Source organism: Pseudomonas sp. 14P5.3.2 (assembly GCF_057799175.1).
This window is the reverse complement of the sequence record NZ_JBYOKU010000002.1, coordinates 1-55625: the sequence shown is the minus strand read 5'-3', so window position 1 is coordinate 55625 and position 55625 is coordinate 1. Positions and strand designations below refer to the sequence as shown.

55 protein-coding genes and 1 pseudogene are annotated in these 55625 nt (G+C 60.9%); 32 read left to right on the top strand and 24 right to left on the bottom strand.

The annotated features are described in order from the left end of the window. Positions 1-59 precede the first annotated feature (59 nt). The 10 genes from AC27VU_RS01985 to AC27VU_RS01940 all read left to right on the top strand — a co-directional run bounded on the left by AC27VU_RS01985 (position 60) and on the right by AC27VU_RS01940 (position 8990). On the top strand, positions 60-809 hold the full coding sequence (locus AC27VU_RS01985) for a lysozyme inhibitor LprI family protein (protein ID WP_488723298.1): 750 nt from the start codon (positions 60-62) through the stop codon (positions 807-809). A gap of 23 nt (positions 810-832) precedes the next feature. Continuing rightward, positions 833-1282, top strand: a complete 450-nt coding sequence (locus tag AC27VU_RS01980; RefSeq protein WP_488723297.1) for a hypothetical protein — start codon at positions 833-835, stop codon at positions 1280-1282. Between the two features lie 9 nt (positions 1283-1291). After that, entirely contained in the window at positions 1292-1753 is a 462-nt protein-coding gene (locus tag AC27VU_RS01975; protein WP_488723296.1) for an XAC2610-related protein, read from the top strand. Between the two features lie 20 nt (positions 1754-1773). Next, positions 1774-2877 carry a lysozyme inhibitor LprI family protein gene (locus AC27VU_RS01970; RefSeq protein WP_488723295.1) on the top strand — a complete coding sequence of 368 codons (1104 nt, stop codon included), beginning with the start codon at positions 1774-1776 and terminating at the stop codon, positions 2875-2877. Between the two features lie 321 nt (positions 2878-3198). After that, a complete protein-coding gene (locus AC27VU_RS01965; protein ID WP_488723294.1) occupies positions 3199-4593 on the top strand; it encodes a TIGR01777 family oxidoreductase in 1395 nt (464 codons plus the stop codon). A 9-nt stretch (positions 4594-4602) separates the two neighbouring features. Continuing rightward, positions 4603-7053 (top strand): alpha/beta hydrolase, encoded by a 2451-nt coding sequence (locus tag AC27VU_RS01960; protein ID WP_488723293.1) that lies wholly within the window; start codon positions 4603-4605, stop codon positions 7051-7053. A gap of 17 nt (positions 7054-7070) precedes the next feature. Further along, entirely contained in the window at positions 7071-7553 is a 483-nt protein-coding gene (locus tag AC27VU_RS01955; protein WP_488723368.1) for a hypothetical protein, read from the top strand. 28 nt (positions 7554-7581) lie between these two features. Continuing rightward, complete coding sequence (locus tag AC27VU_RS01950; RefSeq protein ID WP_488723292.1) at positions 7582-7959, top strand: hypothetical protein; 378 nt, start codon at positions 7582-7584, stop codon at positions 7957-7959. A 298-nt stretch (positions 7960-8257) separates the two neighbouring features. Next, complete coding sequence (locus tag AC27VU_RS01945; protein ID WP_064589829.1) at positions 8258-8791, top strand: N-acetyltransferase; 534 nt, start codon at positions 8258-8260, stop codon at positions 8789-8791. A gap of 37 nt (positions 8792-8828) precedes the next feature. Beyond that, positions 8829-8990 carry a hypothetical protein gene (locus AC27VU_RS01940; protein WP_488723291.1) on the top strand — a complete coding sequence of 54 codons (162 nt, stop codon included), beginning with the start codon at positions 8829-8831 and terminating at the stop codon, positions 8988-8990. Positions 8991-9104: 114 nt separating this feature from the next. On the opposite strand, the gene AC27VU_RS01935 is transcribed toward AC27VU_RS01940, so the two are convergent. Then, entirely contained in the window at positions 9105-9476 is a 372-nt protein-coding gene (locus AC27VU_RS01935) for a DUF6124 family protein (RefSeq protein WP_027610398.1), read from the bottom strand. A 518-nt stretch (positions 9477-9994) separates the two neighbouring features. Between AC27VU_RS01935 and AC27VU_RS01930 the strand changes: the two genes are divergently transcribed. Next, positions 9995-10378, top strand: a complete 384-nt coding sequence (locus AC27VU_RS01930) for an SCP2 sterol-binding domain-containing protein (RefSeq protein ID WP_488723290.1) — start codon at positions 9995-9997, stop codon at positions 10376-10378. Between the two features lie 271 nt (positions 10379-10649). Here AC27VU_RS01930 and AC27VU_RS01925 read toward each other — a convergent pair whose 3' ends face one another. The 6 genes from AC27VU_RS01925 to exbB all read right to left on the bottom strand — a co-directional run bounded on the left by AC27VU_RS01925 (position 10650) and on the right by exbB (position 17483). After that, the gene (locus AC27VU_RS01925; RefSeq protein WP_488723289.1) at positions 10650-12050 is read right to left on the bottom strand and encodes an aminoacyl-tRNA deacylase and HDOD domain-containing protein; all 1401 of its coding nucleotides are present in this window, start codon (positions 12048-12050) and stop codon (positions 10650-10652) included. A gap of 79 nt (positions 12051-12129) precedes the next feature. Beyond that, positions 12130-14205 carry an ATP-dependent DNA helicase RecG gene (gene recG, locus AC27VU_RS01920; RefSeq protein ID WP_003229518.1) on the bottom strand — a complete coding sequence of 692 codons (2076 nt, stop codon included), beginning with the start codon at positions 14203-14205 and terminating at the stop codon, positions 12130-12132. A gap of 9 nt (positions 14206-14214) precedes the next feature. Continuing rightward, on the bottom strand, positions 14215-15144 hold the full coding sequence (locus AC27VU_RS01915) for a hydrogen peroxide-inducible genes activator (RefSeq protein WP_027610401.1): 930 nt from the start codon (positions 15142-15144) through the stop codon (positions 14215-14217). Positions 15145-15345: 201 nt separating this feature from the next. Next, a complete protein-coding gene (locus AC27VU_RS01910; protein WP_103483728.1) occupies positions 15346-16095 on the bottom strand; it encodes an energy transducer TonB family protein in 750 nt (249 codons plus the stop codon). Then, complete coding sequence (gene exbD, locus AC27VU_RS01905) at positions 16092-16520, bottom strand: TonB system transport protein ExbD (protein ID WP_103483727.1); 429 nt, start codon at positions 16518-16520, stop codon at positions 16092-16094. The genes AC27VU_RS01910 and exbD overlap by 4 nt, the downstream gene beginning before the upstream one ends. Before the next feature lie 6 nt (positions 16521-16526). Next, the gene (gene exbB / locus AC27VU_RS01900) at positions 16527-17483 is read right to left on the bottom strand and encodes a tonB-system energizer ExbB (RefSeq protein WP_473018443.1); all 957 of its coding nucleotides are present in this window, start codon (positions 17481-17483) and stop codon (positions 16527-16529) included. A gap of 188 nt (positions 17484-17671) precedes the next feature. Between exbB and AC27VU_RS01895 the strand changes: the two genes are divergently transcribed. Further along, positions 17672-18529 (top strand): SDR family oxidoreductase, encoded by an 858-nt coding sequence (locus tag AC27VU_RS01895; protein ID WP_488723288.1) that lies wholly within the window; start codon positions 17672-17674, stop codon positions 18527-18529. 137 nt (positions 18530-18666) lie between these two features. On the opposite strand, the gene AC27VU_RS01890 is transcribed toward AC27VU_RS01895, so the two are convergent. From AC27VU_RS01890 to AC27VU_RS01865, 6 genes are all read right to left on the bottom strand, one after another. Continuing rightward, the gene (locus tag AC27VU_RS01890) at positions 18667-19407 is read right to left on the bottom strand and encodes a putative periplasmic lipoprotein (RefSeq protein ID WP_103483724.1); all 741 of its coding nucleotides are present in this window, start codon (positions 19405-19407) and stop codon (positions 18667-18669) included. A gap of 73 nt (positions 19408-19480) precedes the next feature. After that, a complete protein-coding gene (locus tag AC27VU_RS01885; protein WP_003229509.1) occupies positions 19481-19861 on the bottom strand; it encodes a RidA family protein in 381 nt (126 codons plus the stop codon). Positions 19862-19885: 24 nt separating this feature from the next. Continuing rightward, positions 19886-21991, bottom strand: a complete 2106-nt coding sequence (spoT, locus tag AC27VU_RS01880; protein WP_003229505.1) for a bifunctional GTP diphosphokinase/guanosine-3',5'-bis pyrophosphate 3'-pyrophosphohydrolase — start codon at positions 21989-21991, stop codon at positions 19886-19888. 57 nt (positions 21992-22048) lie between these two features. Continuing rightward, positions 22049-22312: a DNA-directed RNA polymerase subunit omega gene (gene rpoZ / locus AC27VU_RS01875; protein ID WP_003229503.1), complete on the bottom strand. Its 264-nt coding sequence runs from the start codon at positions 22310-22312 to the stop codon at positions 22049-22051. Positions 22313-22479: 167 nt separating this feature from the next. Further along, complete coding sequence (gmk, locus tag AC27VU_RS01870) at positions 22480-23100, bottom strand: guanylate kinase (protein ID WP_003229498.1); 621 nt, start codon at positions 23098-23100, stop codon at positions 22480-22482. Between the two features lie 10 nt (positions 23101-23110). Continuing rightward, positions 23111-23974, bottom strand: coding sequence for a YicC/YloC family endoribonuclease (locus AC27VU_RS01865; protein ID WP_003229497.1), 864 nt, complete (start codon positions 23972-23974; stop codon positions 23111-23113). Between the two features lie 270 nt (positions 23975-24244). On the opposite strand from AC27VU_RS01865, the gene rph reads away from it, so the two are divergent. Both rph and AC27VU_RS01855 read left to right on the top strand, forming a co-directional pair. Beyond that, entirely contained in the window at positions 24245-24967 is a 723-nt protein-coding gene (gene rph, locus AC27VU_RS01860) for a ribonuclease PH (RefSeq protein WP_027610407.1), read from the top strand. Between the two features lie 29 nt (positions 24968-24996). Then, positions 24997-25365 carry a DUF4870 domain-containing protein gene (locus tag AC27VU_RS01855; protein WP_003229492.1) on the top strand — a complete coding sequence of 123 codons (369 nt, stop codon included), beginning with the start codon at positions 24997-24999 and terminating at the stop codon, positions 25363-25365. A gap of 177 nt (positions 25366-25542) precedes the next feature. Here AC27VU_RS01855 and crc read toward each other — a convergent pair whose 3' ends face one another. Then, positions 25543-26322 (bottom strand): catabolite repression control protein Crc, encoded by a 780-nt coding sequence (crc, locus tag AC27VU_RS01850; RefSeq protein WP_003229491.1) that lies wholly within the window; start codon positions 26320-26322, stop codon positions 25543-25545. An 82-nt stretch (positions 26323-26404) separates the two neighbouring features. On the opposite strand from crc, the gene pyrE reads away from it, so the two are divergent. Further along, on the top strand, positions 26405-27049 hold the full coding sequence (gene pyrE, locus AC27VU_RS01845; RefSeq protein WP_103369702.1) for an orotate phosphoribosyltransferase: 645 nt from the start codon (positions 26405-26407) through the stop codon (positions 27047-27049). A gap of 187 nt (positions 27050-27236) precedes the next feature. On the opposite strand, the gene argB is transcribed toward pyrE, so the two are convergent. The 4 genes and pseudogenes from argB to coaBC form a co-directional block, all read right to left on the bottom strand. Continuing rightward, entirely contained in the window at positions 27237-28142 is a 906-nt protein-coding gene (gene argB, locus AC27VU_RS01840; RefSeq protein WP_003229488.1) for an acetylglutamate kinase, read from the bottom strand. A 17-nt stretch (positions 28143-28159) separates the two neighbouring features. Continuing rightward, a pseudogene (locus tag AC27VU_RS01835) lies at positions 28160-29536 on the bottom strand (phosphomannomutase/phosphoglucomutase); the annotation flags it as partial. Positions 29537-29867: 331 nt separating this feature from the next. Then, positions 29868-30323: a dUTP diphosphatase gene (dut, locus tag AC27VU_RS01830; protein ID WP_003229483.1), complete on the bottom strand. Its 456-nt coding sequence runs from the start codon at positions 30321-30323 to the stop codon at positions 29868-29870. A 5-nt stretch (positions 30324-30328) separates the two neighbouring features. Further along, positions 30329-31537 (bottom strand): bifunctional phosphopantothenoylcysteine decarboxylase/phosphopantothenate--cysteine ligase CoaBC, encoded by a 1209-nt coding sequence (gene coaBC, locus AC27VU_RS01825; protein ID WP_488723287.1) that lies wholly within the window; start codon positions 31535-31537, stop codon positions 30329-30331. A gap of 135 nt (positions 31538-31672) precedes the next feature. On the opposite strand from coaBC, the gene radC reads away from it, so the two are divergent. Then, positions 31673-32347, top strand: a complete 675-nt coding sequence (gene radC / locus AC27VU_RS01820; RefSeq protein WP_201136242.1) for a RadC family protein — start codon at positions 31673-31675, stop codon at positions 32345-32347. 134 nt (positions 32348-32481) lie between these two features. Here the strand turns inward: radC and AC27VU_RS01815 are convergent, their stop codons facing one another. Next, positions 32482-34068, bottom strand: coding sequence for an ABC transporter substrate-binding protein (locus tag AC27VU_RS01815; RefSeq protein ID WP_135296835.1), 1587 nt, complete (start codon positions 34066-34068; stop codon positions 32482-32484). A 445-nt stretch (positions 34069-34513) separates the two neighbouring features. Between AC27VU_RS01815 and rpmB the strand changes: the two genes are divergently transcribed. Together rpmB and rpmG are read left to right on the top strand one after the other, a co-directional pair. After that, complete coding sequence (gene rpmB / locus AC27VU_RS01810; RefSeq protein WP_003229474.1) at positions 34514-34747, top strand: 50S ribosomal protein L28; 234 nt, start codon at positions 34514-34516, stop codon at positions 34745-34747. An 11-nt stretch (positions 34748-34758) separates the two neighbouring features. Beyond that, positions 34759-34914 carry a 50S ribosomal protein L33 gene (gene rpmG / locus AC27VU_RS01805; protein WP_003177274.1) on the top strand — a complete coding sequence of 52 codons (156 nt, stop codon included), beginning with the start codon at positions 34759-34761 and terminating at the stop codon, positions 34912-34914. A 207-nt stretch (positions 34915-35121) separates the two neighbouring features. Here rpmG and AC27VU_RS01800 read toward each other — a convergent pair whose 3' ends face one another. Continuing rightward, a complete protein-coding gene (locus AC27VU_RS01800; protein WP_003229472.1) occupies positions 35122-35484 on the bottom strand; it encodes a cupin domain-containing protein in 363 nt (120 codons plus the stop codon). A gap of 236 nt (positions 35485-35720) precedes the next feature. On the opposite strand from AC27VU_RS01800, the gene AC27VU_RS01795 reads away from it, so the two are divergent. Both AC27VU_RS01795 and AC27VU_RS01790 read left to right on the top strand, forming a co-directional pair. Next, a complete protein-coding gene (locus AC27VU_RS01795) occupies positions 35721-37214 on the top strand; it encodes an aldehyde dehydrogenase (protein WP_400498801.1) in 1494 nt (497 codons plus the stop codon). 187 nt (positions 37215-37401) lie between these two features. Continuing rightward, complete coding sequence (locus AC27VU_RS01790; protein WP_226500789.1) at positions 37402-38544, top strand: MFS transporter; 1143 nt, start codon at positions 37402-37404, stop codon at positions 38542-38544. 86 nt (positions 38545-38630) lie between these two features. On the opposite strand, the gene AC27VU_RS01785 is transcribed toward AC27VU_RS01790, so the two are convergent. Next, positions 38631-40181: a phospholipase D family protein gene (locus AC27VU_RS01785; RefSeq protein ID WP_488723286.1), complete on the bottom strand. Its 1551-nt coding sequence runs from the start codon at positions 40179-40181 to the stop codon at positions 38631-38633. 315 nt (positions 40182-40496) lie between these two features. Between AC27VU_RS01785 and AC27VU_RS01780 the strand changes: the two genes are divergently transcribed. The 4 genes from AC27VU_RS01780 (at position 40497) to AC27VU_RS01765 (ending at position 44920) form a co-directional block, all read left to right on the top strand. Further along, the gene (locus AC27VU_RS01780; RefSeq protein WP_400506764.1) at positions 40497-41147 is read left to right on the top strand and encodes a DUF1120 domain-containing protein; all 651 of its coding nucleotides are present in this window, start codon (positions 40497-40499) and stop codon (positions 41145-41147) included. Between the two features lie 91 nt (positions 41148-41238). Then, the gene (locus AC27VU_RS01775) at positions 41239-41952 is read left to right on the top strand and encodes a fimbria/pilus chaperone family protein (RefSeq protein WP_488723285.1); all 714 of its coding nucleotides are present in this window, start codon (positions 41239-41241) and stop codon (positions 41950-41952) included. Further along, positions 41952-44381 carry a fimbria/pilus outer membrane usher protein gene (locus AC27VU_RS01770; RefSeq protein ID WP_488723284.1) on the top strand — a complete coding sequence of 810 codons (2430 nt, stop codon included), beginning with the start codon at positions 41952-41954 and terminating at the stop codon, positions 44379-44381. The genes AC27VU_RS01775 and AC27VU_RS01770 overlap by 1 nt, the downstream gene beginning before the upstream one ends. 14 nt (positions 44382-44395) lie before the next feature. Continuing rightward, positions 44396-44920, top strand: a complete 525-nt coding sequence (locus AC27VU_RS01765) for a hypothetical protein (RefSeq protein WP_488723283.1) — start codon at positions 44396-44398, stop codon at positions 44918-44920. Here the strand turns inward: AC27VU_RS01765 and AC27VU_RS01760 are convergent. After that, positions 44861-46339 carry an aminotransferase-like domain-containing protein gene (locus AC27VU_RS01760; RefSeq protein ID WP_488723282.1) on the bottom strand — a complete coding sequence of 493 codons (1479 nt, stop codon included), beginning with the start codon at positions 46337-46339 and terminating at the stop codon, positions 44861-44863. The genes AC27VU_RS01765 and AC27VU_RS01760 overlap by 60 nt on opposite strands. A gap of 179 nt (positions 46340-46518) precedes the next feature. Between AC27VU_RS01760 and AC27VU_RS01755 the strand changes: the two genes are divergently transcribed. Continuing rightward, positions 46519-46764, top strand: coding sequence for a DUF1127 domain-containing protein (locus AC27VU_RS01755; RefSeq protein ID WP_488723281.1), 246 nt, complete (start codon positions 46519-46521; stop codon positions 46762-46764). A gap of 117 nt (positions 46765-46881) precedes the next feature. Here the strand turns inward: AC27VU_RS01755 and AC27VU_RS01750 are convergent, their stop codons facing one another. Next, complete coding sequence (locus tag AC27VU_RS01750) at positions 46882-48192, bottom strand: NAD(P)/FAD-dependent oxidoreductase (protein ID WP_488723280.1); 1311 nt, start codon at positions 48190-48192, stop codon at positions 46882-46884. 147 nt (positions 48193-48339) lie between these two features. Here AC27VU_RS01750 and AC27VU_RS01745 point away from each other — a divergent pair, with 147 nt between their 5' ends. Then, positions 48340-48693: a YkgJ family cysteine cluster protein gene (locus tag AC27VU_RS01745; protein ID WP_488723279.1), complete on the top strand. Its 354-nt coding sequence runs from the start codon at positions 48340-48342 to the stop codon at positions 48691-48693. Positions 48694-48804: 111 nt separating this feature from the next. Here AC27VU_RS01745 and AC27VU_RS01740 read toward each other — a convergent pair whose 3' ends face one another. Continuing rightward, positions 48805-49293: an Lrp/AsnC ligand binding domain-containing protein gene (locus AC27VU_RS01740; RefSeq protein ID WP_003177284.1), complete on the bottom strand. Its 489-nt coding sequence runs from the start codon at positions 49291-49293 to the stop codon at positions 48805-48807. Between the two features lie 156 nt (positions 49294-49449). Here AC27VU_RS01740 and dadA point away from each other — a divergent pair, with 156 nt between their 5' ends. The 6 genes from dadA to AC27VU_RS01710 all read left to right on the top strand — a co-directional run bounded on the left by dadA (position 49450) and on the right by AC27VU_RS01710 (position 55541). Further along, positions 49450-50754, top strand: coding sequence for a D-amino acid dehydrogenase (dadA, locus tag AC27VU_RS01735; protein ID WP_064589807.1), 1305 nt, complete (start codon positions 49450-49452; stop codon positions 50752-50754). Further along, the gene (locus AC27VU_RS01730; protein ID WP_003229450.1) at positions 50726-51079 is read left to right on the top strand and encodes a RidA family protein; all 354 of its coding nucleotides are present in this window, start codon (positions 50726-50728) and stop codon (positions 51077-51079) included. Before dadA ends, AC27VU_RS01730 begins: the two co-directional genes overlap by 29 nt. Before the next feature lie 94 nt (positions 51080-51173). After that, entirely contained in the window at positions 51174-52247 is a 1074-nt protein-coding gene (alr, locus tag AC27VU_RS01725; RefSeq protein WP_003229447.1) for an alanine racemase, read from the top strand. Positions 52248-52335: 88 nt separating this feature from the next. Continuing rightward, complete coding sequence (locus tag AC27VU_RS01720) at positions 52336-52884, top strand: cupin domain-containing protein (protein WP_003229444.1); 549 nt, start codon at positions 52336-52338, stop codon at positions 52882-52884. A gap of 182 nt (positions 52885-53066) precedes the next feature. Then, positions 53067-53480: a c-type cytochrome gene (locus AC27VU_RS01715; protein WP_400498810.1), complete on the top strand. Its 414-nt coding sequence runs from the start codon at positions 53067-53069 to the stop codon at positions 53478-53480. Between the two features lie 138 nt (positions 53481-53618). Beyond that, positions 53619-55541: an acetyl-CoA hydrolase/transferase C-terminal domain-containing protein gene (locus tag AC27VU_RS01710; RefSeq protein ID WP_488723278.1), complete on the top strand. Its 1923-nt coding sequence runs from the start codon at positions 53619-53621 to the stop codon at positions 55539-55541. The last annotated feature ends 84 nt before the right edge of the window (positions 55542-55625 follow it).

Below are 55625 nucleotides of genomic sequence, written 5' to 3'. Positions count from 1 at the left end.
TCTGTCGCAGGCCCGTTCAGAATTGAACGGGTCACTGACTTTTTTACGGACGCCAAGGAATGCAGATTTTCAGATTCAGTCTCATTATTTTACTTTCAATACTGTCGCCTGTGGTCATGGCTGAGGGCACGATGATTGCCACCATCCTTCAGGCCGACTTTTCCAAGGATCCGGAAGTCCGGTTGCTTGTCAGAGTCGTTGATGTGGGTGGCGGTTCGGATACCCCTTCCATGGCGGTTCGTAATCAATGCCTGGAGAGGAAGGCGTCCGCACAACGTCCTGGGCCGGATCCGTGCTTTTCGATAGAGATCACTGAGAGCAAAAAGCAACGGGCCATTGTTCGGCAAACGCTATTGAATGATCCTCAGCGAACAACCGACCCTATCTATTTGGAAATTGTTTATCGCTCGGAGGTCAGCGAGAGTGATCCGACGAATCACCATCAGCGATCCGCCACACTGAAGATCGAAGAAAACGGCCTCTACAATTGGAACAATGAAAGCGAACAGGCATTGGCGGACGTTGAGTGGTTTCCCTCGGGAAATGGTGTTCTTGATCTGATGGTTCCTGACGCGGATGCATTGTTGAACTCTGTATATCGGGATCGTATGAGTCGGCTGGACGAAAGCGGTCAGAAAGCACTGAGGGAAACTCAAAGAGCCTGGATGAAATTTCGAGATGCGGAGTGCCAGGCCGACCCGAAATCGCATAAATCTGTTTTCGGTGAGTGGTCCGATGCCTGCCTAATTCGCGCGACGATAGAGCGTGCTCGCCAATTGGCTTTGGCACCGGACAAGAGCAGACGTTGAAACGGACAAGCCAGAGCATTCGCGTGAAAGCGACGACTTGGATGAGCATGCATAAACTTTTCTTTCTCTTTTTTGCGCTATTTCCTTTAGGCGCTCAAAGCGCAGTCACCACCGAATCACTTTGCTTCGAACTATCCCAATCGAGCCCGGTAAAGTTCGAACTCCGTACCTACTATGACGAAGCCAGCAAATGGTCCGGTGGTTTTGTGAAGTACGCCAAATCCAGCGAGCCTATTTCCATTGTGTTGACGGATTCTCAGAATGAAATCCTCGATCCGGACGCGCCTTGGCAGCACACCAGAACTTGGTCCGAAGTCATCAACGGCGAGGTCACGGGCACTTATGAGTTGATGACACAAGGCTCGCAGATCGTCTCGATGTCTTATACAAAGCAGTCCAACAGCAAGGTGTACAGTTTCGGAATCAATACCAGCATCGACTCCTCTCCGGAGTCCGGATGCAAGTGGGAATAGGGCGAGTACATGCATTTCAAAACTTTAGCGTTATCACTGCTGGGCCTGCTGTGGACGATCCCGTCGCTAGCCGAAACCGCTACGTTCAGCCCAACCCACGGCGTTGAAGCAACGCTGGTTCTCGAAGGCTCCACGCTGAACATTGCAGTTAAAGGCGAAACGCACAGCGAGTCTCGGACAGTCGATTTTGAGGCCTTAAACGAACTCCACATGCAGTTCGACGATTTCAATTTCGACGGCGCTCAGGATTTCGCGATCTGGCAACTGGATGACGGCATGGGCACTTACCATTACTACCGGGTGTTCATTTACCAAGTAAAAACCGGCACCTTCGAAGAATTGCAGCCGGACTGCGGCGATGGCTTCGTTAATTTGCTCGTCGAAAAAAAACGTAAAGCGTTGCTCAGCACCTATTGGGAAATGAACATACCCAAGCAATGCGTCACCCGCTTCGCCAAAAGCAAAGCCTGAATGACTCAAGGATGAACACAGTGAACCGTTTCGTTTTTACCCTTCTGGCCATGCTGCTGCCGGTTTCAGCGGCCTATGCGCAGGACGACTGCAGCCATGTCACATCAAGCCTGGAAATGGTGCCCTGCTCGGAGGCAGCGAAGAAGGCTGCCGATACGCAGTTGAACCTCAGCTACAAGCAATTGATGGCGCGGCTTGAGTCTGACTATCGAGCAGATCCGGCGTTGGGCGCAGAGTACGCGGCGAAGGTCAAAGAGTCGCAACGTGCGTGGCTGAAATTACGCGATGCGAACTGCCCTTTGGAAGCATTCGAGATCGAGACGGGGATGCCTGCGCATGTGTTCGCTGTTAACTCGTGCATCGCCAGAATGAGCCGCGAGCGCTCGGCGTATCTGGACAAGATTGTGCCGGCACAGTCGGCGCAGTTATCCGAAAAAGTCAGCGCCAGTAATGCTTGCCCATCCGAGGATTTCTTACCGTTCCTGGCAGTGTTTTCTGCCGATATCGAAGCACAGCGCCGGCTCACCGCGTTTACCGTCAAGTCGTTGGTGTTAAAGCCAAAAGCCGAGCCGGGACGTTTCGAGCCTGTGACCACGGGCGAGAAGGGCGCCGGATTGGCCTATCCGTTGATGGCATCTATTGAATCTCGCAAAACGCCGGGTGTTGTGATTTGGGAATACGACGACAGCCACTCAACTGTTGTGGATCGACGCGCCGGCTGGAGCAACGTCAAAGTCTTCAATTTTTCCCGTCAGGCGTGCTGGGTGCTTGAAGGCGTTGAAGACTGGTCTATTCGCGAGAAAGACCTGGTCGCGGCGAGTACGCCGACGATGAGCAAGGAAGAAAGTCTCTGTTTCCAGCGTGCCGAGGCGTTCGAAGCATTGGGTGCACCGGAAGACCAGCCTCGCACCGTTGAGTTGTATGAGGCCACGCTGGAAAACTTGTTATGTGCAGCACACTCCGGAGACCCACTTGCCAGTTATAAAGCCGCTATTTTGAGCCTCTCGGGCATGGCGCCGCAGGTGCCGACGGATACTTTGGAGTCACTATTAAAGCCGCGGCCACTACTTTGCCGAACGGTGCGATGGGACTTTCCGAGTTTTACTGCGATGGCAACGAACTAACATCCGACGGTCCCTGCAAAAATCCTGCGCTTGCAGAGCAAGCACTGATGGGCGCCGTAAAAATGGGCAATGCCAACGCGATCAGCAAGTTGGGATCTACCTTCGCTAGCGGCGAATGGGGTACCAAAGATCCATCTCGAGCCATGGCCTGTTACCAAATGGCCCTCGCGAAGGGTAGTGAAGGCGCGAGTTTCGGATTGGAACACTTGAAGAAAAACTCCACCACACCAATCAAACCCAGCTACTGCTACTGACAACCCCCGAAACCCTACGCTTTTCCTTTAAACTCCCCACCCCCAAGGAATGCGCTCAGGACACGGAATGCCAGCCCCCTCGATCTCCCTTCGCCCAGCGTTAGTACTCTGGCTATACGCCGCCGCAATCGTGCACATTCTCGCCGGCCTCACCCTGACCTGGGCCGGGCATTCCGGATTACTTGACGGCTACCTGCACACCCTGGAACTCGCATTCTGGGGCGCCGATGCGGTGCCTGCGGCCGGCCACGAACAACAGGTCTGGTGGCTCGCGCTGTTCGGCGCGACGCTGCAAAGTTATTCGCTGTACATGCTCGCGCTGGTGCACCTGGGCAATCGCTTGAAAGCCCCGGCAGTCTGGGGTTGGTTGATCGCGGGCATCCTGTTATGGGCGCCGCAGGACATGTGGCTTTCAGCGCAACAACAGGTCTGGTCGCACATGTGGCTCGATGGTTTTGCGTTGTTGGTGCTGGTGCCGCCGTTGTTCTGGCTGTATCGGCATGACCGCCGAAAATCCCCTTCAGTAAAGACTCGGAGCCAATCCAACTCGTTTGCCGGCGGCGCTTTCAAACGCGTGCTGATCACCGGCGGCACCGGGTTTATCGGTGAAGCCTTGGTCAATCAATTACTCGACGCCGGCCATTCGATCAGCGTCCTGACGCGCGATCCGTTGAACGCGGCCAATCTGTTCAACGGCCGCGTCCGCTGTGTGTATTCGCTCGGCGAACTCAGCCACGACGAAGCCTTCGACGTAGTGATCAATCTCGCCGGCGCGCCCGTCGCCGGCCCACGCTGGAGTCCCAAGCGTCAGGCGCAACTGCTCGCCAGCCGAGTCGGCACCACCGAAGCGTTGATGACTTGGTTGAAGAACACCGAGCACAAACCAGCACTGTGGATTCAGGCCTCGGCGATCGGTTTCTACGGCGTGCGCGATGCCAGCGAAAGCCTCGATGAACACGCCAGCAAGGGCGACGGTTTCATGGCCGAACTCTGCGCGCGTTGGGAAGCCGCCGCGCAACCGGCCACTGAGTTTGGCGTGCGTCAGGTGGTGCTACGCCTCGGCGTGGTGTTCGGCCCGGGCGGTGCGTTGACGCCGTTGCTGCTGCCGTTCCGATTTGGCTTCGGCGGGCGCATGGGCGATGGTCGGCAGATCATGAGCTGGGTGCACCGCGACGATGTGCTTCAGGTGATCGCAAGGGCTTTCAATGACGACAGTCTGCGCGGCACCTACAACATGGTGGCGCCGGAAACGGTCAGTCAGGCAGCGTTCGCCGAGCAGGCCGGCAAGGTCCTCAAGCGTCCGGTGTGGTTCCATATTCCCGCCGCGCCAGTGCGTGCAATGGCAGGGGAGATGGCGCAGCTATTCTTCGACGGTCAGCGCGTGGTGCCGCAGCGTTTGACCGAGGCCGGCTACACATTCCGTTATCCAACCCTCGACGCCGCTCTGCGCGATCTGACCTGAGGATCGCTCATGAGCAAGCCCTTGATGTACCTGTTGGCCGGCAACGGCAGCGCCGCCGATTGGTGGGATGACGCGCTGCCGCACTTCAAGCGTTACGAAGTGGTGCCGCTGGAGTTGCCGGGTTTCGGCGCCAATCCGCAGCCGCCCTGTGAGGATCTGGCGGACTACGCGCAGACCTTGCTGGCGATGACACAGCAGGGCAGCGCGATCATGGCGGTCGGGGTCAATGCGTTGCTGGTGTTGCATGCGTTGCAATGTCGGCCGGGGCACTTTTCCCGCAGCGTTTTGTTGGCGCCAGTCGGTGCGTTTCTGTGGCAGCGGCGGTTGCCTGCACTGATGTCGCCGCTGCCGATCCGCAAGACCATTCACTGGCTGCTGTCGAACCAGCCCACACTGTTCGCGCGCAAGTTTTCCAACCAGACCTGGACGCCCGCGCAGTACCAGCGCATGGGCGCCGGCTATGCGCGTTGCCGTGCGTTCGTGCCGCATTGGGACCTGATTCGCGCCGACACCGCGCTGCCGCTGCTGGAGTGGATCACCGATCCGGTCGAGCTGGTCTGGGGCGATCAGGACGCTGTGCTCGGCATCGAGCAAGCGGCGGCGTGGTCGACGATTCTCGCTCGCGCTGATCTGACTATCAGCCTCAAACCCGGTTGGGGTCATTACCCATGGATCGACTCGCCCGCGCAGTTCGCACAGTGGCTGGAGTCGGGCGAGCGCGGGTTTGTCGCGCACACCAAGGGCGGGCGTTTGCGCTTGGCTGAACTGGCGCGGCAAGCGGTGCCGGCGGCGCTGACGCTCAACGATTGCAATGATCCGCGTCTGCCAGCATTTCTCGCTGCCCAACCCGACGTGACCTGGGCGGTGCGCTCCTCCAGTTATGGCGAGGATCAGGCCGATTCGGCGAATGCCGGTTTGAGCACAACCTATCTGCGCGAACCGACCGCCAATGTGCCGAAACGCATCGCCGAACTGACGGCCGAAGGCGTCGAGGAAGTGGTGGTGCAACGCTTCATCACCCCCGTAGTTTCCGGGATCGCGTTCGTGCGCCATCTCTCGGTAGAGCTGGAGTGGGTTGAAGGCCATCTCGAAACGCTGGCCGACGGTCACGTCAGCCCCTCACGAGCAACGCTTTCGCGGCTTGGTGATGCCTGGCGCAGTGGCAAGTTCACGGCCGCCCACGGTTTGACCGAAGACGTGCTGTGGCGCTTTCTCCAGGATGTCTTGCGGGTGTTCCACTATGTGCCCGGCGATGTCGAATGGGCCTGGGACGGTACGCAACTGTGGCTGCTGCAATACCGGCCGATCAGCGACTACGGCTGGCGCCGCCACCTGACGGCCGCCAACATCGCCGAGATCCTGCCGCCGCAACCCAGTGTGCTGGTGGAGTACGCCCAGCGCCGAGCCGCTGCGAGTATCCCGGCGATCATGGCGCGTTGGGATGCGCGGGTGCTGCAGGACAACGAGCCGTTCACTGCTGTGTTCGGCGGCGCGTCCTACATCAACAATGACCTGTTTCTTGCCCGGTTGGCCGACTGGGGCATCAGCGCCAGCAACTACGCAGGTGAAGTTGGTGGTGCGACGCCGCATCTGCCGTGGCAACCGCTGAAGATGCTGCGTTCGTTGCCGCTGTTTTTGCGTATGCAACGCAAGGCTCGCGGCTATTTGCTGAGCCTTGAAAACGGTTTGCAGCGCTTCGATCGTGAGCTGGCCAAACTGGTCGCCCAAGCTGCCGATGGCCAGCAATTGGCAGATTGGTTCACCCGGTTCTACGTGTTCGTGGTGCAAGGCAATCTGTGCATCGCCACGGCGCTGGCCAGCAGTGGCGGCGACTGGCTGGGCCGCCCGCCGACCGCGTACGACAATCTGGAAAACAGTCCGCATCGATTGCCGTGGGAGACCGACCCGGCCACCCCGCGACCCGCGTCGAGCGAACTGCCGCTACAGCCATTCCCGCAATGGTCCGGGTTGATCCGCCTCGCGCATTCGACCGGCCTGCCGGGCCTGCGCGGTTACTACCTGCAAGTGCGCGAGTGGTATCGCGACAATCTGATGCGCATCTTCTTCCGTCTGCACCACGCCATGCCCATGGCGGATCGCGAACATTGGTTCGCGCCGCATCCCGACGTGCGCACCCGCGATGGCAGCTTTTGGCAGGACGGTCGCGAAGGTGCGGAGCGGGCGACCGGTTTCATGATTTATCCGGGGCAGGTGAGGGGCATTCTTGGCGAAGACATCCTGCTGGAAGACACCCTCGATCCCGGGCGTCACGCGCACTATCAGACCGCCCGGGCGGTGATTGCGCGGATGGGTGGGCGGTTGTCGCATGGTTCGACGTTGTTGCGGGAACTGCGCAAGCCCTCGGCGGTGATGCCGCAGGTGGATCCGGCGTGGATGGGGTGTGAGGTGTTGTATCGGGATGGTGAGTTGGAATTGATCAATTCGAAGGATAGGAAGTGAAAACACTATTGTTGCGTATGAACTGGCTGTCACTGGTAGCGGGCAGTCTCTTGGCAATTTCAACCGCCATGGCCTTCGCTGCAGATCCAACCTTCAAGGATTACACCGTCACGCCAGTTTTCACCGGCCCCAACCATAAGCTGGTGCCGCAAGAAAACAGCAGCCCAATGATGGACCAAGCGCGGACACAAGCCCTGAAAGGCAAGGTCAACTTCGCCGGCCATTACATCCTGCACAGGCTCGGCTGCGGCGGCAACGCCATTTGCGGCGAAGTGCTGGACGCCCAGACTGGGGAAGTCGTTGGTGGTCTGCCGAATGCCTACGACGGCAGCACCTTCGCCATTGTCTACCAGCCCGATAGTCGCATGCTCATCGTTTCCGGCATTTCCGCCGATACTGAAGAAGACGCACAGGGCAATGAGCTGGAAACCCGCTACAGGACTCGCTACTACGAGTTTGTGAACAACGAGTTCCGATTGCTGATGTTCAAAGACTTGTAATCGCCGCCGCTTGATTAAGGATGATTGGATGAACCGTTTTTCCATTCGGCTCACGCCGAATGCTCTTTTACTCTTGCCACTTATCTGCGCCATCCCGGCATCCGCCGAGGCAGCGAATTGCTATGGCTATCTCACCGAAATGGTCAGGAGCAGCAATTTCCCGTTTCGCTATGTCAGCAAGGACAAGGTCAACTTGCTGATTGATGAAGATGACGGCGAAGTGGTGCGTGCGAAGTTGCTCTTTGACACCGACGGTACCGGCACCATCGGCTGGATCAAATACACCCCGGCCACTCGGGTATTGCTCAACACCTCGGCGGAACTGGAGGAGCCAGTGGAGCTGTCATTCGATGCCAAGTTCGCCGACGGCTATGCAAAGTGCATGACTAAACAGCAGGTCGGTTAACGGCGAAAAGGATGTCTTCATGAGTCATCGTTATTTGGCGGGCAGCCTTGCGCTGCTGCTTTCGCTTCCAGCTTTCGCCGCTCCGGAAGGACGCCTACACCCAGCGCGATGTTATGCAATGTGGCGGTGTTGAAGTGGTGTTGGTGTCGTCCTGCCGTTGAGCGATGGCGTAGGCGGCTGAAGCTAGAGGCCGTGAATTGCTCGGACCAGATAATCAATGTCAGGGTATTTCTGTTGATGTTCAAAAGTCTTCAAACGCCGCTACGCTCTCGAGCTTGAAAATTGCCAGTGGTTGTCCATGTCCAAGAGTCGAGGGAACGGGTATCGCTACCAGATCTGGAGATCTGAGGCGCGTAAGGCAGCGGAAGCCCTGGCGCGCGAGAACCAGAACCTCATAACCAGAGGTATTGATACAACTCAAATTCGATATGAGCCCATTACTCTTGCTGCCATCGAAGCCGCCGATCTGTGGGGGGATGAGGCTACGCTATACCCATGGCATGACGTGCATCAATGGAAGCAGGCTGACATCCGAGGCTTTGATGTCTCGCTTTGGTTCGACCGGGAATTATGTGGGTTGTGTTATGCCTCACCTCGCAAGAGCAAGCTGTGCATCAAGATTGTGATTCTGGAGGGCAAGCCGGACAGATCTCATCCGTTGCGAGGCACCGTGGCTGCTTTGGCGCTAACCGCGATTGAAAACTACGCGATCTTAATAGGTTGTACGGAAATTGAAGTTCAAGAACCAGCCGCCGCTGCTATACCGTTGTATGAGAGTTTAGGGTTTGGCTTTGATCCGACGGGCCGGCTTGTTATTGGGGTTGAGCGGTAATACTATCCAGTCAAATTTCGAGACCCGAGAGGTTTCCATGAAAAAGTCCAAACATGAACCCAAGCCTATGATGGCTGCCCGGTTCCAGGCCGAAGCTCGTGAGGTTTTGGCCAAACGTTCCGGTAAGCGCAGCCGCTTTCTGGATGTCGCACTGTCCAAAGGCAGTGATTTCGAGTCTGTCGGTCGACTGTCCGGCTGAAGGTTTCGGATTCTCGAAAAAGCTGCCTGATTGGCAGTTTTTTTGTGTCTGGATTTTTTACCGATAGGTGCAGAAAGGGGACTTAACGTCCCCTTTTTTCATCCGTAAATCCCGCTACGACTTGGCTGCCAGGTTCCGCACTTCAATGTGGTCGAGCGTCCCTTCCACCATCAATCGCACCCCATCCGCCATTCTGCTCAGGGCCAGTGCAACCGAGCGGCGGGAGCCGTGGAGGTCGTCGGCGAGGTCGCAGGCGATGGCGCTGATGGACAGAAGGTCTTCGGAGGCGTTGGCCATCAGGGCTTCGGCATCGGTGCCGGGGGTGAGGCTGAAGAGGCCGGTTTCGCGTTTGGGTTGGGATTCGGTGCGCGGTTTGAAATGGTGGTCGAGGGCGCGTTCGGCGGCTTCGTGGAATTTCTTGGATTCCAGCGATTCGTAGGGCGATATGTCTGGGGTTTCGGGGGGATTGGGTGTTGGTTTGATCATTCGGTCTTACTCCAGTTTCAGGAGCCGACACCGTTTCGCTCGCACTTCGAAAGTGGTGGCAGCTGTGCATAGGTGTGCAAGACCGGTGGAGTCACCCGGCAGACCCGAAGGCCTCCCATACACAGCAGCCATAACGATCCGCGAGCATATGAAAACGCTCGGCGAATTGCCATAACCAATGTGGACTCCCGCCGGACTTGCACGTCCGTATCACCAATTCGTGGTGACCTATTGAGGCTATCGATGAACCCTCATCCTGCCTAGTTCACGCACAACACCACGCCTTGCAGGAAATTTCCCATAGGTTTGCAGGCCGGAAGATCAAAAGATCGCAGCCTTCGGCAGCTCCTACAGGGATGTGTTTCAACAGGTGTAGGAAGTGGCGTGCAGAAGCGTGACTTGGCGGTCATTGTGCGGGAAATGGGCTGCATCATCTTCCATTAGAGGCAGATAGTGGCGTTATCGTCTGAATCCCTTACACTGCCCCGGCCGTTCATTTTCCTTTTGAGGCTGTGCGCATGAAATTTCGTTTTCTTCTGTGGATGATGGGTTTGTTGATGGGTAAGGCCAGCCGGACAAATCCTGCGTTCCAGCAGCAGTTGGGTGACAAGGATCTGGTGTTTCAGCTGCAGACGCTGGACGGGAAAGTGGCGCGGCATTTCGTGGTGAAGAATCAGCGCGTTACCAGCAAGTCTGGGGTGGTGGCGGAGCCGGCGTTTGCGATTGCGTTCAAGGATGCGGGGTATGCCTTTGTCACGATGCAGGCGAAGAACAAGCAGCTGGCGTTTATGCAGGGGATTCAGGACAAGTCGATCCAGCTGAAGGGGAATCCGGCGCTGGTGATGTGGTTTCAGGGATTGATGAAGTATTTGAAGCCGAGGAAGGCCAAGCCTAAGGCTTGAGCCGAGTCTTGATCAGAAGAGCTTTTGTGGCGAGGGAGCTTGCTCCCGCTGGGCTGCGGAGCGGCCCTAAACCCTGAGGCCTTGTTGTGTCAGGCATATCTTGTTGGCTGGTTTTGCGACTGCTGCGCAGTCGAGCGGGACGGTGCGACGATTCGACAAGCTCCCTCGCCACAGGGGTTCAGTACATCCAGGAAACCGAGTTGGATTCTTCGCGAGCAGGCTCGCTCCCACAGAGGTTGTGTAAACCTTGGGGGAGCGGGCCTGTTTTGGTTCAGGCCTGGCTGAACTGCGAGGCCAGTTCGCGCAGCAGGACTTCGGCTTCGAGGACTTTGCTGACCACGTCGTTGGCTTTGTCGCGGCTCAGGCCGACGCGTTCGAGCAGGGCGTCGGGGATGTCTTCGTCGGGGCCGGAGCCGATGCCGCGGCTGCGCAGCAGGCGTACGGCCAGGCAGACGAGGTTCGGGTATTCGGCGTAGGCGCCGTCGTAGCTTGGGTCGTGCTGGAAGCGCAGGGCGGTGGCCAGTTCATCGGGCATGTCCCAGTAGCGCATCAGCCACGAGCCGATCTGTTCGCGGCTGATGCCCAACAGGTGCTGCTCGATGTAGCTGTGGCACAGGTGCGGGTTGACCTCCAGGTGGCGGCAGATCAGTGAGAAGTGCGGCGGGAACACGTGGGCCAGCAGCAGGTAACCGAAGTTGTGCAGCAGACCGGCTAGATACGTCAGGCCGGCTTCCGGGCGCTGGGCGCGGGGCATGGCGCGGGTCAGGCCTTCGATGACGGCGGCGGTGTAGATCGACTGCTGCCAGTACGGCGTGGTGTGTTGCGGGTGGTCTTTCGGCAGGCTCAGGGTCTTGCCAAGGGCCAGGCCCAGCGCGAGGTTGATCACCAGATCGAACCCGAGCACGCGAACGATCGCGTCTTCCACCGAGCGGATCTTGCCCGGCGAGGCGTAATACGGCGACGCCGCCCAGCTCACCACTTGCGCGGCCAGCGCCGGATCGGTTTCGACCACGCCGGTGATGTCGTCGATGGTGGCGTTGGGGTCGACGCGCAGCTTGATGATTTTTTGCGCCGTCTCGGCCAACGGCGGAATTTCGATGGTCGCTTCCAGACGCTGCTGAATCCGGCGTGCAGTGAACGCCTGCACGGCCTGGGTGATTTCCTCGCGGTCATCGTCCGGGCGGTCGAGGTTCGGGCGGATGCTGCTCAGGGCTTCACCGAAATTGGCGGCGCTGGCCTTGGTCAGCATGGTCTTGAAGTTCTCGCTGGTGATTTCCAGCAGCAGGCCCGGCTCGCCGGAGTTGATCAGCAGCTTCGGTTCGCGCAGCAGGCTTTCTTCGTAGAGGCACGGCGAGCTGGTCAGCGCCGGCAGGCCCGGCAGCAGGCTCAGGCTGTGTTTGCCGAGCATCTTTTCCAGGCGCTCGGTGGACACGGCGGTCAGGCGTCGGCCAGTGAGTTCGGCGAGGCGATTGAGGTCGAGCAACTGGCTCTGCGGAAACAGCACCATCAGCGCGCCCACAGCATCGTCCAGCAATACGGCTTGTACCTTGCGCGAAGCATTGAGGCCGTGGTGGTCGAGCACTTCTTCGTAAGCGATGCCCAGCTTGCCCAGCAGCAGCCGAATGACGGACGGAGCGTGCGGGAGTTCGGGGGCGAGAGCGGCTTCGGTCATGGTGTGTATCCGTTTTTGAAACAATGGCAGGAGTATAACCAGCTCTGTAGGAACGATCCTGCACAAACTGCGACGGTGCTCACACTTGGCCGTATTGCTGCCCGTGGCGCAACCAGCGGTCGAGCAATGGGCTGACGTGAGTCGGCCAGCGCTCTAGCAAAGCTTGCGCGGCATCGCGTACGGCGGGCAGCAGATCGGCGTCGCGCATCAGGTCGGCGACCTTGAATTGCAGCAGACCGGTCTGGCGCGTGCCGAGCATTTCGCCGGGGCCGCGCAGTTCGAGGTCTTTTTCGGCGATGACGAAACCGTCGTTGGTCTCGCGCATGATGCCCAGGCGCTGGCGGCCGATCTGCGACAGCGGCGGATGGTAGAGCAGCACGCAATGGCTGACCGCGCTGCCCCGGCCGACGCGGCCACGCAACTGGTGCAATTGTGCAAGGCCGAGGCGCTCGGGGTTTTCAATGATCATCAGGCTGGCGTTGGGCACGTCGACGCCGACTTCGATCACGGTGGTGGCGACCAGCAGTTGCAGGTTACCGGCCTTGAATTCGGCCATGACCGCGGCTTTTTCGGCGGGCTTCATGCGCCCGTGGATCAGCCCGACTTTCAGCTCGCCGAGGGCGGCGGTGAGGTCTTCGAATGTGGTTTCGGCGGCCTGACAGGTCAGCTCTTCCGACTCTTCGATCAGGGTGCACACCCAATAGGCCTGACGCCCTTCGGCGCAGGCGCTGCGCACCCGTTCGATGACTTCGACGCGACGGGTGTCGGTGACCAGCACGGTGTTGACCGGGGTGCGCCCGGGCGGCAGTTCGTCGAGGATCGAGGTGTCGAGGTCGGCGTAGGCGCTCATCGCCAGCGTGCGCGGGATCGGCGTGGCGGTCATGATCAGTTGGTGCGGGCACATGCGCCCGCCGACGCCTTTCTGCCGCAGCGCCAGACGCTGCTGCACGCCGAAGCGGTGTTGTTCGTCGATGATCACCAGTGCGAGGTTCTTGAACTGCACTTCGTCCTGGAACAGCGCGTGGGTGCCGACCACCATCGGCGTGCCGCTGGCGATCTGTTCCAGCGCGGTGACGCGATTCTTGCCCTTGAGCTTGCCGGCCAGCCACGCGACTTCAATGCCCAGCGGTTCGAGCCAGCGCTTGAAGGTGATGAAGTGTTGTTCGGCCAGAATCTCGGTCGGCGCCATCAGTGCGACCTGATAACCGGCCTCCAGTGCTTGCAGCGCCGCGAGGGCGGCGACCACGGTTTTGCCCGCACCAACGTCGCCCTGAATCAGCCGCAGCATCGGTTCGTGCTGGCTGAGGTCGTAGGCGATTTCGTTGCCGACGCGTTGCTGGGCGCCGGTCGGGTTGAAGCCGAGGTTGGCCAGGTATTTCGGTGGCAGTTTTTTCGCCTTCGGCATCGCTGGCGCGCGCAGGGAACGCATGCTTTCGCGCAGACGTTGTTGCGACAGTTGATGGGTCAGCAGCTCTTCGAAGGCCAGCCGATGCTGGGCCCAGTGATGACCGAGGGCCAGCTCATCGACATCGGCATCGGCGGGCGGGTTGTGCAGGTAGCGGATCGCGTCGGCCAACGGCGCCAGTTGGTAGTCGCGGGCCAGTTCGGTCGGCAGCCAGTCGGGCAGGGTGTTTGGCTTGAGCAGCGTCAGGGTCTGCATGCACAACTGGCGCAGGCGCTGTTGGGTCAGGCCTTCGGTGAGCGGGTAGACCGGGGTCAGGGTTTCATCCACGGGCGGCGGTTCGTCACCGGTGATGGCGCGGTATTCCGGGTGGTAGATTTCCAGCCCCGAAGCGCCGGGCCGCACTTCGCCGTAGCAGCGAATCCGCGTGCCGCGCTTGAGGCCTTCTTTCTGCGCGTTGCTGAAATGGTAGAAGCGCAGGCTCAGCCCGCCGGTGCCATCCTGCATGCGCACCACCAGGCTGCGACGCCGGCCCATGACCACGTCGGCGCCGCTGACGGTGCCTTCGACCACGGCGTCCTGGCCCGGTCGCAAGTGGCCGATCGGCACCACGCGGGTGCGATCCTGATAACGCAGCGGCAGGTGAAACAGCACGTCCTGGAGATTCTCCAGGCCGACCTTGGCCAGTTTCTCGGCCATGGCTTCGCCGACACCCTTGAGTGCCGTCACTGACACTTGCGACAGCTCGGTCATGACCCTGGCTTAACCGGCCGTGACCGGCGCTGCTGGCTTGGCCACCGAGCACAGGCGAACGGAGTCGGCGAGGATTTCGATGGCTTTCGGCCGTGGGAAGCTCGCGCGCCACGCAATCGCCACGGTGCGGAACGGCACCGGCGCCGACAGCGGGCGCACTTCGATCACGCCGGGGGCGTAGTGGTGGCTGTCCACCGCCGACAGCGGCAGGATCGAGATGCCCAGACCGGACGCGACCATGTGGCGGATGGTTTCCAGCGAACTGGATTCCACCGTGGTGTGCTTGGCGCCATCGTTGCCCTTGGTCAGGGTCGGGCAGGCCTCAAGCACTTGGTCGCGGAAGCAGTGGCCTTCGCCGAGCAGCAGCAGGCTCTTGTCGTTGAGCAGGGCAGCGTCGATGGATTCCTTTTGCGTCCACGGGTGCTGGGCCGGCATCAAGACGTAGAACGGCTCGTCGTACAGCGGCAGGGTCAGCACGTCGGCTTCGTTGAACGGCAGGGCGATGATGATCGCGTCGAGTTCGCCGTTGCGCAGTTTGTCGCGCAGCACGTGGGTGAAGTTTTCTTCGATGTACAACGGCATCTGCGGGGCGACCCGGTGCAGTTGCGGAATCAGGTGCGGGAACAGGTACGGCCCGACGGTGTAGATCGCGCCGACTTTCAGCGGGGCGGTCAGCTGGTTCTTGCCGGCCTGGGCCAGTTCACGGATGCCTTGGGCCTGCTCCAGGACTTTCTGCGCCTGGGCGACGATGCCTTCGCCGACCGGAGTCAGGCGCACGGCGCTTTTGCTGCGCTCGAAAATCAGCACACCGAGTTCGTCTTCAAGTTTTTTCACGCCCACCGACAGGGTCGGCTGGCTGACGTGGCAACGCTCGGCGGCGTGGCCGAAGTGCTGCTCTTGGGCGAGGGTAACGATGTAGCGTAATTCTGTGAGAGTCATAGCAAGCGTCCATGAAGTTGCGGGCCAAGCATAACGGCTGCAATCGATAGACGCACGTTATCAGACTGAGTGAGGAATGCGACACCGGGCAATGTGAGTTTGGCGTTGCCAGATATGCAAAAGGCACCTTTCGGTGCCTTCTCGATCCCACTGTCGATACATAACCCCTGTGGGAGCGGGCAAGCCCGCTCCCACATTGGATCAGCGGCGTCTCTCGAGGGAGTAAACAAACGGCGCGACAATTTCGATCGAGCCGTTGGTCAACATGTCCGCCGGTGGCTTGGGCAGCGGTTGGGCGCGGCGGATCATTTCCAGGGTGGCCCGGTCCAGATCAGCATTGCCGGAGCGGCCCACCAGTTCGAACGACAGCACATTACCTTCGGCATCCACCACGAAACGCAGACGGTTCAGGCCTTCCTTGCCCCGTGCCTGTGCGCTTTGCGGGTACTTTTTGTACTTGGCCAAGTGCGCGAGCAGGGTGCCTTGCCAACTGGCCTTGGCGGCCAATTGTGCGGGCGACGGGCCCGGTGCCGGCTGGGCGGATTTCTCCGTCGGTGCCTGGGTCGGTTGCGTGTCGGCCGGTTTTTCCTCGGAAGGTTTTTCCTTCACGGGTTCCGGTTTTTTCTCGACCGGTTTGGGTGGCTGCGGTTTCGGCTTTGGCTTGGGTTTCGGCTTCGGTACGGCAATCTCGGCCTTGGGTGCTTCAGCCAGTTTCGGAATCGGCAGCTCTTCAACCGGAGCCGGTGGCTGCGGCGGTGTGACGACTTTCGGCGGAGCAGGCGGTGGCGGGGCCGGAACCGGTGCCAGCTCGACCACCATTGCCTGCGGCGGCAGTTCGATGGGCGGGCGGGCGGTCCAGTTCAGCGCCAGCGCGATGGCCAGCGCGTGAACGCCCAGCACCACGGCCAGGCTACCGCTGTAACGCGTCAGCTTATGGCGCGTCGTGATCATTTCTTGGCTGCGCTCTCGAGGCCCACCAGACCGACCTTCAGGTAACCGGCCGAGCGCAACTTATCCATCACGCTCATCAGGTCGCCGTAGTCCACGCCTTTGTCGGCCTGGAAGAAGATGGTGGTGTCTTTCTTGCCCTGGGTCTTGGCGTCGAGGACGGCACCAAGGGTTTCGGCGTTGACTTCGTCGTCGCCGATGTACAGACGCTGATCAGCTTTTACGCTGAGGAACACCGGTTTCTCCGGGCGCGGCGCCGGTTTGGCGGTCGAGGCCGGCAGGTCGACTTTGATGTCCACGGTGGCCAGCGGCGCAGCCACCATGAAGATGATCAGCAGTACCAGCATCACGTCGATGAACGGCGTGACGTTGATTTCGTGGTTCTCGGCCAGATCGTCGTCTGCGCCTTCTTTCAAATGCAGGCCCATGGCCGATTACCCCACTTTCACCATGTGCGGTTGCGAGCTGCTGCGCTCAGGCTGGTGGTCGAGGTCACGGCTGACCAGCAGCAGAACCTGCGCCGAAGCGTCGGACACCTGCGCCTTGTAGCCGGCGATGGAGCGGGCGAACACGTTGTAGATGACCACCGCAGGAATCGCAGCAACCAGACCCAGCGCGGTGGCCAGCAGCGCTTCGGCAATGCCCGGCGCCACGACGGCGAGGTTGGTGGTCTGGGTCTTGGCGATGCCGATGAAGCTGTTCATGATGCCCCACACGGTACCGAACAGGCCGACGAACGGCGCGGTCGAACCGATGGTGGCGAGGACGCCGGTGCCGCTGCTCATGTTACGGCCACAGGCTGCGACGAGGCGCTCAAGACGGAAGCTGACGCGCTCCTTGATGCCTTCTTTCTCGCGGCTGTTGACCGACAGGCGCATCTCATCGAGCGCGTCGTGCACCAGCAGGTTGGCCAGGGTGCCTTCTTTAGCTGCGGTGGCGCTGGCTTCCTTGAGGGTCGCGGCTTTCTTCAGCGCAGCGATTTCACCCCGCAGACGACGCTTGGCGCCCATCAGCTCGAAGCCTTTGGCGATCCAGATGGTCCAGGTGATGATGGAAGCAATTGCCAGACCGATCATCACGATTTTCACGATGATGTCGGCGTTCTGGTACATGCCCCAGGGCGACAGGTCGTGCGCCATGCCCAGGGTGTTGTCAGGTTCGAGCACTTCAGGCGCGTCTGCTGCGCTGGCGTCTACAGCCTGTACCGGGTCGGTGGCGGCTGGCGCGGCGGCAGCAGGGGCGTGCTGTTCGGTGGCAGCCGGAGCGGCTGGCGCTTGTGCGTCAGCGAAAGCAGCGGTCGGTGCCAGCATCAGGCTGAGCAGCAGGGCCGCCACCGCGCTGAAGGCGCGAGGTCGTTTGGTTGGCGAAGCGGGGATTTGATTACGTGTCATGCTGGCCGGACCTGAGGTAGAAAAACGGTGATGCTCTTCCAGGCCTCGTGAGGCCGAGAACAAAAGTGGGGTGCATTATTGCAAGTAATTCTTGTTAACAAAAGTAATAGAGTTTCTTTTTTTCCTTCATTGCTAGCCGTTCGTCCTTTGCGAGGGCTAGTCTGTTCCTTTCGTTTGGGAGTTTTTTGATGTCTGCGCCTTCTGTTTTGATTGCCGGTTGTGGTGACGTCGGCAGTCGTCTGGCTACGCAATTGTTGGCCGCCGGCTGGGAGGTGCATGGTCTGCGCCGTGATGTTTCGCGTTTGCCGGACGGCGTCATCGGCGTGGCCGGTGACTTGTTCAAGGAAGATTGCCCAGAGACCTGGCCGGTCGGGGCGGTGGATTACCTGGTGTATTGCGCAGCGGCAACCGATCACGATGAGGCCGGTTATCGTGCGGCTTACGTGCAGGGTTTGCAGAACGTGCTGAGCTGGCTGGACGACTATGGGCAGACCCCTGAGCGGCTGCTGTTCGTTTCCAGCAGCAGTGTGTACGGGCAGCAGGAAGGGGAGTGGGTCGACGAGAACTCAGAGACTGTCGCCAGCGGATACTCCGGGCGACTGATGCTTGAGGCCGAGCAAGTGGCGCTGAAAAGCGGCATTCCGGCGAGCATCGTGCGCCTGACCGGCATTTACGGCCCGGGTCGTGAGTGGCTGCTGACCCAGGTGCGTCGCGGATATCGGGTGGCGGTCGAGCCGCCGCTGTACGGCAATCGCATTCACGCCGATGACGCGGCAGGTCTGATGGCGTTTCTGCTGCAGGTGGCTCATCAGGGCAAGTCATTGCAGGATATCTATATCGGTGTGGACGATGCGCCCGCACCCTTGGCCGAAGTGGTTGCCTGGCTGCGCGAATATCTGGGGGTTACCGATTGGGCGGAAGACGCCAGCGTACGTCGCACCGGCAGCAAGCGCTGCAGCAATGCCCGGGCGAAGGCGCTGGGCTGGACGCCGACGTATCCGAGTTATCGCGAAGGCTATGCGGCGATTCTTGAAGGCAAATGCTGACCTTCTAACGCCACAAACCACTGTGGGAGCGGGCTTGCTCGCGAAGAGGGTGTGTCAGGCAACATTGATGTCGACTGACACACCCCCTTCGCGAGCAAGCCCGCTCCCACAGGGTTACGTGTTGCTCTCAGGCGCGGTTACTGCTTCTCAAGCAACCACTTGCGTTCACCCGGGGTGAACTGCGGCATTTCATCCGCCAGTGCGCTGTTCACTGCCTGGAAAATCTCCAGCGCCTTGCCTTTGCGGGCAAAGATCCAGTTGTTGCCCTGGCCGTTGAGTTGCAGCCACATGCTGTCGTGGTCGCTGTTCATCGAGGCGCAGTCGCCTGCCAGGCACAGGGCATAGCGGTCGGCGCCGGGCAGACCGGACACCTGGCCGTCGGCCTGGAACTGCACGGTACCGCCTTCACCGTCGCCGCTGGCAATCTTCCAGCTGCCGCCCAGGTAGGCCGAATACAGTGCGCGTTCGAAGCTGGCGCCGATTGGCGCGCCTTCCGGCACGGGGATTTGTGCGCGGTCGAACAACTGGTCGGGTTCGTTCTCGGTGGCGGCTTGTTTCATCCGGCCGCCGTCACGTTTCAGCTCACTGCCGGAGCTGCCATAGAAGTCGACTTTCCAGGCGCCGGACTGTTCGCCCTGCAGCCGTCCTTCGACGTTCTCGAAGCCGTTGGTGTAGCGGGCCTGACCGGCCTTGGTGTTGACGTCCCACTCCAAGTTCGGGCCATAGGCCTGAAGCGCTTCGCGCAGGGGGCCGCCCTTGGCAGCAGCATCGATCGCCACCTGGTTGATCCAGGTGCCGCTGATGTCACGGTCGGCTGGGTCGCTGGCACAGCCGCCGAGGAAAATGGCGAGCAGCGAGAGAGCAAGCGCTTTGCGCATGGTGGAATCCTTTCAAAACCTTTTCTTTACCGCAGAGCAGTCGGCGCAGCGTGTGAGGGCTGCGCCGTGTGCATTACTCGATGACCAGGATGGCATCCATTTCGACTTGCGAACCCTTCGGCAAGGCAGCAACGCCGATGGCGGCGCGGGCCGGGTACGGCTGGTCGAAGTACTTGCCCATGATCTCGTTGACCTTGGCGAAGTGGCTCAGGTCGGTGAGGAAGATGTTCAGCTTGACGATGTCCTTGAACGAACCGCCGGCAGCTTCGGCTACGGCTTTGAGGTTCTCGAACACCTGGACGGTCTGGGCTTCGAAGCCTTCAACCAGTTCCATGGTTTTTGGGTCCAGAGGGATCTGGCCCGACATGTAGACAGTGTTGCCGGCCTTGATCGCCTGGGAGTAGGTACCGATGGCGGCTGGGGCCTTGTCGCTGGTGATAACAGTCTTGGTCATGTATGACTCCTTGTTAGGTGTGAATTAGGCACGCATGCGGGTGATGCGGATGACCCCGGTCAGGGCGCGCAGTTTCTTGATCACGCGGGCCAGGTGCACACGGTCGTGGACGCTGACCACCAGTTGGACGACGCTGATGCGGCCATCGCGCTCGTCCATGCTGATTTTCTCGATATTGCCGTCGGCCGCGTTGACGCTGCTGGCCAGCAGGGCGATCAGGCCGCGTTGGTGTTCCAGTTCGACGCGCAGCTCGACGTTGAATTCGCCGGTTACATCCTTGGCCCACGAGAGCTGGATGCATTTTTCCGGGTTGTGCCGGATTTCGCTGATGTTGCGGCAGTTGTCCAGGTGCACGACCATGCCTTTGCCCGCCGACAGATGGCCGACAATCGGGTCGCCCGGGATCGGCGTGCAGCACTTGGCGTAACTGAGCACCAGACCTTCGGTGCCGCGAATCGCCAGCGGACCTTCCGGACTTGGCAACTGTTCACCTTCGCCGAGCAGACGGCGCGCCACGACATAGGCCATGCGATTGCCGAGGCCGATGTCTTCGAGCAAATCTTCGATCAGTTCGAGGCGGTACTCGGTAAGCATGGCCGTGACGCGCTCGGCCGGGATCTTCTCCAGCGAGCTGTCGAAACCGTTGAGCACCTTGTTCAGCAGGCGTTCGCCGAGGCTGATGGACTCGGAGCGGCGTTGCAGTTTCAGCGCGTGGCGGATGTGCGTGCGTGCCTTGCCGGTGACCACGAAGTTGAGCCACGCCGGATTCGGCCGCGCGCCTGGCGCGCTGACGATCTCGACCGTGGAACCGCTTTGCAGCGGCTCGGACAGCGGTGCGAGACGGCGGTTGATCCGGCAGGCAATGCAGCTGTTGCCGACGTCGGTGTGCACCGCATAGGCAAAGTCGACCGCCGTGGAGCCTTTGGGCAGCTCCATGATCCGGCCTTTGGGCGTGAACACGTAGACCTCGTCCGGGAACAGGTCGATCTTCACGCTCTCGATGAATTCCAGCGAGTTGCCGGCACGTTGCTGCATTTCCAGCACACCTTTGACCCACTGACGGGCGCGGGCGTGAGTGCCTTTCGGCTGCTCGTCACCGCTGGACTTGTACAGCCAATGGGCAGCAATGCCGTTGTTGGCCATCTCTTCCATTTCGCGGGTGCGGATCTGGATCTCGATCGGTACGCCGTGCATGCCGAACAGTGTGGTGTGCAGCGACTGATAGCCGTTGGCCTTGGGGATCGCGATGTAATCCTTGAAGCGCCCCGGCAACGGTTTGTACAAATTATGCACAGCACCCAGCACGCGGTAGCAGGTATCGACCTTGTCGACGATGATCCGGAACGCATAGACGTCCATGATCTCGTTGAAGGCCCGACGCTTGCCGCGCATTTTCTTGTAGATGCCGTAGAGGTGTTTCTGGCGCCCGCTGACTTCGCCCTGAATGCCGTCGATCGCGAGGCAGTGGCCGAGGGACTCTTCGATCTTGTTGACGATTTCCTTGCGGTTGCCCCGGGCGCGCTTGACCGCCTGGTAGATCCGCGCGGAACGCATCGGGTGCATCGCCTTGAAGCCGAGGTCTTCGAATTCGATACGAATCGCGTGCATGCCCAGCCGGTTGGCGATGGGCGCGTAGATTTCGAGGGTTTCCTTGGCGATCCGGCGGCGTTTTTCCCCGGACAGCACTTCCAGCGTGCGCATGTTGTGCAGGCGGTCGGCGAGTTTGACCAGGATCACGCGAATGTCGCGCGCCATGGCCATGGCCATTTTCTGGAAGTTTTCGGCCTGGGCTTCGGCCTTGGTCTCGAAGTTCATCTGGGTCAGTTTGCTGACCCCGTCGACCAGTTCGGCCACGGTTTCACCGAACTGCGCTTGCAGCGCCTCTTTGGCGATACCGGTGTCTTCGATCACGTCATGCAGCATCGCGGCCATCAGGCTCTGATGGTCCATGTGCATGTCGGCAAGAATATTCGCCACCGCAAGAGGATGCGTGACGTACGCCTCGCCGCTGCGACGGCGCTGACCATCATGGGCTTGTTCGGCGTAGAAATACGCTCGGCGGACCAGGTTGACCTGGTCGTTGCCGAGGTAGGTCGATAAGCGATCGGCGAGGGCGTCTATGCTCGGCATGATGACTCCTGCCGTAGGCTGTGTTCCCGCGCCGTGCTACGTCGACCAGGCATAGGCTTAGACGGCCTCGTTGGACTCGTCCTCGAACGCAGCGAAGACCGGGTCTTCGTGGACGATTTCCTGCTCGGCGATGAACTCGTAGCTCATCAGGCCTTCAGCGATTTCACGCAGGGCGACAACGGTAGGCTTGTCGTTTTCCCACTGGACCAGTGGCTCTTTGCCGCCGGTGGCCAGTTGACGGGCACGCTTGGTAGAGAGCATGACCAGCTCAAAGCGGTTTTCCACGTGTTCTAGGCAGTCTTCAACGGTTACGCGGGCCATGGTATTCCTCGGAGCGAATGCAATATGCGCGCTGCCCGGTTGGGCGAGCGGACTGAGCAGTTTAAAAAATCACCAGCGATTAGGGAAGCGCTGATTTTTTGACCAGACCCTTCAACGCGCTGCAAGCACCAATGTAAAGCCCTTGCAGCGGTTTTGGGAAGTGCTGATTAACCCAGCAGTTCGGCCAGCAATTTGCCAAAACGTACCTGCTGACGTTTCTGTTGCAGCTGGTTGGCGCGGAAAATCGCCTTCAGATCGTCCAGTGCATGGGCGAAATCGTCGTTGATGATCAGGTAGTCGTACTCGACATAGTGGCTCATCTCGCTGACGGCTTCGCGCATCCGGCCGTCGATGATCTCGTCGCTGTCCTGACCGCGGTTGGTCAGGCGCTGGTGCAGGGCCTGAAGCGACGGCGGCAGGATGAAAATCGAGCGTGCCTGCGGCATCAGCTTGCGCACTTGCTCGGCGCCTTGCCAGTCGATTTCCAGAATCAGGTCGTGACCTTCGTCCAGCGTCTGCTGCAAGCGGCTTTGCGAGGTGCCGTAGAAGTTGCCGAAGACTTCGGCGCGTTCGAGGAAGTCGCCGTGCTCGCCCATTTTCACGAACTCTTCGCGGGTCACGAAGTGATAGTTCACGCCGTCCACTTCACCCGGACGCATGGCGCGGGTGGTATGGGAGATCGAGACGCGGATCTCCGGATTGGCATCGGTCAAAGCCTTGACCAGGCTGCTCTTGCCCGCACCCGATGGGGCGGAAATGATGTACAGGGTGCCGGTGCTGTGGGTCATGTCTGTTGCCTTACTCAATATTCTGCACTTGTTCACGCATCTGCTCGATCAACACCTTGAGGTTGACGGCGGCCTGGGTGCTGCGCGGGTCGAAGGCCTTGGAGCCCAGTGTGTTGGCTTCGCGGTTGAGTTCCTGCATCAGGAAGTCCAGGCGCCGGCCGGCGGCACCGCCGGACTTGAGCACCCGGCGAACTTCGATGATGTGCGTGCTCAGGCGATCCAGTTCTTCGGCCACATCGCTCTTTTGCGCGAGGATGACCATTTCCTGTTCCAGACGCTGCGGATCCAGTTCGGCCTTCATGTCGGTGAAGCGGTCGAGGACTTTCTGGCGCTGGGTCGCGAGCATGTGCGGCACCAGTTCGCGCAAGGTCACGACATCCTCTTCAATTGAAGTCAGGCGCTCGTTGATCAGGCGTGCCAGCTCCGCGCCTTCGCGCTCGCGGCCGGCCTTGAGTTCTTTCAGGCCTTGATTGAACAGGGCCAGCGCCTCGGCGTTCAGGGCTTGCGGATCGGTCGCGTCGGCCACCAGCACGCCTGGCCAGGCCAGCACTTCCAGCGGGTTCAGCGCCGCCGGGTTCTTGATCAGGCCGGCAACGGTTTCGGCGGCGGCGACCAGTTGCGCGGCGCGCTCTCGGTCGACCTGCAACGGTTTGCCGGTGCTTTCTTCGGTGAAGCGCAGGGTGCATTCCAGTTTGCCCCGCGACAAGCCCTGACGCAGGGCTTCACGCACCGCGCCCTCAAGGTCGCGGAACGACTCCGGCAGGCGCAGGTGCGGTTCGAGATAGCGGCTGTTGACCGAGCGCAGCTCCCAGCTCAGGGTGCCCTGGACGCCGGCTTTTTCGACGCGGGCGAAGGCGGTCATGCTGTGCACCATGGCGGTGACCTCGCAATGCAGATCGGCGCAGAAGGGATGTTCCGCAGGCTCGATATCAATGAATTTAAGCCGACTGGCAGCAAAGGCGCAGGATTGTAGCGCAGTGCGGCGGATGCGCCCAAACACACGGTGTGACAAAGGGCTGCAGGCCGTCGGTTATGCGCGTTTCAGGCCTCTGGGTCGACGGTCGGAATTTTTAACCCGTGCCCAGGCGCGGTGCAGCGCTCTATAATGCTCGGCAGTTTTCCGTCCCCAGTACAGGTATTCCCTATGAAACGTCCAAGTGGTCGCGCTGCCGATCAGCTTCGCTCGATCCGCATTACCCGCAACTACACCAAACACGCCGAGGGATCCGTACTGGTCGAATTCGGTGATACCAAGGTCATCTGCACCGTCAGCGTCGAAAACGGCGTGCCGCGCTTCCTCAAAGGGCAAGGCCAGGGCTGGTTGACCGCCGAGTACGGCATGCTGCCGCGCGCCACTGGCGAGCGTAATCAGCGTGAAGCGAGCCGTGGCAAGCAGGGCGGCCGCACTCTGGAAATCCAGCGTCTGATCGGTCGTTCCCTGCGCGCTGCGCTGGACATGTCCAAGCTGGGCGACGTCACCCTGTACGTCGACTGCGACGTGATCCAGGCTGACGGCGGCACCCGCACCGCGTCCATCACCGGCGCGATGGTGGCACTGGTCGATGCGTTGAAAGTAATCAAGAAGCGCGGCGGCCTGAAAGGCGGCGACCCGCTCAAGCAAATGATCGGCGCCGTGTCGGTCGGTATGTATCAGGGCGAGCCGGTGCTGGATCTGGACTATCTTGAAGATTCCGCCGCCGAGACCGACCTCAACGTGGTGATGACCAGCACTGGTGGCTTCATCGAAGTTCAGGGCACCGCCGAAGGCGCGCCGTTCCAGCCGGAAGATCTGAACGCCATGCTGGAACTGGCCAAGAAAGGCATGAACGAAATCTTCGAACTGCAAAAGGCTGCCCTGGCCGACTGAGCAGGTTCGTAACCCGCAAGGAGGACGCGATGAGTGATGAGCAAGAGTTGCTGCCCAAGCCGAGCCAGGAGGTTCGCCAATGGGCGATGTTTTGTCACTTGTCCGCCTTGCTGGGAATCTGGATTCCGTTCGGCAACCTGATCGGGCCGCTGATCCTGTGGCAGATGAAGCGCGAAACCGATCCGTTCATCGACGCTCAGGGCAAGGAAGCGCTGAATTTTCAGATCACCGTGGCGATTGCTGCCGCGATCTGCCTGCTGCTGATGGTGTTGATCATCGGCTTCTTCTTGCTGGGCCTGCTGGCGATCGGGGCATTGGTGCTGACGATCATTGCCGGGGTGAAGGCGAACGAAGGCTTTCCCTACCGTTATCCATTCACCTGGCGACTGATCAAATAATAACCAGCGACGATTTCCCTTGTGGGAGCGGGCTTGCTCGCGAAGACGGTGTATCCGTCAACGAGTAGGTGGCTGACACGACGCCTTCGCGAGCAAGCCCGCTCCCACATTTGAAAAGCAGTTACCCACAAAAAAGCCGACAGCAATGTCGGCTTTTTTGCATTCACGGATCGACGCTCAGATGGTCAGCGTCCAGTCGTAGTCGACGATCAGCGGCGCGTGCTGCGAGAACCGTGGCTGACGCGGCAGGCGTGCGCTGCGTACGAAGCGGCGCAGGCCCGGGGTCAGCAGCTGGTAGTCGAAGCGCCAGCCCAGATTCAGCATCTCGGCCTGTTCGTTGTCCGGCCACCAGCTGTACTGGTCGCCTTCGCGGCTGACTTCGCGCAGGGCATCGACATAGCCCATGTTGCCGACAATCTCGTCCATCCAGGCGCGTTCTGGCGCCAGGAAGCCCGGGGATTGCTGGCTGTCGCGCCAGTTCTTGATGTCGAGCTTCTGCTGCGCAACGTACAGCGAGCCACAATAAATGTACTCGCGACGTTTACGCCGCTGCTTGTCCAGGTACTTGCCGAAGTCGTCCATGAGCTTGAACTTCTGGTTCAAGTCCTCATCGCCGTTCATCCCCGAAGGAAGCAGCAAGGTGGCAATACTGACTTTGTCGAAATCTGCTTGCAGGTAGCGCCCGTAGCGGTCGGCCGTCTCGAAACCGAGACCGCTGATGACAGCCTTCGGTTGCAACCGCGAATACAAAGCCACGCCGCCTTGGGCAGGGACTTCAGCATCGCAGGCATAAAGGAAGTAGCCATCCAGTTGGAAGGCTGGGTCATCCAGTTCAAAGGCGGAGGCACGGGTGTCCTGCAGGCAGATGACGTCGGCATTCTGTGCCTGCAGCCAACTGAGCAAACCACGCTCGACTGCAGCCTGAATACCATTGACGTTCACACTGATGATCCGCATAAATGGCCCCAAAAATCGCGTGCGTGTATGATACACGGCGTCAAGCTAATTAGCTAAATCCGTGGTATTTGGGGTTTTTTTCATGCAAGCGTATCAGCGCGATTTCATTCGTTTTGCCATCGATCGCGGCGTTTTGCGCTTCGGTGAGTTCACCCTGAAGTCCGGGCGCACCAGTCCCTACTTCTTCAATGCCGGCCTGTTCAACTCGGGTTCGGCCCTGGCGCAGCTGGGGCGTTTCTACGCTGCAGCCATCGCCGAAAGCGGCATTCCTTTCGACGTATTGTTTGGCCCGGCCTACAAAGGCATCCCGCTGGCAGCCACCACCGCTGTCGCGCTGGCCGAACACCACAACCGTGACCTGCCATGGTGCTTCAACCGCAAGGAAGCCAAGGCCCACGGTGAAGGCGGCAGCCTGGTCGGTGCGCCGCTGACCGGTGACGTGCTGATCATCGACGACGTGATCACCGCCGGCACCGCGATCCGCGAAGTGATGCAGATCATCGCTTCCCAGGAGGGCGCCAAGGCGGCCGGCGTGCTGATCGCCCTGAACCGTCAGGAGCGTGGCAACGGCGAATTGTCGGCGATCCAGGAAGTCGAGCGTGATTTCGGTATTCCGGTGATCAGCATCGTTTCGCTGAACCAGGTGCTGGAATTCCTCGCCGACGACCCGCAGCTCAAGCAGCATCTGCCCGCCGTGGAAGCGTATCGCGCCCAGTTCGGCGTCTGAACTGTGGAATGAGCTTTTGTGGCGAGGGAGCTTGCTCCCGCTGGGCTGCGTAGCAGACCCGAAAAGCTTGTGAGCGCTGCGCACTCAAGCGGGAGCAAGCTCCCTCGCCACAATAGATGGAAGGCCGCAGGCAAAAAAAGACCCCGCTCAGCCAGGCTGAGCGGGGTCTTTTTGTTTGCGCGACGCCTTACGGACGCTTGCGATTGCTGATCAGCGTGCCCACACCGGTGTCGGTGAAGATTTCCAGCAGGATCGCGTTCGGTACGCGACCGTCGATGATCAGCGAGCTGCCAACGCCACCCTGAACCGCTTCCAGTGCGCAACGGATCTTCGGCAGCATGCCGCCGTAGATGGTGCCGTCGGCGATCAGGTCGTCGACCTGCTGGGTGCTCAGGCCGGTCAACACGGTGCCCGACTTGTCCATCAGGCCGGCGATGTTGGTCAGCAGCATCAGCTTCTCGGCTTTCAGCGCCTCGGCGACTTTACCGGCCACGAGGTCGGCGTTGATGTTGTACGACTCACCGTTCTCACCGACGCCGATCGGCGCGATCACCGGGATGAAGTTGCCTTTGACCAGCAGGTTCAGCAGCTCGGTGTTGATTCCGACCACTTCACCGACCTGACCGATGTCGATGATTTCCGGCTGGGTCATCTCCGGGGTCTGGCGGGTGACCGTCAGTTTCTTCGCACGAATTAGACCGGCGTCTTTACCGGTCAGGCCGATGGCACTGCCGCCGTGACGGTTGATCAGGTTGACGATGCTTTTGTTGACCTGACCGCCGAGGACCATTTCCACCACGTCCATGGTCGCGGCGTCGGTGACGCGCATGCCATCGACGAAGTGGCTTTCGATCGACAGACGCTTGAGCAGATCACCGATCTGCGGGCCGCCGCCGTGAACCACGACCGGGTTGATGCCCACGGCTTTCATCAAGACGATGTCGCGGGCGAAGCCGGTTTTCAGCTCCTCGCTTTCCATCGCGTTGCCGCCGTATTTGATCACCAGGGTCTTGCCGACATAACGTCGGATGTAAGGCAACGCTTCGGACAGAACCTGGGCGGTGTGGGCGGCGGCTTCGCGTTCGAGGGTCATTCAGGGCTCCGGGTGAATCAGAACGGTAGTTGGAGATCAGGTGCAACGCGTTTCAATTGGGCGTGGAACACATCCTTGATGCGCTGCAATTCAGCCTCGTCATCGGCCTCGAAGCGCAGCACCAGCACCGGTGTGGTGTTGGAGGCGCGCACCAGGCCCCAGCCTTTGGCGTAATCGACCCGCACGCCGTCGATGGTGGTCAGGTCAGCGCCTGGGCCCCACTGTGCGTCGTGCAGTGCATCAATGATGCTGAATTTGCTCTCCTCGGTCACATGGATATTGATTTCCGGCGTAGAAATATCGTTCGGGAAGGTCGCAAACAGTTCTTCCGCGGTGGATTTTTCCTTGCTGAGGATCTCCAGCAGCCGTGCGGCGCTGTAGATGCCGTCGTCGAAACCGAACCAGCGCTCCTTGAAGAAGATGTGGCCGCTCATCTCACCGGCCAATAGAGCACCGGATTGTTTCATTTTCTTTTTGATCAACGAGTGACCGGTCTTCCACATTAGCGGGCGACCGCCGTATTCCTTGATCAGCGGCACCAGGCGGCGGGTGCATTTGACGTCGAAGATGATTTCCGCGTCCGGGTTGCGCGCCACCACGTCGCGGGCGAACAGCATCAGCAGGCGATCCGGGTAGACGATGCTGCCGGTATTGGTCACCACGCCGACGCGGTCGCCGTCACCGTCGAAGGCCAGGCCGAGGTCGGCGTTGGTTTCCTTGACCTTGGCGATCAGGTCGACGAGGTTCTCGGGCTTGCCCGGATCCGGGTGGTGGTTGGGGAAGTTGCCGTCGACTTCGCAGAACAGCGGGATGACTTCGCAGTTCAGCGCTTCGATCAGTTGCGGGGCGATCACGCCGGCCGCGCCGTTGCCGCAGTCGACCACGACTTTCATGCGGCGGGCCAGTTTGACGTCCCGGACGATTTCGGTGGTGTAGCGGTCAAGGATTTCGACCTGGGTCACGCTGCCCTGGCCGCTGCTCAGATCGTTGGTCTTGATGCGCTCGTGCAGCACCTGGATCTGCTCGTTGGCGAGGGTGTCGCCGGCGATCACGATCTTGAAGCCGTTGTAGTTCGACGGGTTGTGGCTGCCGGTGAGCATCACCCCGGATTTACCCGCGAGCACGTTGGCCGCGTAGTACAGCGCCGGGGTCGGGACCAGGCCGACATCGCTGACATGGCAGCCGCTTTCGGCGATGCCGCGGATCAGCTCGGCAACCAGCTCCGGGCCGGACAGGCGGCCGTCGCGACCGACGGAAACATTCGGTTCACCTTGGGCCAGGCTCTGTGAGCCGATGGCGCGGCCGATCCAGTAAGCGGTTTCGGCATTGAGGAATTCCGGCACGGTGCCGCGAATGTCATAGGCGCGGAAGATGCTGTCGGGAAGCTTCGGGGCGATCTTGGCGGGGGTGCTCATCTGCACAAATGCTCCATCTCGAAAGTGGCGGGACACACCGACGATTCACTCGGCGGCAGGCTCAAACTGAAGGGTATGACGGCGTTTTCCACAGAGAGTTCGTGGTGTGAAAGGGCCATGACGCCTTGTCTGGCGTGGCCTGCGGCCGGTAAAACCTTGATTTTCGGTGCTAAAACCTGCAGCGGATGTAGCGCATTTTTTGTGGCGAGGGAGCTTGCTCCCGCTGGGCTGCGAAGCAGCCCTAAAGATCTTGTGGGCGCTGCGCACCCAAGCGGGAGCAAGCTCCCTCGCCACAGTAACGGGTTATCGGTTATTTAGTGCCGGTATGGCCAAAACCGCCCGCGCCGCGTTCGGTTTCAACGAACTCTTCAACCATTTCGAAGTGCGCCTGCACCACGGGTACCAGTACCAGCTGCGCCAGACGCTCGCCGACGGTCATGGTGAAGTCGGACTGGCCACGGTTCCAGCAGGACACCATCAGCGGGCCCTGATAATCCGAGTCGATCAGGCCGACGAGGTTGCCCAGCACGATGCCGTGCTTATGGCCCATGCCCGAGCGCGGCAGGATCAGTGCGGCGAGGTTCGGGTCGCCGATGTAGACCGACAGACCGGTAGGGATCAGCACGGTTTCACCCGGCTTGATCACGATGTCCTGTTCCAGCATGGCGCGCAGGTCGAGGCCGGCGGAGCCTGGGGTGGCGTATTGCGGCAGCGGGAATTCGGTACCGATGCGTGGGTCGAGGATCTTGGCTTGCAAAGCGTGCATGTAAATTAAACCTGGTTCAGACGTTCGGCGATAAAAGTGACCAGTTGGCGAGCGATCTTGCTCTTGCTGGTCTGGGCGAAAACAGTGGCATGAAGCTCACGGTCGATCACGCTGCAGGCGTTTTCTTCGCTGTTGAATCCGATGCTCGGGTTGGCGACGTCGTTGGCGACGATCAAATCGAGATTCTTGTCTTTCAGCTTGCGTGCAGCGTAGTCGAGCAGGTGTTCGGTCTCGGCGGCGAAGCCGACACTGAACGGACGGTCGGGACGGGTCGCGATGGTGGCCAGGATGTCCGGGTTACGCACCATTTGCAGGACGAAGCCGTCGCCGCTTGTAGGGTCTTTCTTGAGTTTTTGCGGGGCAACGACTTCCGGACGGTAGTCCGCCACCGCTGCCGAGGCGATGAACACATCACACGGGATGGCCGACTCGCACGCTGCGAGCATGTCGCGGGCACTGACCACGTCGATACGCGTGACGCGATCCGGCGTCGGCAGGTGTACCGGGCCGCTGATCAGGGTCACGCGGGCGCCGGCTTCCACCGCGGCTTCGGCCAGAGCGAAGCCCATTTTCCCGGAGCTGTGGTTGGTGATGTAGCGCACCGGGTCGATGTTTTCCTGAGTCGGGCCGGCGGTGATCACCACGTGCTTGCCGGTCAGTGCCCTACGCTGGAAACAATCCGCCGCGCACTGCGCCAGATCGGTGGCCTCCATCATCCGGCCCATGCCGACGTCGCCGCAGGCCTGGCTGCCGGAGGCCGGGCCGAAGGTCTTCAGGCCACGGCTTTCAAGGAGTTGCAGGTTGGCCTGGGTCGCCGGGTCGCGCCACATCGCCTGGTTCATGGCTGGCGCGACGGCCACTACGGCATCGGTAGCAAGAACCAAAGTGGTCAGCAAATCGTTGGCGATGCCTTGGGCCAGACGGGCGATCAGGTCGGCGGTGGCCGGGGCGATCAATACCAGATCGGCCCACTTGGCCAGCTCGATGTGGCCCATCGCCGCTTCGGCGGCCGGGTCGAGCAAGTCGAGGTGAACCGGGTGCCCGGACAGGGCCTGCATGGTCAGCGGGGTGATGAACTCGGCGCCGCCATGGGTCATGACCACGCGCACTTCGGCGCCCTGGTCGATCAGGCGACGAACCAGATCGGCGCTCTTGTAGGCCGCAATGCCGCCGCCGACGCCCAGAACGATGCGTTTCCGATACAGCCGCTGCATAGGTCTGCCTTTCATTTCGTGGGTGACATACGTGGCGAAACCCCCTCCCCAGGGTGAATTCGCCCGCAAAAAAGATGGGCTACGATATCACAGCGACCGCTACGGAACAGCGGCGCCCACAGACAAGGAAGGTGTATGAGTATTCGCGATTGGCCAGCGGCGGAACGGCCGCGGGAGAAGCTACTTGAACAGGGCGCGGGAAGCCTTTCCGATGCCGAATTACTGGCGATTTTTCTTCGTACCGGGGTCACGGGAAAAAGCGCGGTGGATCTGGCGCGACACCTGTTGACTCAATTCGGCAGCCTGCGCGCATTGCTGGAGGCCGATCTTGCGGCGTTCAGCGTGCAGTTGGGATTGGGGCCTGCGAAGTTCGCACAGTTGCAGGCGGTGCTGGAAATGGGGCGGCGGCATCTGGCCGAGCGCATGCGTAAAAAACCGGCGCTGGAGAATCCGCAGGCAGTTCGGGATTACTTGAAGTCCATGCTGCGCCACGAGCCGCACGAGGTGTTCGGCTGCCTGTTTCTCGACTCCAAGCATCAAGTGCTGACGTTCGAGGCGCTGTTTCGCGGCTCGATCGACAACACCAGCGTGCATCCCCGGGAAGTGGTGAAACGCTCATTGGCCAACAACGCGGCGGCGGTGATTCTCTGCCACAACCACCCGTCGGGGAACAGCGATCCGAGCCAGGCGGATCGGCAACTGACCAAGCGCTTGCAGAAGGCTTTGGATCTGATTGATGTGCGGGTGCTCGATCACTTCATCGTTGGCGACGGCGAGCCGCTGTCGATGGCGGAGTGTGGCTGGATGTAGCTTTCAACAACAAACGCCAACCCCTGTGGGAGCGGGCTTGCTCGCGAAGGCGATGTGTCAGTCAATAAAAGTTTGGCTGATCCGACGCCTTCGCGAGCAAGCCCGCTCCCACAGGGGAATTGTGTTGTGGCGGGTTATTTCAGGGTGACCTTCGAATAGTCCTGCCGCCCGAACGGGCTGACGGAATAACCCTGCACATCCTTGCGCGTCAGCGCATAGGCAGTCGGGTGCGCCAGCGGCAACCACAGCGCCTGCTGCTGAATCTGCGCCTGGGCCTGTTCATACAGCTTGGTGCGCACGCCTTGCTCGCTGGTGGTTTTGCCGGCGCTGATCAGTTTGTCCAGATCGGCATTGCAGTAGCGGGCGAAGTTGGTGCCGGACTTGACCGCCGCGCAGGAAAACTGCGGCGTGAGGAAGTTGTCCGGGTCGCCGTTGTCGCCGGCCCAGCCCATGAACAGCAGGTCATGTTCGCCAGCCTTGGCGCGGCGGATCAATTCGCCCCACTCGATCACGCGGATTTCCGCCTGGATGCCGATTTCCGCCAGGTCCGATTGCAGCAACTGCGCCCCCAGACTCGGATTGGGGTTGAGCAGGCTGCCGGACGGACGGGTCCAGATGGTGGTCTGGAAGCCGTCCTTGAGTCCGGCCTTGGCCAGCAACGCCTTGGCTTTGGCCACGTCGTGCGGGTAGCCCGGCAGGTTCTTTGCGTAGCTCCAGGTGTTCGGCGGGTAAGGGCCGTTGGCGGGTTCGGCGGTGTCTTCGAACACGGCTTTGACGTAGTTGGCCTTGTCGAAGGCGAGGTTGATCGCCTGGCGCACCTCCGGCTTGTCCAGCGGTGGGTGCTGGCTGTTGATGCCGACGAAAGCCGTCATGAACGCGTCAGTCTTTTCCACTTTCAGGGTCGGTTCTTCCTGCGCCGCTTTCACGTCCAGCGGTTTTGGCGACAGGGCGATCTGACACTCGTTGCGCCGCAGCTTTTGCAGGCGCACGTTGGCGTCAGGGGTGATGGCGAAGATCAGCGGATCGACCGCCGGCTTGCCGCCGAAGTAGTCCGGGTTGGCCTTGTAGCGCACCGAAGCGTCTTTCTGGAAGCGCGTGAACACAAACGGGCCGGTGCCGATCGGCTGGCTGTTGAGCTTGTCGGTGGCGTCGGCCTTGAGCAGCTTGTCCGCATATTCGGCGGAATAGATCGAGGCGAAACCCATGCTCAGGGTCGCGAGGAACGTCGAATCCGGGTGGTCGAGGGTAAAGCGCACGGTCAGCGGATCGAGTGCGTCGATTTTCTTGATCAGCGCCGGCAACTGCATGGATTGGGCGTGCGGGAAACCGCTTTGCGCCACTTTGTGCCATGGGTTGGCCGGGTCGAGCATGCGGTCGAAGCTGAATTTGACGTCTTCGGCGCTCAGGGTGCGGGTCGGTTTGAAATAGTCGGTGCTGTGAAACTTCACCTGCGGGTGCAGCTTGAACACATAAGTCAGGCCGTCGGTGCTGACTTCCCAGCTGTCGGCCAGGCTCGGCACGACTTTGCCGCTGGCGGTGTCGAAGTCCACCAGGCGGTTCATCAGCACGTCGGCCGAGGCATTGGTGGTGGTCAGCGAGTTGTATTGCACCACGTCGAACCCTTCAGGGCTGGCCTCGGTGCAGACGCTCAGGGCGGCGGCCTGGGCCAGGGGGCTCAGCAGAAGCGGGGCGAGCAACAGGGGTAGGGCAGCGAGGCGCATGGTCGGCTTCCTTTACAGATCGAAGGCCATCTGCAGGTGCAGTCTGGAAAAGGGTTACCCTAGAGGGCTGGATTGCAAATGACTATCCCCTTTTGTATTTTTCGGGGTCGTGCACTGGCGTTTTTCAGACCGCGGTGCACCCAGAAAAGTCGGAAACCTCTGTCAGAGCGGTTTTCTGCGACGAGTGGTCAAAACTCGCGCCAGCCTTTATCCAAAGCGTCCGCAGCCGGAAAAAGTGCCTTTTTACCGGTTGATTGCACATCGATTGTTGTTGCACCCCGGTCTTTCTGGTATAAAGCAGCGCTCTTTTCTAGGGGCCCGGTTCCTTCACTGTAGGTGTAGCCGGTAAGACCTCTAAAGAAACGCGGCGCCTGGCGCCAAATGACTGAGAGATTAAGCGGCCAACCCATGCCGGGTTGGGCATGTGGTTTTAGAGGGCTGAGGCATGTCGAGAGTATGTCAAGTTACCGGTAAGGGTCCGGTAACCGGGAATAACATTTCCCACGCAAACAACAAAACCCGTCGTCGTTTCCTGCCGAACCTGCAGCATCACCGCTTCTGGGTTGAAGAAGAGAAACGTTTTGTGCGTCTGCGCGTATCTGCCAAAGGCATGCGCATCATCGACAAGCGTGGCATCAGTGTCGTGCTCGCCGAACTTCGCCGCGATGGCAAGATTTAAGGGAGCTAATCATGCGTGAATTGATTCGTTTGATCTCGAGCGCCGGTACTGGTCACTTCTACACTACCGACAAGAACAAGCGTACTACTCCGGACAAAATCGAGATCAAGAAATATGATCCGGTTGTTCGTAAGCACGTGATCTACAAGGAAGGCAAAATCAAGTAATTGATTTTTCCCGACTTACAAAAAAGGCCCGTATCTCACGATACGGGCCTTTTTTGTTGCCTCGGATTTCTGTGGTGTCTGGCCGGGCCTCATCGCTGGCAAGCCAGCTCCCACAATGATCGCCGGTATTCACAAAATGTGTGTTCACCACAAAACCTGTAGGAGTGAGCCTGCTCGCGATAGGGCCGGATCAGTCAGCGAAAATCCTCAAGCCTTCTGCTCAAAGATCACATAGATCTTGCGGCAAGCCTCCAGCACTTCCCAGGTGCCACGGAAGCCGGCCGGAATCACAAAGCGGTCGCCAACACGCAAGGTCTTGGCATTGCCGTCGCTGTCGCGCAGCACCGAAACCCCCTGCAGGATTTCGCAGTATTCATGCTCGGTGTAGTTCACCGTCCACTGCCCGACCGCGCCTTCCCACACGCCGACGCCCATCTGCCCACAAGGGCTGTCGTACTGATTGAACACCGCTTGCTCGGGATCGCCCTTGAGCACTTTGGCCGGGTCCGGGCGATAGCGTTCGGCTGTGCTGGTGGTCAGGCTGATATCGACGACGTTCTGGATGTTCATTGTTGTTTTCTCCCGTGATGACGGCGCGGTGGCTTGAAAGGGCCAAAGTCTATGTTTATTAAAATGAACACCGCAAGGCCGTATGGCGCGCTTATGTCAAATATATTGAAACAACCCCGGTCGCTGGTTTAGGGTGGCGGGTGCCTTGGGCCGAAAAAGCAGGCCGGCCGGGCAGCATTCCTGAAGACGTCCGCGAAGAACGCGGCGCTCGTATTCAACAAGAGGAGGACACTCGAATGACCACCCTGACTCGTGCCGATTGGGAACAACGTGCTCGCGACCTGAAGATCGAAGGCCGCGCCTACCTCAACGGCGAATACACCGACGCCGTCTCCGGCGAGACCTTCGAGTGCATCAGCCCGGTCGATGGCCGTCTGCTTGGCAAAATCGCCAGCTGTGACGCCGCCGACGCCCAGCGCGCCGTGGAAAACGCTCGTGCCACGTTCAATTCCGGCGTCTGGTCGCGCCTGGCGCCGACCAAACGCAAAGCCACCATGATTCGTTTCGCCAGCCTGCTCAAGCAGCACGCTGAAGAGCTGGCGTTGCTCGAAACGCTCGACATGGGCAAGCCGATCAGCGACTCGCTGTACATCGACGTCCCGGGCGCGGCGCAAGCGCTGAGCTGGAGCGGTGAGGCGATCGACAAGATCTACGACGAAGTCGCCGCCACGCCGCATGATCAACTGGGTCTGGTGACCCGCGAGCCGGTGGGCGTGGTCGGTGCCATCGTGCCGTGGAACTTCCCGCTGATGATGGCCTGCTGGAAACTCGGCCCGGCGCTGTCCACCGGTAACTCGGTGATCCTCAAGCCGTCGGAAAAATCCCCGCTGACCGCCATCCGCATCGCTGCGCTGGCGGTTGAGGCCGGTATTCCAAAAGGTGTGCTCAACGTCCTGCCGGGCTACGGCCACACCGTCGGCAAGGCGCTGGCGCTGCACAATGACGTCGACACCCTGGTGTTCACCGGTTCGACCAAGATTGCCAAGCAGTTGATGATCTACGCCGGCGAATCGAACATGAAGCGCGTGTGGCTGGAAGCCGGCGGCAAGAGCCCGAACATCGTTTTTGCCGATGCGCCGGACCTGCAAGCCGCTGCCGAATCCGCCGCCAGTGCCATCGCCTTCAACCAGGGCGAAGTGTGCACCGCCGGTTCGCGGCTGCTGGTCGAGCGTTCGATCAAGGACAAATTCCTTCCGATGGTGATCGAGGCTCTGAAAACCTGGAAGCCGGGCAATCCGCTGGATCCGGCAACCAACGTCGGTGCGCTGGTCGATACCCAGCAGATGAACACCGTGCTGTCGTACATCGAATCCGGTCACAGCGACGGCGCTAAGCTGGTGGCGGGCGGCAAGCGCATCCTCCAGGAAACCGGTGGCACCTACGTCGAGCCGACGATTTTCGACGGCGTGAGCAACGCGATGAAGATCGCCCAGGAAGAGATCTTCGGCCCGGTGCTGTCGGTCATCGCCTTCGACACTGCGGAAGAAGCGATCCAGATCGCCAACGACACGCCGTATGGCCTGGCCGCAGCGGTATGGACTCAGGACATTTCCAAGGCGCACCTGACCGCCAAGGCGCTACGTGCCGGTAGCGTGTGGGTCAACCAGTACGACGGCGGCGACATGACCGCACCGTTCGGCGGCTTCAAGCAGTCGGGCAACGGTCGTGACAAGTCGCTGCACGCGTTCGACAAGTACACCGAGCTGAAGGCGACGTGGATCAAGCTGTAAGCCGTTAGCGGGAGCCCGTTCACTCCGGGCTCCCTGACGAAACAGAGATTCCCTGTGGGAGCGGGCTTGCTCGCGAAAGCGGTGTATCAGTCAGCACATTTGCTGAATGTGAAACCGTTTTCGCGAGCAAGCCCGCTCCCACAGTGATTTTGTGGCGCACATAAGAATATCCACAGGAGCGTGGACCATGCGTTGGGCGACGTATTTCGCCGTGTTGGCGTCTGTCTTGAGTGTCGGTCTGGCCCTGGGGGTCAGCATGCCGTTGGTGTCGTTGCGTCTGGAAGGCTGGGGTTATGGCTCCTTTGCCATTGGCGTGATGGCGGCGATGCCGGCGATTGGCGTGCTGCTGGGGGCGAAGATTTCCAGTCACTTGGCGGCGCGTTTCGGCACGGCGAACCTGATGCGTCTGTGCCTGTGGGCGGGTGCGTTGTCGATCGGCTTGCTGGCGTTGTTACCCAGCTATCCGATCTGGCTGGTGCTGCGCCTGATGATCGGGGTGATCCTGACCATCGTGTTCATCCTTGGCGAGAGCTGGATCAATCAACTGGTCGTCGAACACTGGCGCGGTCGGCTGGTGGCGCTGTATGGCAGCAGCTATGCGCTGAGCCAACTGTCTGGTCCGCTGCTGCTGGGTGCGCTCGGCACTGAGCACGATTACGGGTTCTGGGTTGGCGTCGGACTGCTGACGGTCTCACCTTTGCTGTTGATGGGCCGCAGCGGTGCGCCGAGCAGTGAAGCCAGCAGTGTGACGTTCAGCGATTTGTGGGGTTTTGCCCGTGAGCTGCCGGCGATTGCCTGGGCGGTGTCACTGTTCGCCGCGTTCGAGGCGATGATCCTCACGTTGTTGCCGGTGTATTGCCTGCAGCAGGGCTTTACTGCCGAGATCGCGTTGGCGATGGTCAGCACGGTGGTGGTCGGCGATGCGCTGCTGCAACTGCCGATTGGTGCGCTGGCGGACTACCTGTCGCGACGTACCTTGTTCACCGGATGCGCGGTGGTGTTGATGCTGTCGAGCCTGGCGATTCCGCTGTTGATCGACACGCTGCTGATCTGGCCGTTGTGGGTGTTGTTCGGGGCCAGTGCCGGTGGGCTGTTCACCTTGTCACTGATCCTGATCGGCGAGCGTTATCGCGACGATGCGCTGGTGCGGGCCAATGCGCACATTGCGCAGCTGTGGGGTGTCGGTTGTCTGATCGGGCCGTTGATGGCAGGGGCGGGCAGCCAGTGGATCAGCGGGCATGCGTTGCCGCTGTTGATGGCGGTGGGGGCGTTTGGGTTGGTGATTCTGCTGATGCGCCAAGGTGCGTTCGGGGCAGTGCAAACGGCTTAAGGTCAAAAGATCGCAGCCTGCGGCAGCTCCTACAGGGAAACCGCGTTCCAGTGTAGGAGCTGCCGCAGGCTGCGATCTTTTGCTTTTTAAAGCATCCGCTCCAGACCGACAGTGGTGCTGAACCACGCATTGAACCGCCGCCACCAGCTCCCCGGCTCTTTGGTCAGCGTGTGCATCTGGCCGTTGTCCTCGGTCATCCAGACGATCTTGCCATCCTGCAGTTTCGCCTCATAACTCAGTGCTGGTGCCATGCCTTGCAAGGCCAGTTCGCGTGCGCGTTCGGCCAGTTCCGGGCTGTCCACCAGGACCCCGACCTCGGTGTTCCACAGCACCGAGCGCGGGTCGAAGTTGAACGAGCCGATGAACGCTTTCTGCCGGTCGAAAATCATCGCCTTGCTGTGCAGGCTGGAATCCGAACCCCGGAATGACTTGCTGTAGAACAGGTGTGGGCCGCTGCCATAGTTATCCCCAGGCTGGCGGCGCAGCTCATACAGTTTCACCCCGTGCTCCAGCAGCGCCTTGCGATACGGCGCATAACCGCCGTGTACCGCCGGTACATCGGTGGCCTCCAGCGAGTTGGTCAGCAGGCTCACCGAGACCCCGGCGTCGGCACGCCCGGTCAGGTACACCAGCCCCGGCTGGCCGGGAACGAAGTACGCCGAGATCATGATCAGTTCTTTGCTGACGCCGCGCAGTTCCGGCGCCAGTTGCGTGGTCAGTAGCAGTTGCGGGTCCGGTTCGTCCTTGGCCAGCACCTTGCTCGGCGCATCCCACAGCGCCTGGTTCCAGGCCCAGATCAATTCCTTGCGCCAGATGTCCATGCGCGGCGCGGTCTTGAACGTCATCAGCTGTTGATACAGCGCGTGGTTCTGTTTGCGGGTTTCATCCAGCGATTCTTCGAGGCGCGTGCGGGTGTTCTGCAGGTCTTTGGCGCTCGGTTTGCTCGAGAGGAATTCGTCGATCGGCTTGCTCAGCGCGCTGTTCCAGTACTGATCGAAACTGTGTCCGAGCTGCTCGGCCACCGGGCCGACGCTGAGCATGTCGATGTCGGTGAAATTCAGGTTCGGTTCGGCATCGAAATACTCGTCGCCGAGATTGCGCCCGCCGACGATGGCCACGCTGTTGTCCGCCAGCCACAGCTTGTTGTGCATGCGCCGATGTTGCAGCGACAGGTTGAACAGGCGGCCGGCGGCGCGGGTCACGCCCGTGCTGCGGCCCAGGTGCAGTGGATTGAACAGGCGGATCTGGATCTGTGGATGCGCCGCCAGCGTGGCGATGATCGTGTCGAGACCGTCGCTGGTGGTGTCGTCGAGCAGGATGCGTACGCGCACGCCGCGGTCGGCGGCCTTGAGCAGTTCTTCCACGAGCATCCGTGTACTGACGCCGTCGTGGACGATGTAGTACTGCAAGTCGAGGCTGGTTTGCGCATTGCGGATCAGTTCGGCGCGAGCGGTGAAGGCCTCAGTACTGTTGGACAGCAGGCGGAACCCGGAGCGGCCCTGATAGGGCGTCGCCTGTGCCTGAATCGAGCGACCGAATGCGGAGCCGGCAGACGGCAACGCCTGACTGGGTTCACGTGCTACATCGAGATTGGCGCAACCACTGGCCAACGAACACAGGACAAAGACAGCGAGCAATTTTTTTCCGGGTCGCACGTTGCTTTCTCGGCTGGGGGCTGGGGGTGACGGAGTATGGCATGCAGAGGATTTCAACGACCGCTTCCAGGCGGATCCTCGCCACACTGTGTAAACAATTAGTCGTTCGAAAGTAGGAATGAGTTCGCATGTGTTTTTGGACTATTTGCCATGTCGTTTTTTCCGCTCTTGGTTGGTGCCTATTCCTACATACGGATCCTGCAAAAAAGGAAATCATCGCCCCCGGTATTCACGGCCCCGGTGAAAGCGATGCCCTGAATACCTGCCATTTATAAATAGCCGAACAAGTAGGGACTGATGAAAAAAACAACATGGATGGCGGCCATCGCGGCCGCGGTATTGCCGACGCTGGCCGCTGCCGAGAGCGTGGATCTGAACGTGATCGGAACCATTATTCCGACCTCGTGCATCCCGGCATTTGCCGGTGGTGGCACCGTCGATCTGCGCAAGATTTCGGCGGCCACACTGAACAAGACCACACAGACGCTGCTGCCGACTCACGATATTTCGCTGCACATCAATTGCGATGCGCCGGCGCCGGTGGAGGTGTCGGTCAGAGACAATCGTGCGGCAACCAAATTGCCGGGCATCAACGATGGCGCCGGTAACAGCGATCCGGCCTTGTTTTACGGGCTAGGCGAAATCGGCGGCATCCGTATCGGCGGCTTCGCTCTGCGCCACGGGCGTCCGGAAGCCGACGGTATCCAGCAGACCCTGATGACCCGCACCCTGGCGGCGCCGGCGTGGCAATTGCCTTCCTCGCCGCTGGTGAGCAATGCCCCGGCGCTGTACTCCTGGGGTACCGGCGTGGCAGCCGGCCCGGTCGCGGCGCGCCATCACGGGTTTCCGATGAGCCTGTTGCCGATCATTGGCCCGAGTAACGCGCTGCCGATCGCCAGCGAGATCCCGCTCGATGGCTCGGTCACCTTCGACATGTACTACCTCTGATCGACAGAGCCCGGCCATTGCCGGGTTCTTTCAGGTTCATTCGGCGCGTCCTTAGACGGGGGCGCTGAAACTTTCCAGCGGAACAATCCCGATGCCGATTTCAATGTGCCGTCCTGGCTTCAGGGCGCTGCCACTGTGCCTGCTCGCCGTGATTTTGATGCCCAACGCCCACGCTGCCGGAATGGTGCCGCAAACACCTGTGCTGGTGGTGGATGAAGGTCTCGGTGAGGCAACGATGAATGTCCGAAATACCGAGACCCGTCCGGCCCTGCTGCACACCACGGTGGTAAACATCGAGCCGCATGATCAGACGCTGTTGCTGTTCAGCCCGTCGGTTACCCGTGTCGAGGCCGGGGCGGTGCAGCAAGTGCGGTTCATTTTGCAGAGCGCCGAACCGTTGCAGACCGAGCGTCTGAAGCGGGTGATTTTTGAAGGGATCAATCCTCTGGCAAGTGCTGACGGCGCCCGGGTCAATCTGGGCGTGCGGCAAAACCTGCCGGTGATCCTGCGCCCCGCCGGCCTGCCGGTGGAGCGCGAGCCATGGCATCGCCTGAGCTGGTCGGCCACTGCTGAAGGCTTGCTGGTCAGTAATCCCAGTCCTTACGTCGTTCGCCTGGCGAAGGCGATTGTTCCGCTGCCGGGCACACAGGCGGTGGATCTGCCGCGCACCTGGATCCTGCCTGGCGAGCGCCTGTCTGTCGCGTTGCCCTTGAGTTCGACGGTGCGGACCATGGGCGTGCGGATTTTTCCGGCCACCACCTATGGCTTTGCGGTCGATCACTTCGATGCTCCGGTAACGCACTGATGCGCAGGCCTGCCCGTCGGGGACTGGCACTGGTGATGGTTCAGGGCGCAGGCGCAGCGCTGGCCGGCGAGGTGGTGGAGTTCGATGCGCAGCTGCTTCGCGAGCGCGGACTCGACCCCGCACTGGCTGCGTACTTCCGCCAGGCACCGCGTTTCTCTCAGGGCACGCGCCTGGTAGCACTGGAGGTCAATGGACAGCCTCGCGGCCGCGTGTTCGTGACGTTCGATGCCGAGGGCGAGCCGTGCCTGCAACCGGCCTTGCTCAAGGCTGCCGGCGTGCGCTCGCAAACCTCTGCGGCGTCGGCAGACCGACAGCTGTGCCTGACACTGCGCGAAGGTCTGCCCTCGGCCATCATTGAGTTGCATCCCGGCCAGGAACAGATCGACCTGCTGTTGCCGACCGACCTGCTGGCGTTGCCGGAGTTTCAATCGCGCAGCTTCGCCAATGGTGGTGTGGGTGGTGTGTTTAACTACGACGCGTTGCTGATGGGCAGCCGGCACGAGGGACAGCGCAGCGACTTTCGCAGCCTGGGCTCGGAGATTGGCTTGAATGCCGGCGACTGGATCCTGCGTAGCCGGCAGTCCTACACGCAACTTCCGGACAGTACGCGTTTCGAGCATCTGTATGCCTATGGCATGCACACGCTGGAAGACGCCGAAGCCAGCGTGCAGATCGGCCAGTTGAATCTGCAGTCGCCCCTGTTTGCCGGCGAATCGTTCAGCGGCGTGCAGATCCTGCCGGAAGACGCGTTCGCGCAAATGCGTGCGGCACAATGGGGTGCGCGTGGTGAGGTCGAGGGCATCGCCTGGTCGCCATCGCGGATCGAAGTCCGGCAGAACGGCGTGCCGATCTACACCACGCGAGTTCCTGCCGGGCCGTTCACCCTGCGCGCGCTGCCGTTGTTGAGCAACCAGCTCGACCTTGAGGTGAGCGTGCACGAGCAAGAAGGGCAGGTGCGGCGCTTTCGCGTCCCGGCCGCCAGCCTTCAGGATGCCCGGTTCGACCGGGCCGACACGTTCAATCTGGCGCTGGGTACTGTGCGACGCCAGGGCTCGGATGATCGCCGGGCGCCGTCGTTCGCCACCCTTGGCAAGGAATGGAGCCTGTCGCGAGCGCTGCGCATGAGTGGCGGTGTACTCGGTGGTTCGGACTACCTGTCGGCGGGGTGGGGGCTGCAGCGGCAATGGCCGGGCAATCTGACCACTGGTGTGCGCCAGCTGCTGTCCAGCGACCGGGCTACAGGCGTTGCGGGTCATCAGGTGCAAATGACCGTCAATGCCGTGCTGGCACCGAACCTGTCCACCAGCGTGGTCGCTGTGCGTCGTGGCCAGGGCTTTCGTACGCTGTCGGACACTGGCTGGAACTCGCAGCTGGGCCGGGCCGAATTGCCCGGGCGCGAGCACTGGACGTTTGCCCTCAACGGTTCCGTCGAACGCTGGGGCGCGTTCGGCATGACCTGGTCGCGTTACACCAGCTTGGATCAGCCGCCGCATATGCGCCTGGGGCTGTCGTGGTCGCAGACGCTGCCCGCGCGGATCAGTCTGTCATTGAGCCTGGAACGGGGAATCGGCGATGCCGACGTGGGGCGCCGGGGCACCTCGGCTTACCTGACGGCGGCGATGCCATTGGGCGAACAGCGCCGGGTTCGCAGCTACCTGCGCAGCGATCCACGATCCGGGGCGCGCAGTGGCGTGTCGATGAGCGAAGTGCTCAGTGAAACCCTGGCCTACAGCGCCAGTGCCGAACACCGTGAAGACGCGGCGCCGTCCCTCGGATTGCGGGTCAACGCTCTGGCGCGTTACACCCGTCTGGACCTCGGTATGAGTCAGCGGGACGAAGCGCGCGAATTCGATGTGGGCCTGCGTGGCGGCATGGCACTGCATCGCGATGGCGTCACGCTGTCGCCCTATCCGCTGCGCGAGACCTTTGGCGTGCTCAAGGCCGGCGACCGTGCGGGTCTGAAGTTGTCCACGCCGCAAGGTCCGGTGTGGACGGACGGAGCGGGCCGGGCGGTGGTGGCGAGTCTGCCGGCGTATTCGACCGCCCGGCTGGAAGTCGACCCGTTGAGCCTGCCGCGCAACGTCGAGGTGCTCGACGGTTATCAAGAAGTGGAAGCCGGGCGCGGGTCGGTGCAGCACCTGGAGTTTTCCATCACCCGCGTACGGCGCGTGCTGTTGAAGGCCAGGACGGTTGATCGGCAATGGCTGTCCAGTGGCCTGGCCGTACAGGACGGGCAAGGTGAATACGTGACCACGGTGCTTGAGGCCGGGACGATCTTTGTTTCGGACATCAAGCCTGGGCAACTGTTGCGGGTGCAGCTGTCGGACACCACGCACTGCGAGCTGCAATTCACCCTGGCCGAATCGCCTGACAAGCACGCACTGATCGAGCCTGTCGAAGCGCTCTGTCAGCCTTTGAGCAATACATGACTGAGGTTTTTCCCATGCAACGATGGATTATCCGGATCATGCTGGCATGGCTGTTGTCCGCATCCGCCATGGCCAGTGCGAGCTGCCGGATGACGCTGTCGCCGGGCGCTGTGGACTATGGCGTCTCGACGAGGGCGCAACTGCTGGCGCGGCCATCGAGTGGCGACGACGGCAGCTTCGGGGTGCGCAGGGTTCATCTGCGGATTCAATGTCCGGATGTGCGCTCGATCAGTTGGTCCTTTGCTGCCCCGAGCAGCGATGCGCTGCATTATCGCTGGGCACCGGGACGGTTGCAGGTACGCATAGTGACGGTACGTCTGGACGGCGCGCCGGTGCAGTGGCAGCGCGAGGGAGAGCGGGCGGGCGCGGCGGATTTGCTGCAGCCTGGCGATCGCATCGTGAGCTGGCGCGCGGGCAGCATCGCCACCGGTCGTCATCTCGACGTGGAGCTGGACATCGAGGCCCGCGTCAGCGATGCCTCAAGCCGTGTCGCCGACCTTCGTCGCTTCGACGGGCACGGTACGTTTCGGCTCGAATGACTCGGTTTCGGCCAGCAGTCTGCTCGCCGCTGCGCCGACCTTGCGCACCGCCTCTTCGATCTGCGGTGTCGGTTTGGCCGCGTAGTTCATCCGCAGGCAATTGCGGTATTTTCCCGAGGCGGAAAAGATGCTGCCGACGGCGATCTGTACACCTTGATCGAGCAGCGCACGGTTGAGTTTCAGCGTATCGAAACCCTCGGGCAGTTCGACCCAGAGCATGAAGCTGCCCTGCGGGCGACTGGCGCGGGTGCCGGCGGGAAAGTAGCGAGTGACCCAGTCGATCATCGCGTCGCGATTGCGCTGGTATTGCGTGCGCATCCGCCGCAAGTGCGGTTCGAAATGGCCGCCCTTGAGAAATTCGGCGATGGCGATCTGCGGCTGCGGTGCGGTGGAACCGGTGCTGATGTATTTCATGTGCAGCACCCGTTCCAGATAACGACCCGGTGCCACCCAACCGATGCGCAGGCCTGGGGCCAGGGTCTTGGAAAACGAGCTGCACAGCAGCACTCGACCTTCTTCGTCGAAGGACTTGATCGTGCGCGGACGCGGGTAGGTGTAGGCCAGCTCGCCATACACATCGTCCTCGATGATCGCCACGTCGAAACGTTGTGCCAGGTTGAGCAGGGCGCGTTTGCGCGACTCCGGCATGATGTAGCCCAGCGGGTTGTTGCAGTTGGGGGTGATCTGGATGACCTTGATCGGCCACTGCTCCAGCGCCAGTTCCAGCGCTTCGAGGCTGATACCGGTGAGCGGATCGGTGGGGATTTCCAGGGCTTTCATGCCCAGGCCTTTGAGCGTTTGCATGGCGCCGTGGAAGCTCGGCGAATCCACCGCGACGATGTCGCCCGGTTCGCAGATTGCGTGGATGCTGGTGGACAGCGCTTCGTGGCAACCGGTGGTGATCACCAGGTCGCTGGCGCTCAACTGGCAGCCGGAGTCGAGCATCAATCGAGCGATCTGTTCGCGCAGTTCGAGGGTGCCGTGAATGTTGTCGTAATACAGACCGGGCATGTCCTGGCGGCGGCTGATCCGCGCCAGTCCGCGCAGCAGCGGTTTCATGGTGGGCGTGGTCACGTCGGGCATGCCGCGCCCCAGTTGCACCACGTCCTTGCGCGGCACTGCGCGAATCAGCTCCAGCACCTGATCCCACTGCGAAATCTCCACCGGCCGCTGCGCCGGCCGCCCGACTGCGGGTAACTCCGGCAGCTCGCGACCCACCGGCACGAAGTAGCCGGACTTGGGTTTCGGTGTGGCCAGGCCGCTGTCTTCGAGCATGCGATAGGCCTGCTGCACCGTGCTGAGGCTGACCCCATGTTCTACGCTCAAGGCGCGCACCGAAGGCAGGCGATCGCCAGGACGGTAGAAGCCTTGTTCGATGCGAGTGCCGAGCAGCTCGGCGAGGTTCACATACAGGGTCATTGCACTGCCTCGATGCAGGTGATTCGTTAAACCAGTACAGATGCGGCAAAAATCGGTGATTCAGTCTCAGGAATGGCAAATCTGTATGGAGTTAATACAGAAGTGTTGAATCTGTAATGCTTTTGCCGACCCGCGCATCATGGAATCTCTGGCTACCCAAGTAAACAGGAGCGACAAAAATGAACGGCTTGAGCGATGTGCGGCTGACGTTACACAGTCAGGAACTGGAGGCAGGGCAGGAGGACAGTGCATGGAATACCGCCATGCGCAACGCGCCGTCCGGCCTGAGTCGCTGGAGCCTGTTCTGGCATCGTCTGCACACGCGCAAGGCGCTGTTGAACCTGACGCCGGAGCAGCTCAAGGATGTCGGGTTGACCCGGGAGCAGGCGCATGAAGAGGGGTTGAAGCCGTTCTGGCGGATCTGAAGGATGTGGTGCTGTTTCTGACCCCATCGCGAGCAGGCTCACTCCTACAGGGGAATACGTTCCTACTGTAGGAGTGAGCCTGCTCGCGATGAGGGCATTAAGGCTGGTGCAAAAATATCAGATCAGCTCTTTGAGCCGATGCCACAACATCCCCAGCGCCAGCAGCGGCGAACGCAAGTGCTTGCCGCCAGGAAAGGTGATGTGCGGCACCTTGGCAAACAGGTCGAAGCCACCGCTGTGCTGGCCGCTGATCGCCTCGGCGAGCAATTTGCCCGCCAGGTGCGTGGCATTCACCCCATGCCCGGAATAGGCCTGGGCGTAATACACGTTCGGCTGATCATTGAGCCGGCCGATCTGTGGCAGTCGATTGGCACCGATGCCGATCATGCCGCCCCATTGATAGTCGATCTTCACGCCTGCCAGTTGCGGGAACACTTCAAGCATCTTCGGCTGCATGTATGCGCCGATGTCTTTCGGATCGCGCCCGGAATAATGGCAGGCGCCGCCGAACAACAAGCGTCGATCCGCCGAGAGCCGGTAGTAATCCAGCGCCACGCGCTGGTCGCAGACCGCCATGTTTTGCGGCAGCAGGCTGTGCGCCAGTTCTGCGGAAAGCGGTTCGGTCGCGATGATGTAACTGCCGGCGGGCAGTACTTTGCCGCTGAGTTGTGGATTGAGGTCGTTGAGATAAGCGTTGCAGCCCAGCACCAGGGTTTTCGCCCGCACTGAACCTTGAGCGGTGTGTACGCGAACCTCGGGGCCGTAGTCGATGCGGGTGACGGCCGACTGTTCAAACAGTTTGACGCCCATTTGTTGCGCAGCAGCGGCTTCGCCCAGCGCCAGATTCAGCGGATGCAAGTGCCCGGAACCCATGTCGATCAAGCCGCCGACATAACGCTTGGAGCCAACCACGGTGTGCATTTCATCGGCTTGCAGCAGACGGGTTTCATAGCGATAGCCGAGGCTGCGCAGCTCTTCGGCGTCTTCGGCAAAGCCTTCAAGGTCGGCAGGTTTGTTGGCAAGGTCGCAGTAGCCCCAGGTCAGGTCGCACGGGATCTGGAAACGTTCGACGCGCTGGCGGACGATTTCCACCGCTTCCAGGCCCATCAGTTTCATCTGGCGTACGCCGTCGGCACCGATGACATTAGTGAACTGGTCGAGCCCGTGGCCGACCCCGCGAATCAACTGCCCGCCGTTGCGACCACTGGCGCCCCAACCGATCCGATGCGCTTCCAGCAACACTACGCTGAGGCCGCGTTCGGCCAGTTCCAGCGCGGTGTTCAACCCCGAGAAGCCGCCGCCGACCACGCACACGTCGGCAATCACTTCGCCTTGCAGCACCGGATGGTCAGGCTGCGGCAGGCTGCTGGCGGCGTAGTAAGAGGCAACGTGGGGTTGGCTCGCGAAGGTTCGGGCGCGGGCATTCATGGGCATCATCCAACGGCTGGGTGTCGAGAAAATTTGACGGAGCATAAGCCGCAGGCCCGAAGACCGGCAACACTGGTCGGCCTTTGCTGTCTGGATCACGGCTTTTGCGGCACAATTGCCGCCTATTTCATGTGGGTTACCGTTTCGATGAGTTGCAACCGCCAGACCATTCGCGACCTGCGTCAGCAGATCCCCTCGTTCGAGTGCGTGCCCGGTTGCCACGATTGCTGCGGGCCAGTGACCACTTCACCGGAAGAAATGGCCCGCCTGCCGCGCAAGACCCGCGCCGAGCAGGATGCGGCGATGGATGAGCTGAATTGTGTACACCTGGGGCCGAATGGTTGCACGGTGTATGAGGAACGGCCGCTGATTTGCCGGTTGTTCGGGACGACGAAGACGTTGCCGTGCCCGAACGGGCGGGGGCCGGTGGAGTTGATTCATCCGCGGGTTGAAAAGCAGATCTTCGAATACATGGCGGCGAATCGGCAGGTGCTGGTTTAACCGGTTCACTCGCAACCGAGCTGACGCCTTCGCGAGCAGGCTCGCTCCCACATTTGAAATGCATTCCCCCTGTGGGAGCGAGCCTGCTCGCGAATGGAGCGACGCCAATCTTCAGTCTGGAATCGGCAGGCTCAGGCTCTCTTTCACCTCTTCCATCACGATATAGCTTTTGGACTCACGCACATGCGGCAACTTCAACAGAATGTCGCCCAGCAGTTTGCGGTACGAGGCCATCTCGGAAATCCGCGCCTTCACCAGATAGTCGAAATCCCCTGACACCAAATGGCACTCCAGCACGTGCGGCAATTTCAGCACCGCGCGGCGGAACTCTTCGAACGTGTCGCCGGATTTGTAGTCGAGGCTGATCTCGACGAACACCAGCAGGCTACCCTTCAAGTGCTGCGGATTCAGGCGGGCGTTGTAGCCCATGATGATCCCCTCGCGCTCCAGCCGCCGCACCCGCTCGGTACACGGCGTGGTGGACAGCCCGACCTTTTCCCCGAGTTCGGTAAACGATATGCGCCCGTCCGCCTGCAGGATCCGCAAGATGTTGCGGTCGATCTTGTCCAGCTCACGTTTGGTCTGAGTGTTGGTACGCATAGGGGATGCGCCTCCGTGAAAAGGGTTTTTGCCGAGAATTGTCGCCAAATATAGGCGCTTATATAGTGAAATGCACTGGCCATTCTTTTTTACACTGCGCGCATCATTGCTCTAACAACAGACGTACGCGGCCCTGCCGCGATGAGGGATACAAAAATGCGCGTAATGGTCTTGGGTAGCGGCGTCATCGGTACCGCCAGTGCTTACTATCTGGCCCGTGCCGGGTTTGAAGTGGTGGTGGTCGACCGGCAGCCAGCCGTGGCCATGGAGACCAGTTTCGCCAACGCCGGCCAGGTATCGCCGGGCTACGCCTCGCCGTGGGCCGCGCCGGGCGTGCCGCTCAAGGCCATCAAGTGGCTGCTGCAGCGCCACGCGCCGCTGGCGATCAAGGCCACTGCCGACATCGACCAATACCTGTGGATGGCGCAGATGCTGCGCAACTGCACCGCCAACCGTTACGCGGTGAACAAGGAACGCATGGTGCGTCTGTCCGAGTACAGCCGCGACTGCCTCGACGAACTGCGCGCCGAAACCGGCATCGCCTACGAAGGCCGCAGCCTCGGCACCACTCAGCTGTTCCGCACTCAGGCGCAGCTCGATGGCGCCGCCAAGGACATCGCCGTCCTGAAAGAATCCGGCGTGCCGTTTGAAGTCCTCGACCGCGCCGGCATTGCCCGCGTCGAGCCGGCACTGGCCAACGTCACCGACATCCTCGCCGGCGCCCTGCGTCTGCCGAACGACCAGACCGGCGACTGCCAGATGTTCACCACGCGCCTGGCGGAAATGGCGGTGAAACTCGGGGTGGAATTCCGCTTCGGCCAGGACATCCAGCGCCTCGATTACGCCGGTGACCGCATCAACGGCGTGTGGATCGACGGCAAGCTGGAAACCGCCGACCGCTACGTGCTGGCCCTCGGCAGCTACTCGCCGCAATTGCTCAAGCCGCTGGGCATCAAGGCGCCGGTGTATCCGCTCAAGGGTTATTCGCTGACCGTGCCGATCACCAACCCGGACATGGCTCCGACTTCGACCATTCTCGACGAGACCTACAAAGTCGCGATCACCCGTTTCGACAACCGCATCCGCGTCGGCGGCATGGCGGAGATCGCCGGTTTTGACCTGTCGCTGAACCCGCGTCGGCGCGAAACCCTGGAGATGATCGTCAACGACCTTTATCCTCAGGGCGGCAATCTGGCCGAGGCGAGCTTTTGGACCGGTCTGCGTCCGACCACCCCGGACGGTACACCGATCGTTGGCGCCACGCCGTTCAAGAACCTGTTCCTCAACACCGGTCACGGCACCCTGGGTTGGACCATGGCGTGCGGTTCCGGTCGTTTGCTGGCCGATCTGATGGCGAAGAAAAAACCGCAGATCAGCGCCGAAGGCCTCGATATTTCCCGTTACGGCAACAAGCCTCAGGAGTCCGCAAAACATGGCAATCCAGCGCCAGCTCACCAATGAGCGCATGAGTCAGATCGTCAGCCACAACGGTACGGTGTATCTGGCCGGACAGGTCGGCGACGACTTCAACGCCGGGATTGAACAACAAACTCGCGAAGTCCTGGCCAATATCGAGCGCCTTCTCGATCTGGCCGGGACTGACAAGCAACATCTGCTGTCGGCGACGATCTACCTGAACGACATCGAGGCGCACTTTGCCGGGATGAATTCGGTATGGGATCAGTGGTTGCCTAAAGGCGCCGCGCCGGCCCGTGCCACCGTCGAAGCGAAGATGGCCAAGCCGAGCATCCTGGTCGAGATTTCCATCGTCGCCGCGTTGCCGTAATCGTCTCAAAGATCCCTCTCCCGGCGCTGTTGGCGGTTCACGCCGTCAGCCAGCGCCGGTTTTTCTTCCCATGACCGCCAAGAAGTCTGCTGCCATGCGTCCTGCCCGTGCCCTGATCGACCTTCAAGCCCTGCGTCACAACTACCGAATTGCCCGCGAAGTCACCGGCGCCAAGGCGCTGGCGGTGATCAAGGCGGATGCCTACGGTCACGGCGCAGTGCGTTGCGCCCAGGCCCTGGAAGCCGAGGCCGACGGGTTTGCCGTCGCCTGCATCGAAGAAGCGCTGGAGCTGCGCGCGGCCGGCATCAAGGCCCCGGTGCTGCTGCTCGAAGGCATCTTCGAAGCCGATGAACTGGCGCTGATCGTCGAGCATGATTTCTGGACCGTGGTGCACTCGCTGTGGCAGCTCGAAGCCATCGAGCAGGCGGCACTGAGCAAGCCGATCACCGTGTGGCTGAAGCTTGATTCGGGCATGCACCGCGTCGGCCTGCATCCGAAGGATTACGCGGCGGCCTATCAACGCCTGCTGGCCAGCGGCAAAGTGGCGAAGATCGTGCTGATGAGCCACTTCGCCCGCGCCGATGAACTGCATGAGCAAAGCAGCGCCGATCAGGTTGCGGTGTTTGAGGCGGCGCGTCAGGGCCTCGCCGCCGAAGTCAGCCTGCGCAACTCGCCGGCCGTGCTCGGTTGGCCGCAGATCCACAGCGACTGGGTGCGCCCGGGGATCATGCTCTACGGTGCCACGCCGTTCGAAGAAGCCAACGCCGTGGCCGAGCGCCTGCAACCGGTGATGACCCTCGAATCGAAAGTCATCTGCGTGCGCGAATTGCCCGCCGGCGAGCCGATCGGCTACGGCGCCAAATTCATCACCGACAAACCGATGCGCATCGGCGTGGTTGCCATGGGTTATGCCGATGGCTACCCGCGTCAGGCGCCGACGGGCACTCCGGTGCTGGTGGCCGGCAAACGCAGCCGGATTCTTGGCCGTGTGTCGATGGATATGCTGTGCATCGACCTCACTGATGTGCCGGAAGCCGACCTCGGTTCGACCGTCGAACTGTGGGGCAAGAACATCCTCGCCAGCGAAGTGGCGCAGTGGGCGGACACCATTCCGTACCAGATCTTCTGCAACCTGCGTCGCGTGCCAAGGCTCTATTCCGAGGGTTGACGCCGCTGCGGGGGCCAAGTGTTGTAAATACTGAACGCTGTCGCCATGATAACGCTCAATATTCTTACAACATCAGGAGGCTCCCGCCTTGGACGTCGGTGAACGACTGCAATCGATCCGCAAGCTCAAAGGGCTTTCCCAGCGTGAACTCGCCAAGCGCGCGGGCGTCACCAACAGCACCATTTCGATGATCGAAAAGAACAGCGTCAGCCCTTCGATCAGTTCGCTGAGGAAGGTTCTGGGCGGGATTCCCATGTCCATGGTCGAGTTCTTTTCCGAAGAAATCCTGCAGGAAAAACCGACTCAGATCGTCTACAAGGCCAACGAGCTGATCGACATTTCCGACGGCGCCGTGACCATGAAACTGGTCGGCCGCGCACACCCGAGCCGGGCCATCGCGTTCCTCAACGAAATCTACCCGCCGGGCGCTGATACCGGCGAAGAAATGCTCACCCATGAAGGCGAGGAAACCGGGATTCTGGTGGAAGGTCGTCTGGAATTGGTGGTGGGCCTGGAAACTTTTATTCTCGAAGCCGGCGACAGCTACTATTTTGAAAGTACCAAGCCGCATCGTTTCCGGAATCCGTTCGACGCGCCTGCGCGACTAATCAGCGCAGCCACGCCGGCAAATTTTTAACGATAGAGGCGCCAAGCCATGACGGCGAAGGCATCCGCAGAGTTTTTCCATTGCGCGGTATAACCCCTTCGACTATGGGGTTGTTTCAGTGTGGCGGGCTACCCGCTATACTTGCGCCCGCCTGCGAACCGTGGCCGCAGGCGTGAATAGCCACCATTGAGGGTGAACGCGTGAATCTAATTATGAAAATGCTGGCCGCACCAGCAACCGTACTGGCCCTCTGGGCTGTCAGCGCTCAAGCTGCGACGAATGACGACATTGCCAAACGCCTCGAGCCGGTCGGCCAGGTGTGTGTTCAGGGGCAGGAATGCAAAGGAATGGAAGTCGCTGCTTCCACTGGCGGCGGCGGTGGTGCAAAGACGCCGGACGAAGTGATTGCAAAACATTGCAACGCTTGCCACGGTACTGGCCTGCTGGGTGCACCGAAAATCGGTGACACCGCCGCCTGGAAAGACCGCGCCGATCATCAGGGCGGCCTCGATGGCATTCTCGCCAAAGCCATCACCGGGATCAATTCCATGCCGCCAAAAGGCACCTGCGCCGATTGCTCGGACGACGAGCTCAAGGGCGCGATCAAGAAGATGTCCGGCCTGTAACAAGGCGCGCTTCTGACGAAAAAAACCGTCTTCGGACGGTTTTTTTATGCCTGCGATTTACGGCTTTCGCTGTCCTTTGCAGCAAAGTCGAGGCAAGCTCGGTCTACCCCTATTCACGGAACGGGCAGGAGGCTTCAGATGGTGCAGTTGTGTTCGATCGAACAGGCAGTGGACGATGTGCTTGCACGTCTGCCGGCGCATATCCACATGGGCATGCCGCTGGGGCTGGGCAAGCCCAATCACTTCGTCAACGCGCTGTACCGGCGGATCAAGGACTTGCCCGAGCGGCAACTGACGATCTATACCGCGCTGTGCCTCGGTCGGCCGACGCTGGGTGACGGTCTGCAGAAGCGCTTCATCGAACCCTTCGTCGAGCGCGTCTTCGGCGACTACCCCGAATTCGATTTCCTTGCCGACCTGCACCGCGACAGCCTGCCCGCCAATATCCGCATCGAACAGTTTTTCATGCAGCCCGGCAGCCTGCTCAACAGCCCGCCGGCCCAGCAGGATTACGTCAGCAGCAACTACAGCCACGCCGCCCGCGATATCAATGCCGCCGGCCTCAATCTGGTGGCGCAATTGCTCGCCAGCAGCAGCGAACATCCCGATCGCCTGAGCCTGAGCTGCAACCCGGACATCACCCTCGACCTGTTGCCGATGATCGCCAAGCGCCGCGACGCCGGCGAGACCATTCTGCTGGTCGGCCAGGTGCACACCGATCTGCCGTACATGCCCGGTGATGCCGAAGTCGATATCGACACCTTCGACCTGCTGATCGACGCGAAGGACAGCAGCACGCTGTTTTCCACGCCGAACATGCCGGTGGGCTTTCAGGATCATTTCATCGGCCTGCACGCCAGCACCCTGGTGCGCGATGGCGGCACCTTGCAGATCGGCATCGGTTCGATGGGCGACGCGCTCACGGCCGCATTGCTTGCGCGGCAGGCAGATAACGCCGGTTACCAAGCGTTGCTCGATGACATCAATCTCAGTCAGTGGGCGCAACTGATCGAGCGCGAGGGCGGTACCGCGCCGTTCGCCAAAGGCCTGTATGGCTGCAGTGAAATGTTCGTCAACGGTCTGCTGGTGCTGGCCGATGCCGGGATCATCCGGCGCAAGGTCTACCCCGACGTGCACACTCAGGAGCAGGCCAACGCCGGCACTCTCGATGAGTCGGCGCAAACCGATGGCATCTCGGTGCACGGCGGCTTTTTTCTCGGCCCGCGCAGTTTCTACGAGCGCCTGCGCGAACTGCCGTTGAGCAAGCGCCTCGAATTCAACATGACCCGCATCAGCTACATCAACGAGCTGTACGGGCAGGAAGAATTGAAGCGCTTGCAACGGCTTGATGCACGGTTCATCAACACAGTGTTCACCATGACGCTGATGGGCGCGGGGGTGGCTGATCAACTGGAAGACGGGCGGGTACTCAGCGGCGTCGGCGGGCAATACAACTTCGTCGCCCAGGGCCATGCGCTGCACGATGCGCGTTCGATTCTGATCCTGCGCAGCTGGCGTGAGTCCGGCGGCGAGGTCAGTTCGAACATCGTCTGGGAATACGGGCACTGCACGATTCCACGGCACCTGCGCGACATCGTGGTCACCGAGTACGGCATCGCCGACCTGCGCGGCAAGACTGACGCGGTGGTGATCGAGTCGTTGCTGAACATCAGCGATTCACGCTTCCAGCCAGAACTGATCGAGCAGGCGCAGAAGGTCGGCAAACTGCCGCAGGATTTCCGTCTCGATCCGCGTTTCGCCGAAAACACCCCGCAACGCTTGCAGGCGATTGCCGCGAAGCATCCGAATCTGTTTCCGGAGTATCCGCTGGGCTGTGATTTCACCGCCATCGAGCGGGATTTGCTGCGGGCGCTGAACTGGCTGAAGAGCAAGTTCAAGCTGAGCGAGATATTGGAGCTGGGCAAGGCCGCGCTGGATGCGCCGGAGGCTTCGACGTTTCCCGAACACCTTGAACGTATGCAGCTGACCCACCCGGAAGGCCTGAAAGAAGACTTGTTCCAGCGCCTGCTGCTCACCGGCCTGAAGGCTACCGCGCAATAACTGCCTGACCCAAAACCAACTGTGGGAGCGGGGTTGGGGGGGGGGGGGGGGGGGGGGGGGGAAGAAGGGGGGGGGGGGAAAAAA

Excerpts from the sequence above, each read along its gene's own strand:
- AC27VU_RS01985 (WP_488723298.1), top strand. The coding sequence starts at position 60 with ATGCAGATTTTCAGATTCAGTCTCATTATTTTACTTTCAATACTGTCG.
- AC27VU_RS01975 (WP_488723296.1), top strand. The coding sequence starts at position 1,292 with ATGCATTTCAAAACTTTAGCGTTATCACTGCTGGGCCTGCTGTGGACG.
- AC27VU_RS01965 (WP_488723294.1), top strand. The coding sequence starts at position 3,199 with ATGCCAGCCCCCTCGATCTCCCTTCGCCCAGCGTTAGTACTCTGGCTA.
- AC27VU_RS01960 (WP_488723293.1), top strand. The coding sequence starts at position 4,603 with ATGAGCAAGCCCTTGATGTACCTGTTGGCCGGCAACGGCAGCGCCGCC.
- AC27VU_RS01955 (WP_488723368.1), top strand. The coding sequence starts at position 7,071 with ATGAACTGGCTGTCACTGGTAGCGGGCAGTCTCTTGGCAATTTCAACC.
- AC27VU_RS01950 (WP_488723292.1), top strand. The coding sequence starts at position 7,582 with ATGAACCGTTTTTCCATTCGGCTCACGCCGAATGCTCTTTTACTCTTG.
- AC27VU_RS01945 (WP_064589829.1), top strand. The coding sequence starts at position 8,258 with ATGTCCAAGAGTCGAGGGAACGGGTATCGCTACCAGATCTGGAGATCT.
- AC27VU_RS01940 (WP_488723291.1), top strand. The coding sequence starts at position 8,829 with ATGAAAAAGTCCAAACATGAACCCAAGCCTATGATGGCTGCCCGGTTC.
- AC27VU_RS01935 (WP_027610398.1), bottom strand. The coding sequence starts at position 9,476 with ATGATCAAACCAACACCCAATCCCCCCGAAACCCCAGACATATCGCCC.
- AC27VU_RS01930 (WP_488723290.1), top strand. The coding sequence starts at position 9,995 with ATGAAATTTCGTTTTCTTCTGTGGATGATGGGTTTGTTGATGGGTAAG.
- AC27VU_RS01925 (WP_488723289.1), bottom strand. The coding sequence starts at position 12,050 with ATGACCGAAGCCGCTCTCGCCCCCGAACTCCCGCACGCTCCGTCCGTC.
- recG (WP_003229518.1), bottom strand. The coding sequence starts at position 14,205 with ATGACCGAGCTGTCGCAAGTGTCAGTGACGGCACTCAAGGGTGTCGGC.
- AC27VU_RS01915 (WP_027610401.1), bottom strand. The coding sequence starts at position 15,144 with ATGACTCTCACAGAATTACGCTACATCGTTACCCTCGCCCAAGAGCAG.
- AC27VU_RS01910 (WP_103483728.1), bottom strand. The coding sequence starts at position 16,095 with ATGATCACGACGCGCCATAAGCTGACGCGTTACAGCGGTAGCCTGGCC.
- exbD (WP_103483727.1), bottom strand. The coding sequence starts at position 16,520 with ATGGGCCTGCATTTGAAAGAAGGCGCAGACGACGATCTGGCCGAGAAC.
- exbB (WP_473018443.1), bottom strand. The coding sequence starts at position 17,483 with ATGACACGTAATCAAATCCCCGCTTCGCCAACCAAACGACCTCGCGCC.
- AC27VU_RS01895 (WP_488723288.1), top strand. The coding sequence starts at position 17,672 with ATGTCTGCGCCTTCTGTTTTGATTGCCGGTTGTGGTGACGTCGGCAGT.
- AC27VU_RS01890 (WP_103483724.1), bottom strand. The coding sequence starts at position 19,407 with ATGCGCAAAGCGCTTGCTCTCTCGCTGCTCGCCATTTTCCTCGGCGGC.
- AC27VU_RS01885 (WP_003229509.1), bottom strand. The coding sequence starts at position 19,861 with ATGACCAAGACTGTTATCACCAGCGACAAGGCCCCAGCCGCCATCGGT.
- spoT (WP_003229505.1), bottom strand. The coding sequence starts at position 21,991 with ATGCCGAGCATAGACGCCCTCGCCGATCGCTTATCGACCTACCTCGGC.
- rpoZ (WP_003229503.1), bottom strand. The coding sequence starts at position 22,312 with ATGGCCCGCGTAACCGTTGAAGACTGCCTAGAACACGTGGAAAACCGC.
- gmk (WP_003229498.1), bottom strand. The coding sequence starts at position 23,100 with ATGACCCACAGCACCGGCACCCTGTACATCATTTCCGCCCCATCGGGT.
- AC27VU_RS01865 (WP_003229497.1), bottom strand. The coding sequence starts at position 23,974 with ATGGTGCACAGCATGACCGCCTTCGCCCGCGTCGAAAAAGCCGGCGTC.
- rph (WP_027610407.1), top strand. The coding sequence starts at position 24,245 with ATGAAACGTCCAAGTGGTCGCGCTGCCGATCAGCTTCGCTCGATCCGC.
- AC27VU_RS01855 (WP_003229492.1), top strand. The coding sequence starts at position 24,997 with ATGAGTGATGAGCAAGAGTTGCTGCCCAAGCCGAGCCAGGAGGTTCGC.
- crc (WP_003229491.1), bottom strand. The coding sequence starts at position 26,322 with ATGCGGATCATCAGTGTGAACGTCAATGGTATTCAGGCTGCAGTCGAG.
- pyrE (WP_103369702.1), top strand. The coding sequence starts at position 26,405 with ATGCAAGCGTATCAGCGCGATTTCATTCGTTTTGCCATCGATCGCGGC.
- argB (WP_003229488.1), bottom strand. The coding sequence starts at position 28,142 with ATGACCCTCGAACGCGAAGCCGCCGCCCACACCGCCCAGGTTCTGTCC.
- dut (WP_003229483.1), bottom strand. The coding sequence starts at position 30,323 with ATGCACGCTTTGCAAGCCAAGATCCTCGACCCACGCATCGGTACCGAA.
- coaBC (WP_488723287.1), bottom strand. The coding sequence starts at position 31,537 with ATGCAGCGGCTGTATCGGAAACGCATCGTTCTGGGCGTCGGCGGCGGC.
- radC (WP_201136242.1), top strand. The coding sequence starts at position 31,673 with ATGAGTATTCGCGATTGGCCAGCGGCGGAACGGCCGCGGGAGAAGCTA.
- AC27VU_RS01815 (WP_135296835.1), bottom strand. The coding sequence starts at position 34,068 with ATGCGCCTCGCTGCCCTACCCCTGTTGCTCGCCCCGCTTCTGCTGAGC.
- rpmB (WP_003229474.1), top strand. The coding sequence starts at position 34,514 with ATGTCGAGAGTATGTCAAGTTACCGGTAAGGGTCCGGTAACCGGGAAT.
- rpmG (WP_003177274.1), top strand. The coding sequence starts at position 34,759 with ATGCGTGAATTGATTCGTTTGATCTCGAGCGCCGGTACTGGTCACTTC.
- AC27VU_RS01800 (WP_003229472.1), bottom strand. The coding sequence starts at position 35,484 with ATGAACATCCAGAACGTCGTCGATATCAGCCTGACCACCAGCACAGCC.
- AC27VU_RS01795 (WP_400498801.1), top strand. The coding sequence starts at position 35,721 with ATGACCACCCTGACTCGTGCCGATTGGGAACAACGTGCTCGCGACCTG.
- AC27VU_RS01790 (WP_226500789.1), top strand. The coding sequence starts at position 37,402 with ATGCGTTGGGCGACGTATTTCGCCGTGTTGGCGTCTGTCTTGAGTGTC.
- AC27VU_RS01780 (WP_400506764.1), top strand. The coding sequence starts at position 40,497 with ATGAAAAAAACAACATGGATGGCGGCCATCGCGGCCGCGGTATTGCCG.
- AC27VU_RS01775 (WP_488723285.1), top strand. The coding sequence starts at position 41,239 with ATGCCGATTTCAATGTGCCGTCCTGGCTTCAGGGCGCTGCCACTGTGC.
- AC27VU_RS01770 (WP_488723284.1), top strand. The coding sequence starts at position 41,952 with ATGCGCAGGCCTGCCCGTCGGGGACTGGCACTGGTGATGGTTCAGGGC.
- AC27VU_RS01765 (WP_488723283.1), top strand. The coding sequence starts at position 44,396 with ATGCAACGATGGATTATCCGGATCATGCTGGCATGGCTGTTGTCCGCA.
- AC27VU_RS01760 (WP_488723282.1), bottom strand. The coding sequence starts at position 46,339 with ATGACCCTGTATGTGAACCTCGCCGAGCTGCTCGGCACTCGCATCGAA.
- AC27VU_RS01755 (WP_488723281.1), top strand. The coding sequence starts at position 46,519 with ATGAACGGCTTGAGCGATGTGCGGCTGACGTTACACAGTCAGGAACTG.
- AC27VU_RS01750 (WP_488723280.1), bottom strand. The coding sequence starts at position 48,192 with ATGAATGCCCGCGCCCGAACCTTCGCGAGCCAACCCCACGTTGCCTCT.
- AC27VU_RS01745 (WP_488723279.1), top strand. The coding sequence starts at position 48,340 with ATGAGTTGCAACCGCCAGACCATTCGCGACCTGCGTCAGCAGATCCCC.
- AC27VU_RS01740 (WP_003177284.1), bottom strand. The coding sequence starts at position 49,293 with ATGCGTACCAACACTCAGACCAAACGTGAGCTGGACAAGATCGACCGC.
- dadA (WP_064589807.1), top strand. The coding sequence starts at position 49,450 with ATGCGCGTAATGGTCTTGGGTAGCGGCGTCATCGGTACCGCCAGTGCT.
- AC27VU_RS01730 (WP_003229450.1), top strand. The coding sequence starts at position 50,726 with ATGGCAATCCAGCGCCAGCTCACCAATGAGCGCATGAGTCAGATCGTC.
- alr (WP_003229447.1), top strand. The coding sequence starts at position 51,174 with ATGCGTCCTGCCCGTGCCCTGATCGACCTTCAAGCCCTGCGTCACAAC.
- AC27VU_RS01715 (WP_400498810.1), top strand. The coding sequence starts at position 53,067 with ATGAAAATGCTGGCCGCACCAGCAACCGTACTGGCCCTCTGGGCTGTC.
- AC27VU_RS01710 (WP_488723278.1), top strand. The coding sequence starts at position 53,619 with ATGGTGCAGTTGTGTTCGATCGAACAGGCAGTGGACGATGTGCTTGCA.